This is a genomic window from Aquirufa sp. ROCK-SH2 (assembly GCF_054558315.1).
Map to the genome: position 1 here is coordinate 547,922 of NZ_JBPXKB010000002.1, position 57,671 is coordinate 605,592.

Here is a 57,671-nt window from a genome sequence, read left to right on the forward strand (position 1 = left end):
GACGACAGTTGGTTTGTTAGCAACTGAATCCACGGGAGCAGGAATTGAAGGAACTGGATTAAAAATAACTACAGGTTCAACAACAGCTGGTTTGTTAGCAACGGAATCTACAGGTACAGGAATTACAGGGACAGGATTAACAATCGCTATCGGTTCACTTACAGCAGGTTTATTTGCAACAGAATCTACAGGTGCAGGAATTGCAGGGACAGGATTAACAATGACAACAGGTTCAACGATAGTTGGTTTGTTAACAACTGAATCCACAGGTACAGGAATAGCTGGAATAGGATTATTAATGACAACAGGTTCAAGGACCGCAGGTTTGTTAGCAACGGAATCTACAGGTGCAGCAATAGCAGGTTCAGGGTTAACTATGGCTACAGGTTCAACGACTGCAGGTTTGTTAACAACAGAATCTACAGGTGCAGGTATTGTAGGGACAGGGTTAACAATGACGACAGGTTCAACGACCGCAGGTTTGTTAGCAACGGAATCCACAGGTGCTGGAATTGCAGGGGCAGGATTAACAATCGCTATCGGTTCAGTTTCCGCAGGTTTGTTAACAACAGAATCCACAAGTGCTGGAATTGCAGGAACAGGACTTACCACTTTTATCGGTTCAACCTTTTCCCAAATTATATCTGTAATATCTTCTGCAATTGAATTTTGGCTATCAATGACTGTTAATTTGATAAATCCAGAGCTAGTAAATGGTCCAATGTTTGGATTCGAAGAATTTGGGAAATCAATTGGTGCTGAAGAGGTCCAAAAATATTGATATGGAGGAACACCTTTTTGAGCAGTAGTGAAAGTAGCAGTTGAGTATAATTCATTTCCTTTTAGAGTTGAATTTTGACCTGCATCAGCAATTAATTTGGCAGGAATTAGTACTTCAATTTTAGCTCTAGGTCCTTCGCATTCATTTATTTTTTGAGAAACCCACCTTGAAATGAACATATCATCATTCGCCTCATTGATTACGTTTTTAACTGTAATACTTGTTGCCGTACTGATATAATTGGCATCATTTTCATTTAGATACCAAATATTATTTGTCCCACCGCTTGCTTTAAAAGTAAGATTGGATCCACTTTTGATGATTAAAGGCGTTCCTGCATTTTGAGGAGCCGCTGGAATGTTAAATCCTTGTGCACTGGTACCCGCACTTTTTAAACTTTCACAACCATTTTTGAAACAACTTGCTTTAAATGAATTAGAATTTAGGTCGGATGGAGTGTAAATATATTTGGCACCTTCTGCAATTTTATTTCCATTTGAGTTATACCAAAATGTAGTATAAGGGTAACATCCATTGGATGTGACACTAATCGGGCTATTCACACAGCCTTTAAAAAGGGGTGTACTATGAGTTGGAATAGGGGATGTTTTGATTTGAATACTTACTTCATTACTGGTTCTTGGGCAAGTTGCTGTCTGATTCAAGTTGAGTAAAGAACCTTCATTATCATTGTTACCGCTTACTTGAAATTCAATTCTAACTTTGATTTTTTGTGCATCAATGGAAACAGGAGCATTTTTTATGACTAACTCATTACTATTTGTTCCAGCAAAAGTATCATCTTCCATCAAATCTTGAAATGGACCTCCATTGATTGATCTTGTCCACTGATAACTTTTAATATTGCCTTGAATGGAATTAGGAATAATTGCTTTAAGGCTATTGGAAGATCTTTCACAGATAAGTGGATTCAAGATCGACTCGATGGAATTAAGCGTGATAGAAGCTGATTCAGAGGTGACTTCACAGGTTTTTGAGAGTACCTTCACTCGGTACAGTGTTCCTGTTGGATGTTCTAGGCCACCTGTAGGGTAGATTTGAAGATTGGTTGTAGTTGCTCCCGAAATGGCTTTAAAATCAGTATCATTCGGTCTCTTCTTTTCCCATTGAAAGTTGGTTCCATTGCTTTCAACCAGCATTCGAATACTGTTTCCTTCGCAATCGGTTTGACTAATAGGTTGCTTGGAAATCTCAGGACATTGTGCTTTTGAAACAAAGCTGCATATTGAGCTTATTATAAAAAATGCGTATATGGTTAGGTATGATTTCATGGTGGGCAGGTATTTTAAATGTATGCCCGAAATAATACAATGTTTTTAAATCAAAAAAGCCATTAAAATGGCTTTTTGATTTATTATAAATAAACTGATAAAATCAATAATTAACTATTTGATTGTCAGTGTTTTGTCAAATTATCAATTCCTTGTTAAATGTCACAAATTTTAACTGCTTGCTCTAAAGAGGCCATTTTGTCTTCTTTCGCAGGAATGAATTCTTGTCCAATAAAGCCTTTGTAGCCTGTATCATAAATCGCTTTGATGATTGCTGCGTAATTTAATTCTTGCGTTTCATCAATTTCATGACGACCCGGTACACCACCCGTATGATAATGCGAAATATATTGATAATTCTTTTTGATGGTTGCAATTACATCACCTTCCATAATTTGCATGTGATAAATATCATAAAGCAATTTGAATTTATCAGAACCTACCATTTCACACAAAACCGAACCCCATTCTGTATGATCTGCTTGATAATCTTTGTGATTAACCTTTGAATTCAGCAATTCCATGGAGATGGTGACATCGTGTTTTTCAGCTGTTTTCATGATTCGCTGAAGACCAACTTTACAATTGATTAATCCTTGTTCATCGCTAATCCCATTTCTATTTCCTGAAAATGTGATTAAATTTTTTACGCCAGCCTTAGCTGCTCTTGGAATTAAATCTTCATAGAATTGAACAAGTTGATCATGATTTTTGACCTTATTGAAAAAGTTCGTTAAGCCCATTCCTTCTGGGTATTTGCCCCAACCGATAGCTGCAGTCATATCGTGTTTTTTCAAAATATCCCATTCCTCTGGACCTGTTAATTCAATAGATTGCAAACCGATTTTTTTTGCGTTTACGACTAATTCTTCAAATGGAATTTTATCATAACACCATCTACAGGCTGAATGATTGACCTTTCCTTTAAGATCCACACCTACTTGGCGGTCAGATTCAAGAAATCTTTTTTCCATGTTGGTATTTAACATCCCAATTGATGCCAAACCCATAGAGTTCTTTAAAATATCTCTTCTAGAGAAATTGCTTTTCATAATTTTAGGTTTAGATTTTGTCTAATTTATTAAAATATACTTACAAAATTCACTGTAAATAATTCACTGATTCTAAATATTAAATTTGGATAAATCCCAAACAAGATACTTAAAATTCCTAATGAATATAAACTTGCTATTTCTAATTTTGTCAAATCAGTCATTTGCCAAGCATTATTTTTCAAATATGTTTTGCCCAAATAGATTTTTTGGAAGGTCCATAATAGATATCCAGCACCCAATAAAATACCTATTGATCCAAGTACGGCCCAAGTTGCATGAATGTGTTTACTGGTGAATCCTCCCATCAAACTAAAAAATTCTCCAATAAAACCTGAGAATCCGGGTAATCCCAATGAAGCAAAAATAGCGATTCCTGATATTAAGGTGAATTTCGGCATCTTATTAGCTAAACCGCTGTAACTGTCAATATTTCTATTGCCCGTTCTGTCATAAATGACACCTACCAATAAAAATAGTAAAGCGGATAAAATTCCATGGGATAATGATTGAAAAATCGCGCCTTGAACCCCTTCAGTTGTAAACGAAGCTATTCCAATTAATACGAAACCCATGTGAGAAATGGAAGAATACGCAACAAGCTTTTTGAGATCTTTCATCGCTAGAGCATTATATGCTCCGTATAAAATGGAGATGGCACCTAAGGCGGCTAAAATGTCGGCATTTTCAAGCGACTCTGTGGTAAAAAAAGGAAAACAAATTCTTAACCATCCGTATGCGCCAATTTTTAATAATATTCCCGCTAAAATAACAGAGATAGGAGTGGGGGCTTCAACGTGGGCATCAGGAAGCCAAGTATGTAATGGCACCAAAGGAAGTTTAATAGCAAATCCGATAAATAGTAACCAAAAACTCCAAAATCTTGCACTGTGTTCTGCCAAAACCCATCCTGAATTTGGATGAAGGATACTTCCAATTTGACAATTTTTCGGATCTCTCAATGCTTGAATATCAAAACTATGAATGATTTGTTGTGCTGGAATTTCTTGATTGGCTATCGCATTTTGAATGGCATTCAAACCTGAAAGATCGAAATTTTGACCCTCAGAAATTAACCCTATATTGATGGCAGTTTCGTATGGATCTATATAGGCAATTCCCATACCAAGCATTACGATTAAGATAAATAGTGACCCAACAAGCGTGTAAATAAAGAATTTTAATGAAGCATAGTTTTTTCTTGGTCCTCCCCAAATACCAATTAAAAAATACATAGGTAGTAACATGAATTCGAAAAACACATAGAAAAGTAAAAGGTCTTTTGCCAAAAAGCAGCCAATAATTGATGCATTCAATAATAAAACCAATGAAAAATACCCATTTAATTTCTCCTTGATTACATGCGAATTTATTACGGCGATAAAACTGATGAATCCTGTTAATATGATTAATCCAAGACTTAATCCATCTATTCCTAATGAATAATTGACATGGAATTTCCCGAAATTACCCAAATCTAAACGAATCCACTGATACGCTTCTGCCAATTGAAAATTGGGATTTGAAAAATCGTAAATGGAATATACATAAGCTATGAGTGCCAATTGAATGCCAGATACAATTGTGGTTATTTTTTGAACCTGAGCCCCCATTTTTCCACTAGCTATCAGTAATGAACCAATGAGTGGGATTAGAATTAAAAAAGATAAAACTGGAAATGCTGACATATATAATCCGATTATTCGGTTAAAATTAAATCAAAAAGTAAATCAAAAATATTCCGAAAGTAATAAACACTAGAATCCAATAGGATTTCACTTTCCCAGATTGCCACTTATTTGAGTAAGAGGCGATGGTTTGACTAAGTTTTGACGTCAAATTAACCAATACTCCATCCACAACTTGTTGGTCAAACCATGCCGAAATGTGTGCGATAATTACCTGTATTTCAGCGAAGTAATTAATTAGTCGATCTAGAATTTTTACTTCAAATAGATGAATTAATTTGCTCTTGAAAAATATGATGGAATACATTTTTGGCCAAAAATTTGGCATAAACTGATAATTTCCTTGCGGAATCATATTTCGAGTCAAAAATGTCAATCCAATTCCCGCTAACCAAGTAAATCCTGTGATAAGTAACCAATAATTAGGTGGATGATGAGTAATTATTTGGAAATACGTTAAAAGGCTTGATTGATGTATTTCAAAAGGATTCAAACTGATCCAAATGAATAGACTCAATACAGCCAATATTAACACAGGTACAATCTGAATATAATCTGTTTTAACTTTTTCAAAAACTAAATTATTTCGGTTTTGACCCAAGAAAATCAAATAAAATTGACGACTGATGTACCAAGAACTCAACAACATTCCGATTCCCAATGCTATCAATAATCCGATGTAAATAGTTGAATAAACACTTAATTGGCTGTATTCAATCAAATAGCCAGCTAAATTCTCTTTGGAATAAAAACCAGCTGTAAATGGAACGCCCATTAAACCCAATGCAAAAATTAGATAAGCCAAGGCATTCAATGGCATCCATTTTCTCAAGCCACCCATTTGGTTTAAACTCTGTGCATCTAAATGTTTGCTCGATTTTTGATGATGCAAAAAGTGAATGACATATCCTGCTGATAGAAATAATCCAGCTTTGAAAATTCCATGAACAACTAAATGCAACATGGAAACGCCACTTCCCATTCCCATCCACATCAATCCAATTTGGGATATCGTTGAATACGCCAATGTTTTTTTGATGTCATTTTGAAACAAAGCAAATGCCGCACCAGCTACCAATGAAACAGCTCCAATAGCTGCCATGAACAAATGGGTTTCTTCTCCCATCAAAGGAAAAATTCGAATGCCAAGAAATACACCTGCCGTAACCATGGTAGCTGCGTGAATCAATGCAGATGCAGGTGTTGGTCCTTCCATGGCATCAGGTAACCACGACATCAAAGGAAATTGAGCTGATTTTCCAATTCCGCCTGCCAATAAAGCAATTCCTATGTAAAAGGGTGCCGGTCCCATCAGACCGACATTCATGTCTGAGAATCGGTCGCTTTTAAAATGGACAAATAAAGCAAAAAAGCCAATCAATAGGCCAATGTCTCCTAATCGGTTGAGTAAAAAAGCTTTTTTTGCCGCTTTATTGGCTTTGTCTTTTTGATGCCAAAAGCTAATTAATAAAAAAGAACATGCGCCAACCAATTCCCAAGAGGCATAAAAAATGGCTATTTGATCAGTTAAAACTAATCCAAGCATTGCCCCAACAAATAGGTGTAAGTAAAGGTAATATCGTGCAATGTTAGCTTCTTTTTTTAAATAGGATTTAGAAAATACTTGGACCAAAAAACCTACTATTGTCACTAAAAGTGCCATTATTTGAGCCGAGGAGTCGATAAAAAAGCTTGCTTTGTATAAATGCCCTCCTACCGTGAACCAGGGGAAACTTGCTCTCGCAATTTGGCCTTGTAAAAAAAGAACCAAACTGATGGCTAGAATGAAATTAATTGCCGAAAAAAAGATCGAGAAATTTGGAGCAAAATCTTTCCATTTTTTGGGGATTAATCCTATTAACAATGCTGATATCCAAGGTGTTAGGATAAGCAAAGAAAATAAGAAAGGTAATCCCATAGGGTTGCTCGATTTAATTTACAAATATAAGGTTTAAATGATAGAAATCTTAAATTCCACGATTAATATAGGCTTATTTGATCGCTTGTTTTTCGTTTTAACCACCGCTCACGGGTGGAATTAAGGCGATTTCCATGTTTTCTTCAATCAAGAAGTCGTTTTCAGGAAAATGTTGCTCAACAGCGATACGCAAAGAAGGTAGGTCGTTCAAAGAACTATAGTGATTTTTTACTGCGGTAAGTAATTCCAAAGCAGTTGATTTTTGATCCATTTCAAAAAGGATTTCTTTTTGTTGTAATAAATCTCTGGTAATTCCAAAAAGGAGAATTTTATAAGTAGGCATTTGATTGGAGGCAATTTTGTACCTTTGTTATCTTGTTTCGCAAATATATTGGATAATATTCAAAACGCTAACTTTTTGCCTTCTCAACTTGTCGATAATCATGGTCGAGAAATTAGCTATTTGCGTTTGGCAGTAACAGATCGTTGTAATTTACGCTGTTTTTATTGCATGCCATCAGAAGGTGTGAAGTATATGCCAGAGAAGGAATTGCTGACTTGGGAAGAAATGACTCGTTTGGTCGTTTTATTGAACCGAATGGGAATCCGAAAAGTAAGAATTACAGGCGGTGAACCCTTTGTTCGAAATGGTTTAATGGAATTTTTAGAAGAAATATCCCAGTTGCCCGATTTAGAAATTTGTATGACGAGCAATGGTGTTTTGTTAGAAAAAAAATTGCCAGACTTAATTCGATTGGGTATCCGGTCAATCAATTTAAGTTTGGATTCCCTAGATAGAGAACGCTTCAAACAAATTACCAGAAGAGACGATTTTGATGTTGTTTACCATAGTTTGATGGCTTTGATTGAAGCTAATATGCAGGTGAAAATCAATGCGGTTGTCATGGATGGTAAGAACGATCAAGATATTTTGGCTTTGGCGTCTTTTACCGAAAAACATCCTGTTTCCGTTCGATTTATCGAGGAAATGCCTTTCAATGGTTTGGGTCAAAATGCACCTCAATTGAAATGGGATTTTATTAAAATCATCGAGCATATTAAAGAAACGTATCCCAACTTGAAACCTTTAGAGGTAAAATATGGTGATACTGCAATGAATTATCAAATCCCTGAATTTTTAGGGAATATTGGGGTGATTGCTGCCTTCAGTAGAACTTTTTGTGGTACTTGTAATCGATTAAGAATTACTGCCAAAGGGGAGGTGAAAACTTGTTTGTATGACGATGGCGTTTTTGATCTTAAAACCTTGTTACGAGAAAATGCGAGCGATCATGATATTAAAAAATCCTTGTTTGACTTACATCAAGTAAGACCTTTGGATGGATTTGAAGCTGAAAAAAATAGAAAAAATGTTATTCAGGAGTCTATGACTACGATTGGAGGTTAATATGAATATAATGACTGATTTTTTTGATAAAATAAATGATTTAAAAGTCCTTGTAATCGGCGATCTAATGATTGACGCCTATACTTGGGGAAAAGTGAGTAGAATTTCGCCAGAAGCACCTGTGCCTGTGGTGAATGCCATAAAAAGAGAATCTCGTTTAGGTGGTGCTGGAAATGTGGTGATGAATATCGCTAGCTTGGGGGCTAAACCATTTATGGTTTCAGTTTTAGGGGATGATGAAGCGGGAGTTCAATTGAAAAATCTTTTTGAATCAGAAGGATTGTCCTCAAAAGGTCTTCATGTGGAAAAGGGCCGTTCAACCACTGTAAAAGAAAGAATTATTGCAGGGTCTCAACAATTATTACGAATCGATACGGAGACAGAAAAAGCTATTTCAAGTGAATCTACATCAGCTTTATTAGAAAAAGTAAAGGGATTGTTACCAGAAATCGATGTAATTATTTTTGAAGATTATGACAAAGGCGTTTTGAGCGGAAGTTTGATTCAGTCCATTATTTCATTGGCTCAAAAAGCCAATATCCCAACAGTTGTTGATCCTAAAAAGAAGAATTTTTTCGCTTATCAAGGCGCTACTTTATTTAAACCCAACTTACACGAATTGAGGGATGGTTTAGGATTGTCTTCCGAAGATTTTGAAGGAGAAAATTTAAAGAAGACGGTTCGTGACTTTAAAAATGCACAAAAATTTGAAGGCTTATTCGTGACATTGTCAGAAAAAGGTGTTTTTATGGATTTTCATGATCAACAAGTGCAAATCCCTGCTCATATTCGTCAAATCGCAGATGTTTCTGGGGCGGGGGATACTGTTATTTCAATTGCAGCTTGTGCCTTATCATTGGGGTTAAGCCCTAAAGAAATTGCCGAATTAGCAAATCTAGGTGGTGGTTTGGTGTGTGAATCTTTGGGAGTTGTTCCGATTGATAAAGAACTGTTGAAGAAGGAAGCTTCTAAATTATAAATGGCGAAACAATGTTCGCCATTTGTCATGTATTATTTTTAGTTTACCCAAGCGGTAAATTCAATTTCAACTTTGTATTGCGGAGCTATTAAAGCTGAAATTTCATAGATACCTGTGGTTGGTTTTACTTGACCAAAAAAATGAGCATGTGCTTTTGCTATGTCAAGATTTTTAGAAATATCCGTTGTGAAAATTCTTGTTCTTACAACATCATTGATCGATGAACCTGCTTCTTCTAAAACTACCGCAATTCTTTCTATGATATTATAAGTTTGTGCATAAAAATCATCTGCACCTACTTTTTCACCATCAATTAAGGCTACTGTTCCTGAAATTTCTAACAAATTCCCTGTTCTTACCGCTCTGCAGTATCCGAAAGTATCCTCAAAGGGGGATCCACTTGAAATATTTAATCTATTTGACATTATTTTTTTGATAATTGTTTACGATTTCCCACAATTCAGGCTTCGCTTGCTTCACTACTTCTCCTATGACAATCACAGCCGGATTGCGAAGTTCGTTTTTTTGAGCGATTTTATCAAGTTCAGAGGCAAATCCAATGCCTAATTTTTGATTAGCCATCGTTCCATTTTGAACAATCGCCGCAGAAATATCGCCTTTCCCAAAATCTTTACAAATCTGAGAAATTTCAGCCAAGCGGTGCATTCCCATCAAAATAACAATTGTTGCTGTAGATTGAAGGGCTAATTTTAAGTCATTACTTAAACTTCCATCTGACTTTGTTCCCGTCATTACCCAAAAACTTTCGTTGATACCACGCATCGTTAGTGGAATATCCGCCGCACCTGCTGCTGCATATGATGAGCTAATTCCAGGAACATAAGAAGTGATGATTCCAAATTGTTGGGCAAATTCTATCTCTTCTTGGCCACGTCCAAACACAAATGGATCGCCGCCTTTTAATCGAACAACATGTCCAAGAGCATAGGCCTTCTCTACGATGAGTTGATTGATTTTATCTTGAGAATGGCTTTCGCCAGGTCTTTTTCCTACAAATATTTTTTCTGCATTTGGTTTTGCATATTCCAAAAGGGAAGAGTCAACTAATGCATCATATAAAATAACGTGCGCACTTTCTAAAGCCTTGATTGCTTTCAAGGTAATTAATTCTGGATCACCTGGTCCTGCTCCCACTACCGTTAATCTAGGCTGGGGTTCTAATCCTTTAAATCTGCTTAAATTAGTAATCATTGTTATACGGTAGCTAATTTTTGTCTGTATTGAATGGCATTTTGTAAAAAGTCAAATGCTTCTTTGGCATATGATTTTGCAAATTCCTCGCTTGGCTCATTTTGGTTTATTTGTAAGACCAAATTGGCAAAAGTTTCCTTTGAAACAGCGAATTCTCCCGTTTGAACGAAATTTTCATCAAAACGATTAATCACCGCCATCTGATTCGAAACCGTAACACTTTTATCTAAAAGTAAAGCTTTGGCCGATGATACTAACACACTATATGCGTGATAAATGGCATCAGACCATCTTTTGTCATCCAATGCACCTTGGCACCAAGTATATTTTTCCTCAGATTCAAATAATAAAGTTGCTACTAAATCGATCATTACGCCTGCACATTCTCCAACACCGATTTCAGTGAAAAAGGCATCTGCTGCACCCCAGTCGATGAATTCATCCTCTTTTAGGTCTTGCAAATCTGCGATAGGTTTCAATAAATTATAAAAATATTTTTCACCTTGTCGATCATAATATTGGTGGAAATATTCTCCTTCTGTCGAATTTTCTTCAAAATTATTTAAGATGACACGCAATACTTCGGGGCCACGTTTTGAAGGAACTTTGATGACTTTATCAGCAATTCTTCCTTCGCCATTTCCTAAAGTAGCACCACCCAATAATACTTGCAATGCAGGTAAAACACGTTTGTCTGGGGCTTTTAATGAAGAGCCATGGAATCCAATAGACGCCATTCCATGTTGTCCACAAGAATTCATGCAACCTGAAATTTTGATTTTAATTTCATTATCGAAAATCAAATCAGGAAAATCTTGGGAAATCACTTCTTCCAATTTGGAAGTTATATTCGTAGAATCGGAAATAGCTAAATTACATGTGTCGGTACCTGGACATGCAGTAATATTTGCTACAGAATTAGCGCCAGGAGCCGCTAAATTATGTGCGTTTAGTACTTCAAAAACATAAGGTAAATTTTGTGTAGGAACATGTTTCAACATCATCCCTTGGTTAATCGTAATACGTATATCGTTGCCAATATATCCTTCCAGTTTTTGGATTAAACTTCTAGATGTATCACTTGAAATATTACCATTCAAAATTCTTACATACACCGCATGCAGTCCTTTTTGTTTTTGTTCAAAAGTATTTGTCGCTAACCAAGTTGCATAAGCAGGAGAATCTTCTGCTTTTAATTCGGATAGTTTTGTAGGAACCTCAACCTCCCATTTAGAAGCGTCGTCAATCTCGAACGTATGTAATTTTAAAGCTTTTACTTCCGCTTCAACAAGATTGACAAACTCTTCGAATCCAATTTTTTGAATTAAGAATTTCATTCTTGCTTTATGGCGAGAATTTCTTTCACCATGTCGATCAAAAACTCTTAAAATAGATTCGATATAAGGAATGATTTTGTTTTCTTCCAAAAATTCAAAGGCTACTTTCGCGAGCATCGGTTGAGCACCTAGTCCACCACCTACTACCACTCTAAATCCTTTTTTACCGTCTTGTATTTTTGGGATAAAGCCTAAATCATGCAAATATGCCAATGATGTATCTTCTTCCGTGTTTGAGAAAGAAATCTTGATTTTTCTTCCCATTTCTTGGCAAATTGGGTTTCTCAAGAAATATCTAAAGGCTGCATCTGCGTGTGGACTCACATCAAATACCTCATTTGGATCAATACCTGAGGTAGGTGAGGCAGTAATATTTCTTACTGTATTTCCACAAGCTTCGCGCAAAGTGATATCATCTTTTTCCAATTCTGCCCAAAGTTCTGGAGTACGATCTAAAGAGACAAAATGTATTTGTACGTCTTGACGAGTTGTTAAGTGCAAATTTCCGATGGAATATTCATCTGAAATGTCGGCAATTCTTCTCCATTGGTTGAATTTTATCTTTCCATAAGGAAGTTTAATACGAACCATTTGAACTCCTTGTTGGCGTTGTCCATAAACACCACGAGCCAATCGAAGGCTTCTGAACTTTTCTTCATGAATTTCGCCTGCTTTAAATTGAGCAATTTTGTTGGCTAAATCAATGATGTCTTTTTCAACAATTGGATTTTCTATCTCAGAACGGAAACTTTGCATATTACAATATTTAGTACTACTAGTCTATATAATATATAGATTTTATCCAAAATTACTAAAATACATTTTATTGACAAAGAATAATGATAATCGATTTTAAATATTTTTTAATGGAATGAATATCAAGATTTTTTTATTTATTAAATATGAAATATTCATTAGCTTTGCAAACTCAATTTAGAGGGGTGTCCGAGTGGTTTAAGGAGCACGCTTGGAAAGCGTGTGTAGGTCTCAAGCTTACCGAGGGTTCGAATCCCTTCCCCTCTACCAATTTTCTTGAAGAGAGAAAAGAGGAGAGAGAAAAGAGAAAAGAGAAAATCCTATTACCTCATACATCATACATCATACATCTTACATCATACATCCTACCTCATAAAAGTTTCTGCCTTAAAAGCATAATTATTCCAAGAAATTTTTACATTTACATTCGTTAAACCTATTTAAAATGAAAAAAACAGCTTCTGAGCAAGCTAGCAGGCGGGCATTTTTGTCCAAAGCTGGTTTGGCTCTTGGTTCAATTATTATTTTGCCTCGTCATGTTTTAGGAGGTAAAAGTGCCAATGGAATATCTTATTTGGCACCAAGTGATAAAATTAATCTCGGATTTATTGGGACGGGTAAACAAGGTAGAGGTTTGGTTAATTCCTTTTTATCTACTGAGCGAATTCATTTGGCGGGAATCAGTGAAGTATATCAAGCCAAGGCTGATTTATTCACCAATCGTGTGAAGGAATTATATTCCAAAAATGAAAAATGGGGCGCGGCTCCAGACTTGAAAAATTACCTAGATTTTAGGGAATTATTAGTCAATAAAAGTATTGATGCCGTGGTAATTGCCACTCCAGATCATTGGCATGCTGCCATGGCCGTTCGAGCAGCGGAGGCGGGTAAAGACATTTATTGTGAAAAACCTTTATCCTTAACAGTTAAGGAAGGTCGTGCGATGGTGAACGCAGCGAGAAAACATGATCGAGTTTTTCAAACAGGAAGTATGCAAAGGTCATGGCCTGAATTTAGACAAGCAGTTGAACTTATACGAAATGGATACATTGGGGAAGTGAAAAGCATTAAGGTGAATGTTGGCCCACCTCCTGAAAAATACAATTTACCTTCGGAGCCCATCCCTGATGGATTGGATTTTGAAAAATGGTTAGGACCCAATGCGGCTGTTGGATTTAATTCAGAATTAGCGCCTCCCATTAGCAAGGATGTTTTTCCAAATTGGCGTAAATACAAAGAATTTGGAGGTGGCGGAATGACCGATTGGGGGGCTCATATGTTTGATATTGTTCAATGGGCCTTGGATATGGATCATTCGGGACCTGTAAAAATTGAAGTGCCGAATGGATCAAACATTCCTTATTTGACCTATACTTATGCCAATGGTATTACCATGACGCATCAGACTTGGGAATGGAATAGTGGTGTTGAATTTGTTGGAACAGAAGGAACGCTTCGAATTGCTAGAAAAAAATTGGAAACTTCGAATCCGAGTCTAAAAGATCGGGTGATTGGTGCCAACGAGAAACATGTGTACAAAAGTGAAAATCATTACAATGATTTTTTAGATGCAATCAAAAATAGAAATAAGCCTATTTGTGATGTAGAAATTGGGCACAGAACTGCTTCAGTTTGTAATTTGGGAAATATCGCTTACGAATTGAATCGCAATTTAAATTGGGATCCTAAGAAGGAGGTATTTGCAAAGGATGCAGAAGCTAATGCATTATTAGGTAGAAAAATGAATAAAGAGTGGAAAGTTTAAACAAATAAAATCTATAATTATGAACAAAAAAATAATGTTAATCGCTTTGTTTGCGGTTGTTTCTCAAGTTGCATTTGCGCAAAAAGGCAAATGGGTTGATTTATTTAATGGTAAAAATTTAGATGGTTGGAAAGTCAGTGAAAGTCCCCAATCATTTCGTGTAGAAGATGGCAATCTAATTGTTGAAGGACCTCGTGCACATTTGTTTTATGATGGAGATTTCAACAAGCATGATTTTAAGGATTTTGAAGTCCATGCTAAAATTATGACTTTTCCAGGAGCAAATTCAGGAGTGTATGTTCATACAGAATTTTTGCCAAATGATTGGCCGAAACAAGGATATGAAATACAAGTAAATAATTCACATACAGATTGGAGAAGATCAGCTAGTTTATACAATATTGTTGACTGTGCGGAGGTTTATGTGAAAGACAACGAATGGTATGATATGATTGTTACGGTAAAAGGAAATCGTATTACCACCAAATTAAACGGAATCACGGTTGTAGATTATACGCAACCTGAAAAACCTTTGAGAAATAAAGGTCAAGAATTACGTCTAATAAAAAATGGGACCATCGCTATTCAAGCGCATGATCCCAAAAGTAAAATTATGTATCAACAGATACAAGTAAGACTATTATAAGTCGACTGCTTCACCATAAGCCGCTTCGGTAGCCCCTTTAAAGGCTTCCGAAATGGTTGGGTGAGGGTGAACAGATTTCATGATTTCGTAAGCTGTACTTTCTAATTTACGAACTACTACTGCCTCAGCAATCATTTCAGTAACATTATAGCCAATCATGTGTGCACCTAAAAGCTCACCATATTTGGCGTCGTAGATTACTTTAACAAAACCATCTCTTGCGCCAGCGGCTGTTGCTTTTCCAGATGCAACAAATGGAAATTTACCTACTTTAATATCATATCCAGCTTCTTTCGCTTTTTTCTCTGTCATTCCAACCGATGCAATTTCTGGTGTACAATAAGTACAGCCCGGGATATTAGAATAGTCTAAAGCTTCTGTTTTATGTCCTGCGATTTTCTCTACACAAATGATACCTTCTGCACTCGCTACGTGTGCTAAAGCTGGACCTGGAGTTACGTCACCAATCGCAAAGTAACCTGGAATATTGGTTTCATACCATGCATTGACAGGTATTTTACCTTTGTCAACGATGATTCCTACTTCTTCTAAACCAATGTTTTCTAAATTAGAAATAACACCAGCGGCAGAAAGGACGATATCGCAATTGATTTCTTGATTACCGTTGGGAGTTTTGATGTTTACTTTACATCCTTTTCCTTTGGTATCCACTGATTCAACACTTGAATTAGTCAAGATATCGATACCCATTTTTTTGTATTGTTTGGCTAATTCCTTAGAAACATCCTCATCTTCAACTGGAACGATGTTTGGTAGAAATTCTACGATAGTAACCTTGGTTCCCATGGCAGCATATACGTAAGCAAATTCAACTCCGATAGCACCAGATCCAATGATAACCATCGATTCAGGTCTTTTCGCAAGGCTCATTGCTTTGCGGTATTCAATTACTTTTTCTCCGTCAATAGGAATATTAGGAAGGGCGCGTGCTCTAGCTCCAGTTGCAATCATGATGTTTTTTCCATCATAAATAGTTGCTTTTCCTTCAGCATCAGTCACTTGTACTTTTTTTCCAGGTAATACTTTACCTGTACCCATGATTACGTCAATTTTATTTTTTTTCATCAAAAATTGAACACCCTTACTCATGCTGTCTGCCACACCACGGGAACGTGCAATGACTGCTGAAAAATCTGCTTCAGCTCCAGAAACATTGATTCCGTAATCAGAAGCGTGTTTGATATATTCAAAAACTTGTGCAGATTTCAAAAGTGCTTTGGTAGGAATACAACCCCAGTTAAGGCAAATACCTCCTAGAGATTCTTTTTCAACTACTGCACATTTTAGTCCTAATTGGGAAGCTCGTATTGCGGCTACATAACCACCTGGTCCTGAGCCAACGACGATTAAATCGTATTGTTGCGCCATTTTTTGCTTGCTATTTTAATTTAGCGTGCAATTTACGAAAAAACCTATGCAATTATGAATTATGAGTTATGAATTATGGGTTATGAGTCATGAATTATGAATTATGAATTATGATTTATGATTTTTGGGAAGCTTATTATGTATTTTGAGTGAATATTTTTGCATTATTATTTAGTTGATTTTAATGTTTTCAAAATACTTGTTAATAATTTTTTCAACTCCAATGCTTTTTCATTATAATCGTTCAATATAGTATGATCAACAAATGAAAGTCTTCTAATTATTTCTATCCAATAAATAGTTTCATTTGCTTCTTTTTGGGATATACTCAATTTATGAATGAAATCTGCTTTTGATTCTGCATTTTCGGATTCAAATATTTGAGCACCAATGCTTGTACCAGATCGTTTTAATTGCTTAGAGATTTCGAAAAAATTCTTTTTTTCTATAAGTTGACAAATCTCATAGGTCTTTACTGCAAATTCAATTGATTTTTCTTTGATTAGGTTAGGTTTCATTTTTTTATTTTTTCTTAATTTAAGGTTTATCTTTGTTACTGAATATATGAATAGCTGATTTTGAAAGCGAAAATCATTTAATTATCAACTTTCTTATAATTCATAAATCATAAATCATAAATCATAATTTTTATCATGACAAAAGACAGGTTCAATGACCTGAAAGCCAGAATAGAGGCTTTAAGGAGGTATCTTTGACTACGATCAAAAAAAATATTTAATTTCTGAATTAGAAACTGTAACATCTGATCCCGAATTTTGGAATAAACCTGAAAAAGCAGAGACGACACTAAGAGAATTAAGAAGCCTGCGTTTTTGGACGGAGGGTTTTGATCGACTAGCTGAAGGAATGGGAGATTTAGAAACCATCTGGGAGTTTTATGAACTAGGTGAGGCTACTGAATCTGAAGTGGATGCTGAGGGTGAAAAGTTAGAGCATCTTTTAGATTCACTTGAATTCAGAAAAATGATGTCCGAGGAGGGTGATAATATGAGCGCTGTTTTGGAAATCAATGCAGGAGCAGGAGGAACTGAATCTCAAGATTGGGCAAATATGTTGCTTCGAATGTATAAAATGTGGGCTGATAAAAATAACTTTAAAGTTAAATTGGTCGACTCAAACGATGGAGATGTGGCTGGTATTAAGTCCGTAACCATCGAAATAGAAGGAGAGTTTGCTTATGGAAATTTAAAATCAGAAAATGGAGTTCACCGCTTAGTTCGGATTTCTCCATTTGATTCCAATGCTCGAAGACATACTTCCTTCGCATCCGTTTATGTTTGTCCATTGGCCGATGATTCCATACAAATTGATATTAATCCTGCTGATATCGACTGGGATACTTTCCGTTCAGGAGGTGCTGGAGGGCAAAATGTGAATAAAGTAGAAACCGCTGTTCGGTTAACTCACCGACCTTCGGGAATTATCATTGCTTGTCAACAAGAACGTTCTCAGTTGCAAAACAAGGAAGTGGCTTTGCGTTTATTGAAGTCGAAATTATATCAAATCGAAATCGATAAAAGAAATGCAGCTAGAGCTGAAGTGGAGGCAGGTAAAAAGAAAATAGAGTGGGGTTCCCAAATTAGAAGTTATGTATTAGATGATAGGCGAGTGAAAGATCATCGTACTAATTATCAGACATCTAACACGGAAGCGGTTTTGGATGGCGAGATAAATGAGTTTATCAAAGCCTATTTGATGGAAAACTAATTAATTAATACTAAAATTCTGTGAACAATTTTTATATTTGCAATACTGGTCTAAATATCGTTAATAATATATTGATAATCAGTTGATTAATTAAATATAAAAAGGAAATAATACTAAATTAAACCCATACGTTGTAATTATGGCAAACGAGGAAAAACAAAGATATTCTGCGGAAGAATTAAAAGAGTTTGAAGAAATTATCTTAAAAAAATTAGAAGAAACCAAAGCTGAGTTGAGTTATTTAATGGAGACGTTGAGTAAGAAAAATGATTCAGGTACTGATACAACAGCTAGTAATTCCAAAGTGATGGAAGATGGTGCGGATACAGCAGAAAAGGAGAATTTAAATCAATTAGCTGGTCGCCAACAAAAATTTGCCAATAATTTAGAAAAGGCATTGATGAGAATTAAAAATGGCACTTATGGCGTTTGTGTTGATACCGGTAAATTAATATCGAAAGAACGTTTACGTTTGGTACCTCATACTCAACATTCTATCGAAGCGAAGTTAAAACAACGATAAATGGGAATTTTCGACAATAACAATTTGATTCAACTATTGACCAATTATCTCAAAACACAATTCGAGATCATCAAATTGGATATTCAAGATAAAATTGAAGAGTTATTGTTGCGAATATTCAAATATGTATTAGCGGCTTTATCCATTGGAATAACACTTTTGTTTCTTCTATTGGGTGTTGCTGCCATATTAAATGAGTATTTGCATAGTAATTATTGGGGCTTTTTTATTGTGGCAGGGATAGCATTTTTATTGATGTTATTTGTATTATTATCCATCAAAAAGTCTCCAAGTTCAGAGGAAGTTAGCGAGGATTTTGAACCTGAAATAACAGTTAGTGAAATAGAAAAAGATGAGCAATAATAAAGAGAAAAGGGAGAAATTAGAAATACAAGCTCAAGCTTATCAACAAGAGTTGACGGAAAAAGTGGATGAGTTGAAGGAGACTGCTAAAGTAAGAGGAGGCCAAATTTTATTAGCAGGAGGCATCCTAGCAGGTTCTTACTTGCTTTATAGTCTTTTGTCAGGCAGTGATAAAAAAAACAAAAAAGAATCAGTCCAAAATGAATCATCATTTTTAGGATCTGCTATTAAATCTTATGCCATCGCATTTGCTCTTTCTTTGGCAAAAGATAAATTGATTGAATATTTAGATAGTCTTGAAAAAAAGGAAGAGACTAAAGCTTAATTCAGTCTATTTCTTGTTTTTTCTTCCAAGATATAAGTCCCTTAACGGCAAGGGCGATGAATATTAGGTATAAAATGGAAGTTCCAATGAGGCCTTTTTGAATATACATCCCCACATAAATCGTATCTGCGATTATCCAAACGTACCAATTTTCTGTTTTTTTGCGAGCAGCTAACCAAGTTCCCCATATACTCAGGCCCGTTAGGCTTGCGTCCAAATAGGGCAATGAAACATTTTGTGAATAGCTTTGATGTAAAAAACCAGAAATTAGGCCAAAACAAATGGTAAACAATAGTCCTGCTGCTATTTCTTTTTTAGATGAATTTTCAGGGATCCATTCTTCCGAATTTTTTGCCCATTTTATCCATCCAAATACGGCCATTAAAATAAAAAAACCTTGTAATTCTGCATCTGAATATAAACCTATTTGGAAAAAAAGTAGTCCAAATAAAAGAGAAGCAATGATGTTCCAAAGCCAAGCAATGCTTTTTTGTTGGATAGAAAAATAAACACCTAAAATAGAAGAAATGATTCCTGCGATTTCAATCCAATTTTCAGAAAGGTATTGAAAGAAGGTCATTTTGAATGGTTTTGTTTTTGAAAAAACTGGCAAAAATCAGTAATTGGGCATTTCTCACATTGTGGACTCCGCGCCAAACAAATGTACCTCCCGTGCAAGATTAACCAATGATGTGCCCTAGCTATTACTTCTGTAGGTAAATTTTTCACCAAATGTTGTTCAACTGCCAAGGGTGTTTTTGCAGTGCTGGGGACTAATCCCAATCGGTGAGAAACTCTAAACACGTGTGTGTCTACTGCCATGGCTGGTTGATTATAAATAACCGAAGCGATCACATTGGCTGTTTTTCTTCCTACACCGGGCAATGTTTGTAAATCCTCCAAAGTTTCAGGTACCTCTCCTCCAAATTGATCCATTAATTTTTGACCTAAGCCCAATAAATGCTTGGCTTTGTTATTTGGATAAGAAACTGAACGGATGTAAGAAAATATTTCATCAACAGACGAATCTGCTAATGCCTGTGGGTTGGGATATCGTTTGAAAAGGTTTGGTGTTACTTGGTTGATTCTTTTGTCTGTGCATTGTGCGGATAGGACAACAGCAACTAATAATTCAAATGGATTTGAATAATGCAATTCTGTTTCTGCTTCGGGAAAATGATGCTCGAAGTGATTCACAAAAGCCTCATAGCGCTCTTTTCTTTTCATCTTATTTGAATTTCACTTGCAAACCTACAGAAAAATTGCTCAAAGGTGCTGCATTATAATACCTCAATCCAACTGCATTTAAATCGGGACCTGCAGAATATTTTTCATTCAAAATATTATCTATACTTAACCATAAATTAAAAGGTAGTTTTCCCTTGGACTGGGTATAAGTAATTTTCGAATTCCAAACTTTGCTTGCAGGTAAAATATCTGTATTAGCATCGTTTAGGTAAAGATAATCGGTGAATAAATATTGATTGGTCCAGTTGATGCAAGAGATGGGAGTCCAAGAAACAAAGACAGATTGACTAAATGGACTAGTTCCTGTTAAGAAGTTTCCAGCATACGATTTGTTAATATTCGTATAATCGTTGAATCGATAATTTTGAAAACTACTCGCCGATAAAACTTGTAGCTTAGAGGACAATTGATAAGAAAGGCTAACTTCTAATCCCTTTTGACTCGTTTGGCCAACATTCACAAAATAATCTGCCCCATCTGCTGTTCTTCGCAACACAATGGTTTCGTTTAATTCAAATTGATAAGCATTTATTTCCCAATGGAATTGTTTGTTGTTGCTTTGTCCACGATAGGCAAGTTCGTAATTCCATCCTTTTTCTGCTTTTAAATTATAATTAATGGCTCCTGTGGAGGGCCTTAATTCAGCAATGCTGGGAGGGGAGAAGCCATGAGCTATTTTAAATGCTATATTTTGATTTTTGTTTAAATATCTAATGACTGAAAATCTTGGGGAGAAGATAGCTTCATTATTTTGGTATTCTGTCCAATAATGATTTAAACTGCCTGAAAATAAGAAATTCCAATTTTTCAGTCCACTATATTCCGATTGAAAGAAATTGCTCAATTGTTGAATACTGGTATTTTGAGTGAATTGAAGTGTATCTTTTTTTCCTTTAGCGTTACCAAAAGTTTGGCTATCAAATTTTCCTGTTTGATATTCAAATCCAGCGTCTAAGCTAAAGTCATTTTGTTTGAAATGAACAACACCTCTGGAGCTGAAATTAGGTTCATTTCTAATTTCATAATTTCGGATGGTTGGATTAGTGATTTGATTACTTTGAAAAGTATTAATGAAATTCCAACTCCATTGGCCATTCCATTGATTACCTAAATTTGTTCCAATCCCTAACGTTTTAATATGAAAAGTTGCCATTTGGTCGGCAGCACTTTTAAAGGCACCAGCAGCAGGGCGAGCTTGTTTGGGATTATCTGTATATTGTTTTAAAGTTAAACCACCTGGAGTTTGATAAGCTAAATCAGCATAATAAGCGATCACATTTAGTTGACCACTTGTTTTAAATTGATAGTCTAATTGGTAATTGAACAATTGTTTTTTAACAGCCGATTGGTCACGGTAACCTTCTTGCTGCCAAAAAGATGTATAAAATCTTTGTTGTATATTTTTATCAGCTAATTGAATATCCCAAGAGTGTTTATAGCCACCTAAAGAATTGTAAACAGATTGATGTTGAACAGCATTATTGGACTGAATTTTACTATTTAGTAAGATCACACCACCTGTTCCAGCACCATATAGACCGCCAGAAGGACCTTTTGAAATGACGATATTTTGATATAAATCGGGGTCTAAAATGGAGAAGTAGGTGTTATTTCCTGCATCTGTAAAGGGAATTTGATTCCAATATACCTTAATGTTTCTTACGCCGAATGGTGCTCTTAACGAACTTCCTCTTACAGCAATCCTAAAACTTCCGGGAGATCTCTCCTCCATTCGAACCCCAGCTTGTGAATTTAGTGCAGGTAAAAAACTTAAGCCACTTCCAGGCTTGATTAAAGATGAATCTAAAATAGAAATTGCATCAGGTGAAGTCAACCAGGTTCTTTTTTTTTCAAATGCCTGCACATACACGGTTTTTAACTCCTTCGATTTTGTCGAATCTGATGTTTGAGCATTTGATATTAATCCAGAACAAAGGAAAATGAAGGTGAAAAGAGTTGATTGTTTGAGCATATTTAAAAATAGTAACTTAAATAAGTAGACACAAAGCCTGCTTTAGATGCTTGAATGCTTTTGGAACGGTTGTTCTCCGCAGCTCCCAAATTCAACAATTCATAAACAAAACTTAAACCAAATTTATGGTATTTAATATTCAACTTTGTCCTGTAACAAAGGTCGTTTTTTTGATTACTTGTTTCATATGGGACTCCCACATACCTTCCAAATAAGGTGATGTTGCCAAGAATTGGTTGAAAAAGTTGCCCCTCTAAGGTTATTGGTGTATTTCCAGGGATCTGTAAACCGAGACCTCCGCTAATTCCGTGTAAAGAAGTTTTTTCCTCTTCCACATATTCGGTTTTATTTGCAGAGATTTTTCTAGCAATCGACTTGCTATAAAAACTAACTAAGGGATAAATATAAGGTTTGTTTTTGCCTAATTTCTGATTGAATTGTACTCCTAATTCTGCCATTCCACCACGATAAGCCGAATACAAGTCACCTTCTATTCCATTCGAGTAATTTTCTGGAACAATAAAAGTGTAGGAACTTTTATCAACCATGGAATTGGAAATATTTCCCATGGTGTTCAACTGAAGAAAAAATAATTTCGAAGATTGAGGTCTTTGAAAGGTGATTATTGTCCGGAAATCAAACGTAGGTTGATGCTCATACCAAGCAATCTGGCTTGCACCAATTCCAGTTTCCAATTTGAATTTTTGTCCAAAAAGTACACTTGGTGCAATGAAGATGAATAATACTAAGTAGATCGTTTTGTTTTTCATTTGGATTTTGGGTCGGTATTTACCAATATTTACCTTTTTTTTGTATACCAAAGATAATTCCTCTCAAGATGATTATCAAATGATAGAATATGCTTGGAATCGTTCCAAAATGGAAAGAAAGAACTTGGAATCTTTCGGCCCATGATTTTTTTAGATTTTGTACTGATGCGCCACCAGTTAAATATCGACAAATTGGGACATCACTTTTTATAATGACTTCGCTTCTCTTTAAGCAATTGATTTCCCAATCAATATCAGAACTTAATTTGTATTCCAAAGAATATAACGGAGCGATGTCTTTCTTAACGATAAATGCTTGGTGGCAAACTAGCATGCCAAACTTAAAGTCTTGCCATTTTAACTGTGTAGGTAATTGATGAGGTGTTACCTCACTTCTCAGTCCTAATTTTTCACCTTTCAAATTGACAAAAATGGCATCTCCGTATAACACATCTGGGTTTAATTGAAGACTTTTTAAAATGTTCTCTAAGGTGTTTTCGTCCGCAAATGTATCTCCAGCGTTTAAAAAAAGCAGGTATTTTCCCGTGGATGCGGTAATTCCTTTGTTCATAGCATCGTAAATACCTTGGTCTTTTTCTGAAATTAGATGATCTACTATGACGGGGTGCTGTTTGATGGTAGCTAGGGTTTTATCTTTGGAGGCTCCATCAATAACAAGATATTCAATTTCATTCAAACCTTTTTGAGCATACATGCTATCAAGCGTCCTAACAATATATTGTTCTGCTTGGTAAGTAATCGTAATGATGCTCAATAATTTAGACATTTTTCAAACTATTTAAATATGTTTGCATATGTTGTTCAGCGATAATGTTTTCTGAATAGCATTTTTCTGCTTTTTCTCTTGCCTTTTTGCCAAATTCTATCCGATTTTCTAAGCAAATGTGAATTCCTTCAGCTAATTGATTTACATCTTTAAAGCTCGCTACAAAACCATTGTTGAGGTGTTGAATCATTTCAGGAATGCCACCCACTTCAAAACCAAGGCAGGCAGTTCCACAAGCTAATGCCTCCATGATTGTGTTAGGTAGATTTTCTTCCAAAGAAGGAGTAATAAACACATCAGCTGCATTGTATATTTCGACCATTGAAGAAACTTCTGTTATTTTACCCAAAACGTGAAGTTTAAATGGAATTTCCTTGAATAATGCAGGGTTAGCCACTTCTCCAATGACGAGTATTTCCGTATTATTTGCTTCGTTTGGATGATTTTTTTTCCAACAATTCAAGGCATTTTTGAGGTAATCAAATCCTTTATTGGGTGCGGATACGCGCATTGCCACAAAAAGTAAATAATTTTTTTCAGGCGAAAGCTGTAAATTTTTTCTAGCTATTTGCTTGTCCTTCACATGGAAAGTCGATAAGTCAATCGCATTAGGAATGGTCTGAATTTGATGTTGCATCAATAAACTGCTACTCTTTGCCTTATTTTCTAACCAATGAGAGCATGTGATGAATTTTAAATTGTCCGATTCAAAAGCAAATACTTTTTCTCTCCAAAGTCGATGGGACAAGTCGCCATAATTGGGTTTTTTCAAGAACTTACAATCGCCACAATATTCTTGAAATCGATTACATTCTCCACTATGATGACACCCTCCCGTAAAAGCCCACATATCATGCAAGGTCCAAAAAACAGGCTTCCCCAATTCACTTAATTGTCGAATGTTTTGTATAGATAAAAATCCAAAATTGACCCAATGTAAATGAATGATGTCTGCTTCTTGAATGAGGGGATGTTGGGAAATATCTGCGCCAAACACTCCAGGATTGAATAAAAAACGAATGGATGCATCTTTCTCAAAAAAACGGAAATAAATTCTTTCTCCAATGAATCGCAAAAAGGCTATCCATTTTTTCCAAAAGACATTATTCAACGAAATAGATGCGTCATTTCCCGTTTTTTCTTGCACCAAATAATGTACTTGATGGCCAGCTTTTTGGAGCGCAATAAAGAGTCTGCCACATGCAATACCTGCTCCGCCATTTTGGTTATGGTAAGAAAGTAAAACAATTTTCAGACTTTTTTGACTCATTTTTTAGTAGCTGTAATGAGAATATAGGGAGAAAATAATCTTGTTTCAATCGGGACTATTTTGAAAAATATTTTCAAAGGTAACCAACAAGCTTTTTTGAATAATTTCACCCACAAAGGTTGAGTCGATTCATTTTCTAACCACAGCATAAAGCCACCGCTGTATGCAACTTTGATATTTTCCAAATCTAAATCTTGGCAAATATTTTGTAGCAATGTCAAATCCATGCAAGGAATATAATGCTTGTTGTAATTTTCAACATCAAAGGTTTTTTGAAACCAACCATTCAGGCCTTTGAAATTAGGTAAACTGATAAATAAGCTTCCTTTTGGCTTTAAAAATGCAACATGGCGCGCAATGATATCTTTGGTATTTTCAAAATGTTCAATTAAACCATTTGAAATCGCTAAATCGAAACTATTATGCAAGGATTGATCATCCGCAAATAGGTCTTTTTCAAGTATCTCAATTTTTCCTTCACAATGGTTTGCCTTTTGGAGTTGATCCACCAATTCGGGCAAAATGACAAAGTCCAAAAGTGTCGGTTGTATTTGTAATTCTTTTCTTGCCCAAACTGAATAATAGCCTGGAAAACCGCCAATTTCTATCAAATTTTGAACAGAATTTTTAGAAGCAATTGTCCTCAGTTCCTTCGTGAACGGATAATTGGCTGGAATTTTAAAGATCAAATGATCTTTGCTCAGCCAATAATTTTTCCAAAATTGATAATCCGTTAAAGACTTTTCAGCCATCTGAATGGGAAATTTAATAAATTAGGATACATATAAAGGAGCAATTTACACATTAGTATTTGCATTAGAAAGTAGAATTAAGCTCTTAGATTGTAATTTGTGACAGCTAAATTGTAACTTTATAGTTTAGTGTAAATTAAAAATTACATATTCATATTGGTATGATTCTGAAGGGTAAAAAAGTATTGGTGACAGGAGCTGATGGATTCATTGGTAGTCATCTTGTTGAAAGATTATTGGAAGAAGGGGCTAATGTTAAAGCTTTTGTTTATTACAATTCATTCAATAGCTGGGGATGGTTGGATACTTTTCCCAAAGAAACATTAGCTAAAATTGAAATCTTTGCGGGCGATGTTCGTGACCCTTATGGAGTCAAGGAGTCGATGAAAGGATGTGATGTTGTTTTTCACCTAGCGGCTTTAATTGCCATTCCTTACAGTTATCATTCGCCAGATTCTTATGTAGATACCAATATCAAAGGAACTCTGAATATCATTCAGGCGGCCAAAGAATTAGGCGTAGAAAAAGTTTTAGTGACTTCGACTTCTGAAGTATATGGTACAGCCTTATATGTTCCTATCGACGAAAAACATCCCAAGCAAGGCCAGTCGCCTTATTCGGCCACTAAAATTGGGGCGGATCATATTGCCGATTCATTTTACAGAAGTTTTAATTTGCCTTTGACCATTGTTCGTCCATTTAATACGTTTGGACCTAGACAATCAGCAAGAGCGGTTATCCCGACCATTATTACCCAATTATTGGCTGGGAAAACGGAGATAAAATTAGGGTCTTTACATCCTACAAGAGACTTGGTTTTCGTAAAAGATACGGTAAATGGATTTGTTGAAATTGCGAAATCAGATACGCTAATTGGTCATGAAGTAAATATTGCCACAGAATCTGAAATCACCGTTGGCGATTTAGCTTGGAAGTTGATTGAATTAATTAACCCCAATGCAAAAATTATCAGTGATGATGTTCGACTAAGACCTGAAAAAAGTGAAGTGGAAAGATTATTTGGTTCCAACCAGAAAATCAAAGCGAATACTCAATGGGTTCAAAAAAATTCTTTCGATGAATCTTTAAAAGAAACCATCGAATGGTTTAGCAAGCCAGAAAACTTAAAACAATATAAAACAGATATTTATAATGTTTAAAAAAGAGATAATATTTATTCAAGATCAATTTCCGCAACTTGATTTTATCCCTTTGCACGCTCCCATATTTTTTGGGAACGAAAAAAAATATTTACTTGAAACAATAGATTCTACGTTTGTTTCTTCCGTAGGTCCATTTGTGGATCAATTTGAACAAAATCTACAATCCTATACTCACACTAAAAAAGCGGTAGCTGTGGTAAATGGTACAGCCGCTCTTCAGGTTGCCTTGCGTTTAATGGGTGTAAAGGAAAGCGATGAAGTGTTGACGCAAGCCTTAACATTCGTAGCCACCGCCAATGCCATTCAATACAATGGCGCTACTCCCGTATTTTTAGATGTCGATTTAGACACGATGGGATTGTCGCCCAAAGCGGTTGCTAATTACCTGGAAGAACATGCAGAATTGCGAGAGGCGGGTTGTTTCAACAAAAAAACTGGTAAGAAAATTTCGGCTTGTTTGCCAATGCATACCTTCGGTTTTCCTGTTCATTTGAATGAATTGATTGCCGTTTGTCAAAAATGGCAAATACCGATTGTCGAGGATGCTGCGGAATCCATGGGTTCTGAATATGAAGGTAAAATGACAGGTTCTTTTGGACAAATGGGGATTTTTTCCTTCAATGGCAACAAAACAATTACTTGTGGAGGCGGTGGAGCTATTGTAACCAATGACGAAATTCTGGGTGCAAAAGCCAAACATTTGACGACCACAGCTAAGCAAGCTCATCCTTATGAGTTTTATCATGATGAGCTTGGATATAATTTTCGAATGCCCAATTTAAATGCCGCTTTGGCATGTGCTCAATTGGAATTATTGCCTAAAATTTTAGAAAATAAGAGCGAATTGGCTACTCAATATCAAGCATTTTTTAAACAACAAGGCATAAAGTTTAGAACGGAATTGCCAAATACGAAAGCCAATTATTGGTTGATGTGTTTGCAATTAGAAAATAGATCCGAAAGAGATTTGTTTTTAAAACACAGCAATGAAAATGGCGTAATGACTCGACCGATTTGGCAATTGATGCATCGGTTACCCATGTACAAGGATTGCCCAAGAGACGAACAAATAAATGCTCAATTTTTGGAAGATCGTATTGTCAATATTCCAAGTAGCTATCGACCTTAATATGATTCAAATGGAAAATCTCATACTTATTGGAGGCGGCGGACATGCAAAATCTTGCATCGATATTATTCGATCGAATGCTCAATTTAATATTGTGGGTTATGTAGATTTTTCTCCAACTTTAGATGAAAAATACGACATTCCTTACTTGGGACAAGACGAAGTTTTGCCGAATTATATAAAAGACAATCTATTTTTGATTACCATAGGTCAACTTAATTCTTCCGAAAAACGCGCAAAAATATATCAAGAACTAAAGTCTTTAGGAGCAAAAATGGCAACAGTTCTTTCTCCGTTTGCTCAGGTATCTAAATGGGCGAAGATTGGTGAAGGGACCATCGTTTTTCATGGTGTGACAATTCAAGCCGATGCTCAAGTAGGAGAAAATTGTATTTTGAATAATCATGTTTTGGTTGAGCATGACTGTCAAATAGGTCAACATTGTCATATTTCTACAGGAGCCATCCTAAATGGAAATGTGAAAATTTCCGATGGTGTTTTGGTAGGAAGTGGTGCTATTTTAAAACAAGGAATTTCTGTTGGAAAAAATGCCATCATAGGTATGGGTTCTGTCGTGTTAAAAAATGTAGAGAATGATCAAATCGTTTTTGGTAATCCAGCTAAATTGAAATAAATGAATCAAACAATCATCATTGCAGAAGCAGGAGTTAATCATAATGGGAGTTTAATTTTGGCCAAGAAATTAATTGATGCTGCTGTGGAGGCTGGGGTAGATTATGTAAAATTTCAAACTTTCAATGCCCATTTATTGGTCAGTAAATCTGCCCAAAAAGCAGAATACCAAAAAAAGAATGCTTCCAATGACGAATCTCAACACGAGATGCTAAAAAAGCTGGAATTAAGTTGGGACGATCATTTGGAGCTAATTGAATATTGTGAATCCCAATCGATTCGTTTTTTCTCCACTGCCTTTGATTTAGAAAGTTTAGATGTATTAAGCAAGCTCGGATTTCAGTTATATAAAATTCCATCTGGAGAAATTACCAATTTGCCTTATTTAAAAAAAGTGTCAAAATTAGCTTCTGAAGTTATTTTATCCACGGGAATGTGTACAATGGATGAAATTGCTGAAGCCATACAGGTGTTGGTAAAAGGGGGAATTGATTTAGCTAATATTTGTGTTTTACATTGTAATACAGAGTATCCAACACCCATGAAGGATGTTAATTTACTAGCAATGAATGAAATTGGTCGACAATTTCATGTAAATGTGGGATATTCGGATCATACTTTGGGGATTGAAGTTCCCATTGCAGCGGTTGCTTTAGGAGCGAAAGTCATTGAGAAGCATTTTACGCTAGATCGTACAATGGAAGGACCTGACCATAAGGCCTCATTAGAGCCCTATGAATTGAAAGCCATGGTTTCTGCCATTAGAAACATTGAATTAGCTTTGGGAAGTGAATTGAAAAAACCTTCTGAATCTGAAATGAAAAACATAGCTATCGCGAGAAAAAGTATTCATTTGAGAGTAGAAAAGAAAAAGGGAGAAGTATTGACAGAAGCGGATTTTGATATGCTACGTCCAGGTAATGGAATTTCACCTATGCGCATGGAAGAGTTGATCGGGAAGGTTTGTCAATTTGATTTAGTGGCTGGTCATCAATTAACTGTGAATGATATCGTAAAATGAGAATATTGGTACTAACAAGTTCGAGAGCAGATTTTGGTATTTATTTACCCTTGTTGAAAAAATTGGAAAATGATCCATTTTTTCAATTAGAAATTCTTGCTTTCGGTACCCATTTGTCCAAAGCTCATGGATATACCATTGATGATATTAAAAGGCAAGGTTTCAAGGTGCAGCATAAAATTGAAACCATTCCAAATGATGATTCTGCCTTTGAAATTGCTAATTCCATGGGACTCGCTACTCAGAAATTTGCTACATTTTGGGAGAAGAAAAAAAAGAAAATCGATTTAGTGCTTTGCTTAGGTGACCGATATGAAATGTTTGCTGCTGTAACGGCAGGAATCCCCTTTAATTTACCTTTTGCACATTTACATGGAGGAGAAACCACTCTGGGTGCTATAGATAATATTTTTCGGCACTCCATTAGCCTTGCTTCAAAACTACATTTTGTTGCAACTAAATCCAATGGAGAACGATTAGCTGAAATTTTAGGGACTCAGGAGGGAATTCATTGTGTCGGTGCTTTGAGTTTAGATAATTTAAAGGATATCGATATCCTTTCTTTGAAGGAATTTGAGCAAAATTTCCAAATCGATTTATCGAAAAAGACCATCTTGTGTACGGTGCATCCTGAAACTGCAGGAGAAGTAAACAATCAGCAGAATATTTTCGAATTAATTTTGGCCATCGAAGCATTGAAAAATTATCAATTTTTAATCACCTTGCCGAATGCCGATACGCATAGTATGGAAATCAGAATGGCGTTGATCATTCATTTTCAATACAATCCTCAAGTGAAACTAGTGGAGAATCTAGGCACAAAAGGCTATTTTTCAGCTATGCAACATTGCGCCATGCTTTTGGGAAATACCTCTAGTGGAATCATTGAGGCGGCCTCTTTTGGTAAATATGTGATTAATTTAGGGGATAGACAAAAAGGAAGAGAGGCAGGAGAAAACGTATTTCAAACCCCTTTTGAAACAGGGAAAATCATAGATCAGGTTCGAGAGATTGAGCATTTGCCGAAATGGTCCAAAGGGAATATCTATGACAATGGAGGCGCTTCCGATCGAATCATTGAAGTATTGAAACAGATGTAGCATGGAAAAAAAGCAAGAATTTAAACGGTATTTGATTTCACAAAGCGAATCTGTCCATGAGGCATTGCAAAAGCTTGATAAATTGGCTTCTGATGCTGTGTTATTCGTAGTAGATGCGGAAGATAAACTTCTTGGGTCTATCACGGATGGAGATATGAGGCGTGGATTTATCAAAGGTTTTAGTTTGGAAAGTCCTTTGACTCATTTCATATATTCAAGTCCAAAATTCATACGTTGCGGCGAAAATGCGATTAGTCAAATCATTGAATTTCGGAAGAAAGATATCATGATTGTTCCTATTTTGGATCAAAATGATTGTGTAATTAATGTCTTAAATCTAAAACACCATACTTCCTATTTACCGATTGATGCAGTGATCATGGCGGGAGGAAGAGGAGAAAGGTTAAAACCTCTGACGGATTCTTTACCCAAGCCTTTATTGCCCATTTCCGATAAACCAATCATTGAATATAATTTAGACCGTCTAAAAGATTTTGGGATTGAAGACATTTGGATAACGGTTAATTATTTAGCCGATCAAATCATGGATCGATTCAAAGATGGAGCTGAGAAGTCGATAAATATCCAATATGTTCAAGAAACTAAATCCTTAGGAACCGCAGGTGCGCTTTCTTTGATTGATGGACTTTCTCATGATACGGTTTTATTGATGAATTCTGATTTATTGACAAATATCAATTTTGAAGAATTTTTCTTGTTTTTTCAAGAGCAAAAGGCCGATTTGGCTGTTGCCTGTATCTCTTATCAAGTGAATATTCCTTATGCCGTTGTGGAAGAGGAGAATTTTCAAATCAGAGGATTCAAAGAAAAACCTACTTATACGCATTTTACCAATGCGGGGATCTATTTAATGAAACGGGAGATTTTGGATATCATTCCTAAAGATGAGCGTTTTGATGCCACCGATTTGATGCAAAAATTAATTGACTTAAATAAAAAAGTGGTCGCTTTTCCAATGTTGGGTTATTGGTTGGATATAGGCAAACATGAAGATTATCAAAAGGCCCAGGAGGATATTAAACATATTAAATTATGAAGCCTTTAGTTGTCATTCCAGCTAGATCAGGTAGCAAAGGCGTTCCTTTGAAAAATATCAAGGAATTGAATGGGAAACCTTTGATTTATTATACCATTGAGGCAGCACAAAAGGTGTTTGCCAATCAAGAAATTTTGGTATCTACAGATGGAGAAGATATCAAGAATCTCGTTGAAAAAACGGGTTTGAATGTGCCCTTTTTACGCCCTGCTTATTTGGCCCAAGATAATTCAGGAACCTATGAGGTTTTATTACATGCCATCGAATGGGCTGAATCGAACAATTATTTTCCTGATTGTTTGATTTTGTTGCAAGCCACTTCTCCTTTTAGAACTGCTGAACAAATTCAAGCTGCTGTAAACCTTTTTGATTCCTCCATTGACATGGTGGTATCTGTGAAAGCAACCAAGGCAAATCCTTATTTCGTCCTAATGGAAGAAAATAAAGATGGTTTTTTGGAAAAATCGAAAAGTGGAAACTTTGCAAGAAGGCAAGACGCACCATCTGTCTATGAATTAAATGGCGCTATTTATGTGATGAATATTGAATCCTTGAAAAAAGGACCTATTTCTTCCTTCACAAAGGTTCGGAAATTTGTTATGGATGAATGGAGTTCTCATGATATAGATACAGAGTTGGATTGGTTATTAGCAGAAACTATGGTGAAACAGAAGAACATTGATTAACATATATGTCAAGTATTAAAAAGCAATCTATTTTAAGTACGGTATATTCTTACCTTGGGGTTGGGATTGGATTGCTTACGCAAGGTTTTATTTTGCCGAATTATTTTGAGACCAATGAAATAGGCTTAATGGCTATTTTGTTGAGTTGGATGTACCTAATCGCTCAATTTGCTAGTTTAGGTTTTAATCATGCTGGAACCAAATATTTTTCATTTTTCAGAAATTCCTCACCTAAAAATTTAGGTTATCTGAATTTGGGATTTAAAACTCAAACGCTTGGGTTCGTTTTAAGTATTGCATTCTTATTGCTTTTTAAAGACCAAATTATTTCCAATCAAAACATTCAAGATAAAGCGCTGTTGGACAAATTTTTCAAATTGATTTTTCCCATCACTTTGGCCACCATGTTGTTTAATTTATTTGATAATTATGCCAAAGGGCTTTATAATACCGTTGCAGGGAATTTATACAGTCAATTTTTTCAACGACTTTTTACTTTATTGGCAGCTGTTTTGTTTGTGTTTGACATCGTGGACTTTGAGCTTTTTATGTATTTGTGGGTCTTTGGTTTAGCATTGCCAACGGTCTTCATGATTTATACTTCTGCACTATTAGGTCCATTAAATTTTCAAAAAAATATAGCATTTTTTCAGTCGAAAATTAAAAAAGAATTTTACGTGTTTGCCGCATTTAGTGTGCTTACTGGATTATCTTCTATGATTATTTTGCAATTGGATAAAATCATGGTCAATTCTTATTTAGGCCTAAGTAGCACAGGTATTTATAGTACTTGCTTGCTATTTTCCAGCGTGATGGGAATGGGATATTTGTCGGTAATTAAGGCTTCTTCTGCCGTAGTGATCAATGCATTGGATGAAAAGGAATATAGTATAGTTGAAACAATTTATAAAAAAAGTAGCGTCAATTTATATGCCTTTGGTTTATTGACTTTGCTTTGCACTTGGATCAATCTAGATCAGTTGTTTGGATTAGTGAAACCAGAATATGCAGCAGGTAGGACGGCATTAATCATTATTGGAATTAGTAAATTATTCGATTTGCTGAATGGCATCAATGGTTTGATTTTATCCAATTCCAAATATTTTAAACTAGATTCTATTTTAATCATCAGTTTTGTATTGGTTTTGTATTTATTGAACAAAAGTTTGATTCCTTTGTATGGTATCAATGGCGCAGCATTTTCTGCCTTGATTTCCGTGGTTTATTATAATTTAGCAAGGACTTTTTTAATTTGGAAATTTTTCAAGATGCAACCTTTAGGTTGGGAACAAATTGTTTCTACGCTGATATTTGTTGCCATTTTATTTTTAGGTTTTCAATTGCCCGATTTAGATGTTAAACTTTTGAGTATTTTTTATAAATCGGCAGTAGCAACCATTTTATTTTCAGTGTTCATTTATCTGACAAAATCGGTACCTGATTTTAATTCATTTATCAATTTTGGGATTCAAAAAATGTCTAAATGGCTTTAGTGATTATTAATTTTTTGGCAAAGTTTTACACGTCTTTTTTGTCTATCATCAAGGTCTTGTTTCAAACGGATTTTTCGTTGGAAAAGTTGGTTTTGAATGAAGAAACTTGTCTGATTTTAGGAAATGGCCCTTCTGTGAATGCCACGATTGAAAAGGACTTAGAAAAGGTTCAACAAATGTTTACAATATGCGTGAATCATTTTGGGTCGACAGATCCTTATGAAGTTATCCAACCTAAAATGTACATGCTTTTAGATCCTTTGTTCAAGGATTCGAATTATGAATTAGGGCAAAAATTAATCGATAATATTCTTCAAAAAACCACTTGGCCTTTGATAGTTTATATGCCTCAGGATTTTAAACATTCGACAGAAATGTTGCAGCGTTTAAAGTCTAATCCCAACATACAAGTGTATTTTTTCAATTATACAATTGTCAATGGTTTTGAACGTTTGAATCAATATTTTTTCCAAAAAGGTTGGGGGATGATTCAATCTCAAAATATTTTGGTTTGTGCCATTTTTCAGGCTTTGCAATTAGGCTTTCGCAAAATATACATTACAGGTGCAGATCATACTTGGCATGAAAATATGCGTGTTTCTGACCTAGACAATTCCTTGCTTTTAAATGACACCCATTTTTATGGAGCAAAAGACATCAATTTAAGTACTCGATTTGCCCCTAAACCAACAGTTGAATCTCAATTAGCTGTACAATTTCTTTCTTTGCACAAAGTGTTTTTAGGACATCAAAAAAATGCCCAGCTCGCTAAAGACCGTGGCGTAAGAATTATTAATGTAAGTCAACATAGTAATATTGATGTGTACGAAAGAGGGGGATTTAGGTAAGAGGTAAAAGGTAATAGGTTTTCTCTCTTCTCTTTTCTCTCTCCTCTCTTCTTCTCAATCCAGCTCCGCCAGCGAGTTTTTATACTCCACCACTTCTTTGGCTAAACGATGAAAGTGTTTGACTTTTTGATGTTGTCCTCGTTTTTTTGCAATTCTTGCTAAGCCCAAATAAGCTAATCCACGGATATCCTTGGTAAAACGTTCCTCAAATGGGAATTGTAATGATTTAGTGTAGTAATTTTCTGCATTCACTAAATTGCCATTTCTGTGTTCCTCCTCTAGTCCTTTAAACACCCAAGCAGCACCAGAGTAATAGGGCGATTTGATGTTTTCTAATTGGTGAATGAATTTCTCTGCTTCTTCATAATTCCCTGAAAGTGTAAGCATTTCGGCCCTTTGCAAGATATACCAATGGTTATTGGGGAACTTTTGTATCAATTGTAAATTATAAGGTAAGGCTTTTGCTGGAGTACCTTCGTATTTATTGTAAATATAACCCAAGTAAAAAAGGGATTCATTTTTGACAAAAAGTGTTTTTTTTGTAGCTAAATCGAGATTATTTAATCCTGTTTTCTTATCCCCATCCTGAAAAAAGAACATGAAGGGTTTAATGACTGGATGTAAGTCTGGGTATGAAATACGATAATAATTGTAAATACCTGAAGAATATAGAAATTCAGGTTGTTTGTCCGTGTTTTTTAGGCCAATTTTCATGAATGAATACGCTTTTTTGGCATAGCTTACAGCCGACATAAACTTTTGATTATCTGCTTCATAGGCTGCTAAAAAACCCAATGAAGCCGAACAGAAAAAGGCTGCTTCTAAATCATTGTTATTTTTATCAAAGGCGCTTTGTGCCAATTGATAGCATTTCTCCAAATAGGCTAAATAATTTTTACTGGGTCCAGGGTGATCTTTCAGCGGGAAATATTGTTGCTCCCATTGCATCGCAAATAATAAATAGGCTGCCGGATTATTGGGGTATTTATTTTTTACCTGTAGAAAATTTTCTGTGCTTTCTTTGAAGTCGTAATTATATAAATGATTTAAGCCTTCACTGATTAAATTTTTGGTCAATGGATCCTGCAAAACCTGCCCAAATCCAATAACTGGACACCATAAGAAAATTATCAGTAAAAATGTGCGCATTTATGGGAATTTGAAATGCAAATGTAAGTATTACTGTGGTTTTTGAGCCTAATTTTTTACTTTTGTTGCTACATCTTTTATTAAATTTTAATACATGATTTCCTATCAACAATTTACACTTTCAAATGGTCTGCAAGTGATCGTTCATGAAGATCAAAGTACGACACTAGCCGTCATGGATGTGATTTATGATGTAGGAAGTAGAGATGAAAGCGAATCAAAAACTGGTTTTGCTCATTTATTTGAACATTTGATGTTTGGAGGTTCAGAAAACATACCCGATTATGATACTCCTTTGCAAATGGTTGGTGGTGAAAATAATGCATTTACTACTCCCGACTTAACAAATTATTACATATCTGTACCATTCCAGAATTTAGAAACAGCCTTTTGGTTAGAATCTGATCGAATGAAGCAATTAGCTTTTAATCCACAGTCTTTGGAAGTGCAGAGGAAAGTAGTGATTGAAGAGTTTAAACAAAGATATTTGAATCAACCTTATGGCGATGTTTGGTTGAAATTTAGACCATTCATTTACGAAAAACATCCTTATCGTTGGGCGACAATCGGAGCCGAGATCAAACATATCGAAGAAGCTACATTAGAAGATGTGAAAGCATTTTTTAATCAATTTTATATTCCTAAAAATGCGATTTTAGTTGTAGCAGGCCGAGTTAATTTTGATGAAGTTAAAGCCTTGGCTGAAAAATGGTTTGGTCCTATACCATCCGGCGAAAAGCCTCAACGTAATTTGCCCAAAGAGCCAGCTTTGAAGGAAAATAAAAAAATGGAAATAGAAGCAGAGGTGCCTTCAAATCGTATTTATAAAGCGTTTCATGTGGTGGGTAGATACGATAAAGATTTTCATTCCATTGATTTAATGTCGGATTTACTAGGCCGTGGTGAATCTTCTTATTTGTATGAATACTTGGTTCACAACGAGCGGATTTTTGATAATTTACAATCCTATTTAATGGGAAGTTCAGACCCTGGTTTATTGGTGATTCAAGGACAGGTTACTGAGGGAGTTGATATTGCAATGGCGGATAAAGCCTTGGAAGATTTATTGAAGAAATTTGTGAAAGATGGGATCACAGAAGAGGCTTTGCAAAAAGTGAAAAACCAAGCAGAATCGAGTTTAGTTTTTTCAGAGGTTGAAGTGTTGAATAGAGCAATGAATTTGGCTATGGCTGCGAACGCAGGAAATGTTGAATATGTCAATCAAGAAACGGATAAAATTCAAGCCGTTCGAAAATCTGATTTAGAATTTTGGGCGGAAAAATTGTTTTTAAGAGATTCTTCTTGCACCTTGTGGTATAAGAAAATAGCGAAATAGATTATTCTGAAAATTGAACTAATATGAAAATACGAGTTGGCCAAGGCTATGACGTTCATCAATGGAAGGAAGGTCGTCCTTGTATTTTAGGGGGTATACAAATTCCTTCCGAGAAAGGTCCTTTAGGCCATTCCGATGCGGATGTTGTTTGTCATGTTTTATGCGATGCCTTATTGGGTGCGGCTAATATGAGAAATATTGGATTTCATTTTTCGGATAAGGATCCACAATGGAAAGGGGTAGCTTCTACCTTTTTGTTACAAAAAGTGATGGAAATGATTCGTGCAGAAGGTTGGGAATTAGGTAATGCAGATGTGACAATCATTTTAGACCAACCTAAATTGAATCCACATATTCCTTCCATCAAAGAAAATTTAGCGACGGTGATGGGAGTTGATTTAGATCAAATTTCAGTGAAGGCGACCACTTCGGAAGGAATGGGATTTGTGGGTAGAGGGGAAGGTATTTCAGCGATGGCTGTTGCATTAATTCAAAAATAAGCGGCAATGCAGATTAATTTAGAAAAAGAACGTTTAGAAATATTAAAACGCTACCGTAAATTATTACGTACGGCTAAACCGTTTCTAAAAGATGATGATGCGAAGCAAATTAAACAAGCATTTTTGCTTTCTGCAGAGGCGCACAAAGATATGCGAAGGAAATCGGGAGAACCTTACATTTACCATCCTTTAGCTGTTGCCCAAATTTGTGTCGAAGAAATCGGTTTAGGAACGACATCCATCATTTCAGCTCTTTTACACGATGTCGTAGAAGACACGAATTTTACCTTATTAGACATTGAAAAGCGTTTTGGTAAAAAGATCGCATCCATCATTGATGGCTTAACCAAAATTGCTGGAACATTTGAATATGGAACATCGCAGCAGGCGGAGAACTTTAGGAAAATGTTGTTGACTTTATCAGATGATATTCGAGTAATTTTGATAAAGCTTGCAGATCGTTTACATAACATGCGGACCCTTACCAGTATGGCCAAGGAAAAGCAATTGAAAATAGCCTCTGAAACGATTTATTTATATGCTCCTCTTGCGCATCGATTGGGACTAAATTCCATTAAAACGGAATTAGAAGATTTAGGATTGAAGTTTACAGAGCCTGAAGCATATAAAGATATTTCTAACAAGTTGATGGAAAATAAGCGAAACAGAGAAAGTTTCGTAGAACATTTTATCAAGCCCATCAAGAAATCTTTAGACGAAAGAAAATTTAATTATACCATCAAAGGTAGACCCAAATCCATTTATTCCATTTACAATAAAATAAAAAAAGGGAATACTTCTTTTGAGAAAATTTACGATTTATTTGCTGTTCGAGTGGTTTTGGACGTTCCTATTGAACGAGAAAAAGCTGACTGTTGGGAGGTATATAGTATCGTTACAGATCACTATCGTCCGAATCCAAGTCGTCTGAAAGATTGGGTTTCTACTCCTAAATCCAATGGATATGAATCTTTGCATACAACCGTTATGAGCATGCCCTTCGGCATGGATAAAGAAGGTCGTTGGGTAGAAGTTCAAATTCGAACCAAACGGATGGATGAAATCGCAGAAAAAGGTGTTGCAGCACATTTTAAATACAAAGGAACAGATACTCGGACAAGTCAGGCATTTGAATCTTGGTTAAGTCAAGTTCGAGAGGCTTTGGAAGCCAATGACAAAAGCCAGTCGGCGGTTGAATTGGTGGATGATATCAAAAATTCACTTTACAGTGAAGAAGTTTTTGTATTTACTCCGAAAGGGAAATTGGTAGTGATGCAAGTTGGAGCAACGGCCTTAGATTTTGCTTTTGAAATACATACCGAGGTGGGAGCAAAATGTATTGGAGCCAAGGTAGGTGGGAAATTAGTCCCTTTGTCACATAAATTAGTCAATGGTGATCAGATCGAAATTTTAACTTCTTCCAAGCAAAAGCCATCTGAAGATTGGTTAAGAATTGTGATGACAACCAAAGCTAAAGCACGGATCAAGGATTGCATCAAAGAAGAAAATAAATCATATTTGATTAGAGGGCGCGATTTGATTGAGCATCGTTTGAAAATTTTGGGTTATCCAGTTTTAACCTTGGAATTGACCAATCAATTGAGAGCTTATTACAATGCCAAAGATGCAAATGATTTATTTTATCGTTTTGGCAAAGGGTATATCGCCATCGAGCAGTTGAAGCATTGGAAGTCCGACAAGGAAATGCACGAGCGGAAGCAAGCCGAAAAAAGCATCAAGGCCCCAATCGTTGATAGTAAAACCTTTCGAAAGGAGATGCAAAACATCCAAAACGATCGGAAAAATTCGGATACTTTGTTAATTGGAGAGGATATGGATAAAGTAGATTACACCTTAGCAAAATGTTGTAATCCTATTTCAGGAGATGAAGTTTTTGGTTTTGTAACAATTAATGAAGGCATTAAAATTCACCGAAATGCTTGTCCCAATTCCCCTGAATTATTATCTAGACATGGAGATCGAGTGATAAAGGCTCAATGGGCGAGTCAAATTGCTATGTCATTTGTTGTCAATTTGGTAATCAAAGGGATCGATCGAGTGGGATTAATCAATGATGTTACTCGTGTAGTTTCAGATGAATTAAAAGTGAATATTACTGGATTGTCTATTGGAGTAAAGGAAGGACTTTTTGAAGGTCAATTGTCTTTAATGATACAAGATACAGAGCATTTAGATGCATTGGTTGTGGAATTGGAAAGAGTTCCAGGAGTAATTGAAGTTGCAAGGGTAGAATAGTAGCTTTTTTAAGATATTTTGCCTTATTTTACGTCGTTTTTTCAGTTAAATGTCCGCAGATTTAGATAAGTTCGATTCGGTTAAAAAAATTTTCACAGCCTATTTGGAAAACAAAGGTCTGAGGAAAACTCCAGAGAGGTTCGCCATCTTGGAGGAAATATATCTGCGTGATGATCACTTCGATGTGGAGGAATTATATATCTCCATGAAAAACAAAAAATATCAAGTTTCTCGTGCTACGGTGTATAACACTTTAGACGTTTTAGTGGAGTGTGATTTGGTTGCCAAACATCAATTTGGGAGAAATCAAGCACAATTTGAAAAGTCGTATGGTAGGAGACAACATGATCATTTAATTTGTACGGATTGTCATAAAGTGACAGAGTTTTGTGATCCAAGGGTACAAACAATACAAAGTTTAGTCGGTGAAATGTTACAATTTAATGTAATGCACCATTCATTAATATTTTACGGTTCTTGTACGAGAAAAAATTGTGAGCATCGTGCTCAATTTCAAGCTCGTTCCCAAGAATAAATTTTCAAACAATAATTTTTATGGCTGTTGATGTATTATTAGGCTTACAATGGGGAGATGAGGGAAAAGGTAAAATAGTAGATGTTTTAGCTCCTCGTTATCAGGTAGTTGCTCGTTTTCAAGGTGGACCCAATGCGGGTCATACGCTAGAATTTGACGGATTTAAGCATGTATTGCATCAAATTCCTTCAGGAATTTTCAGACAAGAAGTTCAGAATATTATTGGAAATGGGGTGGTATTAGATCCGATTATTTTCAAAAAAGAAATCGACGGTTTAGCTAAATTCAATTTAGATCTTCGTAAAAATTTAGAAATATCTAAAAAAGCATCTATTATCCTTCCTTCGCACCGTCTACTAGATGCTGCTTATGAAAAAGCTAAAGGAGATGCTAAAATTGGTTCTACGCTTAAAGGTATTGGGCCGACCTATACAGATAAAATTTCTCGACAGGGATTACGTGTTGGAGATATGATTTCTCCTGATTTTAAATCAAAATATGATTCCTTAGTAGCTCGTCATAAAGCTATTTTAGATGTTTACCAATTTGAGTATGATTTGGCGGAGGCAGAAAAAGAGTTTTTTGCAGCCGTTGAATTTATGAAAGAATTTGCCTTGGTTGATTCAGAATATTCTGTTAACAAAGCTGTTCAGGCAGGTAAAACAATTTTAGCAGAAGGAGCTCAAGGTTCATTATTAGACGTTGATTTTGGTTCATACCCTTTCGTTACTTCCTCAAATACGATTTCAGCAGGTGCTTGTACAGGTTTAGGAGTAGCCCCTAAAAATATCGGAGAAGTATTTGGTATTTTTAAGGCTTATGCTACAAGAGTTGGATCAGGACCTTTCCCAACTGAGTTAGAAGATGAGGTGGGTGAAGCAATGCGTCAAGAGGGCCGTGAATTTGGATCAACAACGGGTCGTCCTCGTCGTTGTGGTTGGATTGATTTACCTGCATTAAAATATGCAATGATGATCAACGGTGTTACTCAATTGATTATGATGAAAGCAGATGTGTTGAATATTTTTGATGAAATTCAAGTTTGTACTGCTTATCAAATGCCAGATGGCACCATTACTGATCAAATTCCTTTTGAAATTACGGATATCAAAGTAACTCCTATTTATGAAACCTTGAAAGGTTGGCATTGTTCTTTGGAAGGGATGCGTAAATTCGAAGAGTTACCGGCTGAATTGACTAATTATATAGCATTCTTAGAGAAGCATTTAGACTTGCCAATCAATTTTATTTCAACAGGTCCAGATAGAGAAGCTTGTGTTTTAAGAGGATATTTAGCAGAATAATCGATGTCTTTAGGGCCATTAAATTTATCGGAGTTATATAAGTTCGATGAGCTATATTGGATTCCAAGTGAGCAGGCAGTTGCGGAGGCTTCTGCTGTTCATTTGGAACCCACCAAAGTACTTGTTGAAAAACAAAATGTAGTTAAGCCGGACCCAGAACCGGAACCAGAGCCAATTGTTGTTAGGTTTCCTGAGATCGCGACTCCTTGGGTAGTGATTGGACAAATTAATGATCAAGAAAAGCAAATCTTGAAGCAAGCTTTTTCAGCGGCACCACTGAACTTAGGAGAAGCAGATTGGTCAACTTTAGAATTAACAGAATTACCTAGCAGTTTCTCTGATTTTATTCAAAATACTGCAGCCAAGAAATACATCTTCCTTGGGGAGCACTCGGAGAAAATAAAGAATCATTTACCAACCAACGAATTTTCTGAAATATTAGACTCCAAGGTACTAGTATTTCCTCGATTGATGTCTTCTTTAACAGATACCGAAAAGCATTTAAAATTAGCCTTCTGGAATCATCTGAAAGCACTTATTTAGGGAAAAGAAAAGAGAAGAGAGAAGAGAGAAAAGACAGATGGCTGAGCGAAGCCACCTCTTACCTCTTACCTTTTACCTCTTACCTTTTACCTCTTACCTCTTACCTCTTACCTCTTACCTCTTACCTTTTACCTCTTACACCTACCTCTCCGCTGCATATTTCAGTATTTTCTGTACACTCTGTTCTGAGGGCTCTAAATAAGCTTGATCTAATTGATTTTTGATTTTTTCGAACGATACAAATTCTATTTGTTCATCAGATGTTAAGACTTTGTTGTCATTTTTGAAAGGATCATAAAGATTTTTAACAAGGTCATTTGGGGTAGAGCTTTGCGTCATAGGCTAATTCTTGTTTTTGCATCATTTTCCTTAAGTTGATCAGCGCATAACGCATTCTTCCCAAGGCTGTATTTATACTTACATTTGTTAATTCTGAAATTTCTTGGAAACTTAATTCCTCATAATGTCTCATTACCAAGACCTCTCTTTGCTCGTCAGGTAACTTTTTTATTAATTCACGAATATTAACGATAAGATCTTGTTTTAATTGTATGTCCTCCATAGATTCTTCTGCAAAGTCGAAACTATTGAAAACCTTAGATCCATCTTCTAAAACTATCGTTGGGTACCTTTTATCTTTTCTAAAATAATCGATCGCTAAATTATGCGCAACACGTAAAATCCATGGCATAAACTTGCCTTCTTCATTGTATCTGCCTCCTTTCAATACATCAATTGCTTTGATGTAGGTTTCCTGTAGTAGATCCTCGGCTATATAACGATCTTTAACTATTAAATAAATAGTGGTGTAAACTTTCGACTTGGTTTTTTTGACAAGCATTTCAAATGCCTTGTCATCGCCTTGTATGTACGCTGAGATCAACGCTGCATCGTTAACTGAATTTTTAATTATCATAAAAATACAAAATGGTTAACGTAGAGGTTTATCTCATATAATTTCTCCTATAAAGATTTAGGTTGGCGAATTGATTACGTTTCAAAAGTATAAAAAAGTTTTTAGAAACAAAATCTACATTCAGTTTTTATGAAAAAATTGATAAATATTTTAAACTTTTAATGACAATCTGCTGTTTATTGAATGAAAAATAAATTAGTTTTGTCTCAATCTTTAAAATAAATTAACGTCATAATGAAAAATTTACGAATTGCTAGTATAGCATTTATTACAATGATTTTTGCTGTTTTCGCAGCACAAGCACAGTCATCTTCAGTTGCTGATTATCAAGGAACCTACCAATTACAAGAAAATCCTTATGTGAAATCGGTTAAATTGTCTGCCAACGCAGGAAAATTGGTTATGTCTGCGGAAGGGTTTCCTGATACAGAATTGGCTGTAGGTAAGCAAGCAGATGAGTTTATATTAGAAAGTATGAACGCAGTTATTACTTTTACTCGTGAGGCAGGAAAAGTAAAATCAATTAAAATTGACGCACAAGGTCAAGAACTTAAAGGAGAATTAGTTGCTTCGAAAGCAGGTTTAGATCAATATGCAGGTAGCTATAAAATGGCTGCAAATGAATATGTAAAAAAATTGATGTTAGCTGTAAAGGATGGTAAATTGGTATTAAGCTCTGATGCCAATCCTACTGAAGCTGCAGAATTAACAACAGCGACAGATGCTGATAGTTTTTCTACTAACATTCAAGGATATGGTGCGAATATTAGTTTTTCTAGAAATTCAGGTAAAGTTGCTACCATCAAAGTATCTGTTGCTGATGGAGCCGTTGTATTGACAGGAGAGAGGGAGTAATGATGAGGTAATAGGTAAGAGGTAAAAGGTAAGAGAGAAAAGAGAAAAGAGAAAAGACTTTCTCATTATTATTACCTCTTACCTCTTACCTCTTACCTCTTACCTCTTACCTTAATTAAGTCCCAAATCATTTTGAATTTCTTTTACTTTCAATTTTAATTTCTCGAAAGTTGCATTAAAATCCGCGGCTGAGTTCATTGGAGTGTTTACTGAGACATAAAATTTAATCTTAGGTTCAGTTCCTGATGGTCTAGCAGAAACTTTAGATCCATCCTCTAGGATTAATTGAATTACATTGGACGCCTCAATTCCTCGGCCTACAGGGATGGGTTTTGTTTGACCTGTAATTAAATCGGTCTCCACCAATCCCTCGTAATCTAGGACTTTCAAAGGCTTGCTTCCTGCTACACTTGCAGGTACATTTGAACGCAAATTGATCATCATTTGTTTGATTTCCTCTGCACCAGCTTTGCCTTTTTTAGTCAAAGAAATTAAACCTTCGTAATAGAAATTGTTTTCAACGTACATTTCAGCAAGAAAATCGAAAAGAGATTTACCTTGGTCTTTGGCATAAGCTGTTAATTCCGCTATCATAGCACACGAAGCTACCGCATCTTTATCCCTAACTGCATCTCCGATTAAGTAACCATAGGATTCTTCACCTCCTCCAATGAATTTTTCTTTACCTTCTAATTCACGAATAACTTGCGCAATGTATTTGAAGCCAGTCAAAGTATTGTAACAAGGAACCCCTTGTTTTGCGCACATTTTATCAATTAAATCGGTGGTAACAATGGTTTTTGCTGCAAATTCCTTTCCAGTTAATCGACCTAATTTTTTATCAATATTTAAAAGATAGTAAAGAATTAAACTTGCCATTTGATTTCCATTTAGCAATTCCCATTCTCCATTGGGGCTTTTTACAGCAGCGCCCACACGGTCTGCATCTGGATCTGTTGCAATTACAAGGTCAGCATCTATTTCTTTGGCTTTATTTAAGGCCAAAGTCATAGCTTCTTTTTCTTCTGGATTTGGATAAACTACTGTTGGGAAATTTCCATTCGGCTCAGCTTGTTCTTCAACGATGTGCACAGATTCAAAACCTAATTTCGCTAAAGCCTTAGGAACGAGGGTTATTCCAGTTCCATGGATTGGCGAAAACACTATTTTTAAATCTTTTTGACGAGCAATTACATCTGCCTGGCGACAGTTATCGCTGATTGTTTCTAAGTAAGCTGAATCAATGGATTCATCTAAAAAATGCAATAAATTGTCATTTCCCTTGAATTTAATATCAGCAACGGAATGAATAGCGTTTACTTCATGGACAATATTTTTGTCATGGGGTGCAACCACCTGTGATCCATCTGACCAATATGCTTTATACCCATTATATTCTTTTGGATTGTGAGAAGCTGTAATTACTAGTCCTGCTTGACAACCTAAATGCCTAACTGTAAATGATAATTGTGGCGTTGGGCGTAAAGCAGGAAAAAGATATACTTCAATTCCATTTGCTGTAAAAATATCAGCAGCTATTCGACAAAATTCTGGAGAATTATTTCTTGAATCATGAGCAATGGCCACTTTAATTTTTTGTCCTGGAAGTGTTTTATTTAAATAATTGGCAAAACCTTGCGTCGCAGCACCCACCGTATATTGGTTCATTCGATTACTACCTACACCCATTTCTCCTCGCATTCCACCTGTTCCGAATTCCAACGATTTGTAAAATGAATCCGTCAAAAGGGTACTTTCCCCTTTGTCGATTAATTCTTGAATCGTTTTTTTAGTTGTAGTATCGTAAGGGCCATTTAACCATTGGTCAATATTACTAAGTGCAATAGGGTCTGAAATTCCAATCATAATTCTTCGATTTTAAGAAATTTAAAGTTAATAAAATACTCCATTTTTTCAAGTTAAAATCAGTTATTTTCATTTTAATTCTATTTCAAAGGCTTTACAAACTAGATTTAACAACGGTTTCATTTCTATTTATTAAATTTGTTAAATTTTCGCCATTATACTTCATACTATCTACATGGATAAAGGATATTATAAATATTATTTCGATTTGGAACGTAACCATTGGTGGTTTCAAGCAAGGAATAAAATTATTTTTGATCAAATTAATGACATTTATCAAGTTCAAAAACGACCACTAAAAATATTAAATGTAGGAGTAGCTACGGGTGCAACAAGTGAATTATTGAGTAATTTTGGTACAGTGACTTCTGTTGAATACGACCAAGATTGTATCGATTTTGTCACAACTAAAATAGATCTTCCTATTTTTCAGGGCGATATTTGTGCCTTGGATTTTCCTGAAAATACGTTCGATTTAGTATGTGCATTGGATGTAGTTGAACATGTGGATAATGATGAATTAGCTGCCATTGAATTAACTAGAGTTTGCAAACACGGAGGTTCTATTTTAATTACAGTTCCAAGTTTCAAAAGTTTATGGGGCGAACATGATGTTATTAATCATCATTTTAAGAGATATAAATCTGCGGAATTACTTGAATTATTTAAGAATCATACGATACTGAATTACAAAACTTATTTCAATTTTTGGCTTTTTTTACCCATTTGGATTGTTCGAAATTTACCTTTTAAGCTAGAACGTAAAAATTCAGGATCCGACTTTGATTTATTTAAATCTTCATGGATGAATAAGTTATGTTATTATATTTTAGCTTCTGAAAGATTCTTTATTTCTCGAAACATCCAATTACCATTTGGCGTATCTGCTTTGGGACTTTGGACCAAAAAATAAAATCGAAATATTTTTAGCACAAAAATATATTTTTAATTATTGCTGTTTTGCTTGCGGTAATCTTCTATTCAAATATTTACCCGATGGAAATACCGACTGAAAGTAATCAATTAGAAGGTGATAGCATGCAAATAATTGGAGCCTAGACAAATATGAGGGTTAAAGGGATGTGATATTTCCTTCAAAAACTCTTTTTGCAGGTCCGATTAAAAATATATCATGGAATCCTTCTGAAAGGTTTCCTTCGAACTCGACAGATAAGTGGCCACCTAAGGTTTCAATTTTAACAGGACTTGGATATCCTTCTTGAATATGTGTGATTAGCGCCGCTGCAGTTACTCCAGTACCGCAAGAATAGGTTTCATCTTCTACTCCTCTTTCATAGGTTCGGACAAAAATTCGCTCATTATCCAATTTTTCTACGAAATTGACATTGGTGCCGTTTTGATGTGAAAATGCCTCTGAATACCTGATTTTGGCACCAATTTCTCTGACATTTACTTGGGCAACATTGTTGCAAAATTGAACATAATGTGGAGAACCTGTATTGGTATAATAGTCTGATTGCATTGATTTGACTTCCTTTACATCTTGCATTTGTAAAGCAATTTTCTCTGAATCAATGTAAGCTAAATGCGGGCCATCTACTGCTATGAAATTTGTTTTGTCTGTCACAATACCTAAATCATTTGCAAAACGAACCAAACATCGACCACCATTTCCACACATTGTACCCTCGGTTCCATCTGAATTGTAATAAACCATTCTGAAATCGTATCCTTCTGCCTCCTGAATCAACATTAATCCATCAGCACCAATTCCAAATCTTCGATGGCAAAGGTGCGCTATTTCTTTTTGTGAAAGAGCAAATGTTGCTTTTCTGTCATCAAAAATGATAAAGTCATTGCCTGTACCTTGGTATTTGTAAAATTGCATTTCTTCAGATTTAATTCAAGGAATAAATTTAGGGAATTTTAGGATAAGATAGAATATTTTCAACGATAAGGGTCTTTAATTCAAGAGAAGAATGTGTCTTTTTTCTTTTCTTGGGTTTTCTCGTTAAATTGCTGATTCAATGAGGAGGGTTCTATTTTTTTTGCTATTTCTGTTTTTTTGCTTGAATCTTAATGCAAGTGGTCCAAAACGCGAATTGCGTGGAGTTTGGGTTGCAACGGTGCAAAATATCGATTGGCCTTCAGCTAGAAATTATAATGGTTTTAAGCAAAAAGAGGAATTTATTTCCTTGCTTAATTCCCATCAAGAAACAGGAATAAATGCCATTTTTGTACAAGTACGTACAGCTGCTGATGCTTTTTATGCAAAAAGTTCTGAGCCATGGACCAGCTTTTTGTCTGGATTACAAGGGCAAGCGCCTACTCCTTATTATGATCCTTTGGAATTTATGATCAATGAGAGTCATTCAAGAGGGATTGAATTTCATGCCTGGTTAAATTTAAATCGCGCGACTATTTCTAATAAGTCTATTTTGAGTTCAGATCATATTGCCAGAAAGCATCCTGAATGGCTTTTGGCATATAATGGACAGCATATTTTAAATTTCGGTCTTCCTCAGGTTAGAAATTATATTGCTGAATTGGTTCGTAATTTGGTGAAAAATTATGATGTAGATGGCATTCATTTTGATGATTACTTTTATCCATATCCAGTGAAAAATGGACAGCTGAAAGATGAGAAAACCTATCAAGACTTTAAGCTTTTGGATGAAAATATTTCTGATTGGAGAAGAAGGAATGTTAATTTATTGATCAAGCAAATTTCTGAAGTTATCAAAGAGACGAAACCCAAGGTGAAATTTGGAATTAGTCCATTTGGAATTTGGAAGCACCAAAGTTTGGATGATGAAAATGGTTCACCCACAAAAAATGGATTACAATCATACCAAGATTTGTTTGCGGATACAGATTTGTGGATTAAAAACAATTGGGTAGATTATTTGGCTCCTCAATTGTATTGGCCTTTGAATCACCGAGTTGCCCCATTTGAACCTTTGGCAAAATGGTGGAATAATCATTCTTATCAAAGACCTATTTACATTGGATATGCTGCTTATCATTTAAATACTACTTGGAATAGTGGAGAATTATCAAAACAATTACAAATAGCCCGTGGTTTAAACAAAGTCAATGGAGCTATTTATTTTAGTTCCAATTTATTGACTTCCAATGCGAAAGGCTGGAGAGATACTTTAAGGAAAAATCAATTTGCTCAAGTGGCGATTGTTCCAACAATGCCCTGGTTGGATAGTATTCCACCCACTGCCCCTCATCAGGTAAGTCTTGCTAAAAAGCAAGGGAAATGGCATTTAAAATGGGAGGAAGGTGAGCCAAGTTTGGATAAAGATCCGGCGGCCTATTATTTGGTTTACCGAATAAAAAAAGGCGATTTAGCGCCTTTTGATGATGCTAAAAATATCATTTACAAAGGTAAAATTAAAGATATCGAGATTGAGACTAAATTGTTGGTAAGTGGGTACGGATTTGCGATAACGGCCTTAGATAGGCTTCATAACGAATCTATTCCAGGAACCATTCAATGGATAATAAGTAACGAAGATTAATTAGACACTATGAGCTCCCAGTATTTGTATTTAACCGTTAAAGAGATTACGGTAGAGACAGAAGATACCAAAACAATTCATTTTTGGCATCCGATACATGCAGCATTAAATTATAAATCTGGACAATTTTTAACGGTAATTCCAGAAATTAAAGGCCAAAAATATAGAAGAAGTTATTCTTTTTCTTCTTCTCCCAAAACGGATAATTCTCCAGCTATTACAGTTAAAAGAATTACGGGAGGTTTAGTTTCTAATTTTTTGTGTGATGAGTTGAAGGTAGGAGAAAGTTTGGAAGTGATGGAGGCGATGGGTAATTTTTACATTGAGCCTAATTCAGAATCAAGTAATAATTATGTTTTTGTTGGTGCAGGATCAGGAATTACGCCTTTAATTTCAATGATTAAAACATTATTGAAATCTGAACCCAAGTCAAGTATTCATTTGATCTATGGTTCGAGAAATGAAAATCAAATTATTTTCAAATCGGTTTTAGAACAATTGGAAAGAGAGAATCCAGAAAGACTGAAAGTATTGCATATCATTAGTCAACCTTCTGCGAATTGGCCAGGATTGAAAGGCCGAATAAACCAGGCTTCTATTGTGTATTATTTGAAACAAGAATTGGGTATTAATATTCCTGAAGCCATTTACTACCTATGTGGACCAGAAGGAATGATGAATGAAGTTCAATCTTCTCTAGGTATGTTTGATGTGCCCAAAGAGCAAATTCATAAGGAATTATTTGTTTCTATGCCTTCTGAGGAAGTGGAAAAAGCGGAAGAGGATGGAAGCCTGAAAGAACAAGAGATAACCCTGATTTATGAAGGTAAAGAACATAAATTAATGGTTAAACCAAGTGAAACGATATTAGAAGCAGCGCTTGAATCCGACTTGGATATTCCTTATTCTTGTCAAGCAGGCATGTGTACCGCTTGCCTTGGTCTATGCAAAAGCGGGAAAGTGGTCATGGATGAAGAAGATGGATTGACACCCAATGAAATCAATAAAGGATATATTCTCACCTGCGTTGCTCATCCCATGAGTGAGGGAGTGGTGATAGATTTGGATTAAGTTGGAAGAGAGAAGAGAGGTAAAAGGTAAGAGGTAAAAGGTAAGAGGTTCTCTCAATTCTTTTCTCTCTCCCTATATTTCTCTTTTCACGTTTTCTCTCTTCTCTCTTCTCTCTTCTCTCTTCTCTCTTCTCTCTTCTCTCTTCCTCTATGAAAAAGGTATCGAAGTGGCAGCCAAGTTGCTAGTTCCTTTGGCTAATATTTTGCCTTCTGCATTGTACATTTTTGCTTCTACATTGGCGATTTTTTTACCAACTCTAAATACTTCAGAAACGACCTTGACTTTTTCACCAGGTTTTGCACCGAAAAGGAAATCTACATGCAGATTAATGGTTACATATAAATGTTGAATTTCAACGGTAATAAGCGTCATGCCCATAATTTCATCCAACATGGTAGTAATGATTCCTCCGTGTAAGATTCCTGCGTGATTGCATTGGTCCTCTCTTACTTCAAATTCTACGGTAATACTGCCCGCTGAAGCAGAAATTAAAGTGCCATCCAACCAAGAAGTGATGGGATTTGGGTTGCCCTCTGCAATTTTTTTATTCAAATTGGCATTTAAAAAAGTCAATATTTGTTCGTTCGGTTTCATGATTTTTCTACTTAGGGATTTGATTCTTTTTTAAGGTCTGGTCCAAGTACTCGTTCTTCCAAACATGGCCAATCCAATATAGCCTCGAATATCAAGGGTCTTGTTATTGTTTTTTATTTTTAGAATACAATCATAGGTTTTGCCCGAATTCGGGTCGTAAATGGTGCCTTTTTCCCAAGATCCTCCGGTGAATTTGAAATTTTTCAAGATAACGGTTCCAATTAATTCTTTGTTTCTTTGGCTAGGATCTGGATTTTTTGCGTCCTTTCTACCTGGTGTTTTGCCACCTGAAATTTTACCAAAATATAAATCGCCTTGCTTGTAAATTGTAACTTTACCCTCATTATTTTCTGTTAACCATTCCCCAACAATAACATCTGCATTATTATTAGCGAAAGTCGAAAATGACAAACAAAGGATTGAGGTTAAAAGAAAGATGTATTTTCTCATGATTGTGATTTTAGATGTACAAATATACAAAAGGATTGTATGTTTTATCATCTTTGTTAAATTGGATTCTTCTTAGTTTGGCTCAATCAGATGTTATGCTTATTTTTGTACGAAATTTTCTGGCCGACACTATTCAATAACAGAATATTCATTCAATAAAATATGAATTATAATTTAAATCAAATTCCGGAACGCTCCGTTAAACCACGTCAAAAAGGTTTAACCATGGTCATGGACAAAGGATTGAGCCTTCGTCAAGTGGAGGATTTCTTAGAAATGGGAGCCGCTTATACCGATATTGTTAAATTAGGATGGGCAACTTCGTATGTTACTCCCAATTTGAAAGAAAAATTAGCTTTGTATAAATCAGCTGGAATTCCGGTTTATTTCGGAGGTACCCTTTTTGAAGCTTTTTATATTCGTGGACAATTTGATGAATATCGTCGTGTCTTGGATCAATATGGAATGGAATATGCTGAGATATCAGACGGTTCTGTTGAAATGGATTCAGATGTGAAATGTGAATTTATTCGCACCTTATCTCAACAAGTGACCGTATTGTCTGAAGTTGGATCTAAAGATGAAGCAAAAATTATTCCTCCTTATAAGTGGATTAAGTTGATGCGCATGGAATTAGAAGCAGGTGCTTGGAAAGTAATTGGAGAAGCCCGTGAAGGAGGAAATGTAGGTTTATTTCGCTCATCTGGAGAAGTACGCCAAGGCCTTGTAGAAGAAATTTTAACTGAAATTCCTGAAGAAAGAATTATCTGGGAAGCCCCTCAAAAATCGCAACAAGTATGGTTTGTCAAACTAGTAGGAGCTAATGTGAACGTTGGTAATATTGCTCCTAATGAAGTCATTTCATTAGAAACCATTCGTTTAGGTCTACGTGGAGACACCTTTGATCATTTTTTAGATAAATAATACTTACATGAAACCCTAGCTTGCTAGGGTTTTTTTACATCTTTTTATATGTTAAACCTACTTTTAGATTTATTAAAAGATCCTTTGGCTTTTTTATCGCTGTTTATTGCGGAACACGGTTCTTTAACTTATGCATTGCTTTTTGTCATCGTATTTGTCGAAACGGGTTTAGTGGTGATGCCATTACTTCCTGGAGATTCGCTCTTATTTTCGGTTGGATTATTAGCCGCTGCAAGTGGTCAATTAGAAGTTTCTACCGTAATTCCTATGCTAATATTAGCTGCTCTAATGGGTGATCAAGTCAATTATTTTTTAGGTAAATATTTTAGTAATTGGATCAGAACAAAGGACCAAATTTTATTTCTTAAAAAATCGCATATCGACCAAACAGAAGCATTTTATCAGAAATATGGCCCTAAAACGGTTATTTTAGCTCGTTTTGTTCCAATCGTTCGTACGGTTGCTCCATTTGTAGCAGGTGCAGGCAGAATGTCTTACCCAGTGTATTTATTATATGGTTTTTTGGGCGCAACGCTATGGGTAACTAGCATTACTTTTGCGGGATATTTTTTAGGAGATAATGAATGGGTGAAGACGAATTTTGAAAAAGTGGTTTTAGGAATCGTTGCTGTTTCCGTTTTACCCATTCTTTTTGGAATTCTAAAGCAAAAATTGAAAAAAAATTAAATGGCTATTACCTCACTATTTGGGTTAATTGGATACCCTTTGGGACATTCGTTTTCAAAGAAATATTTTACTGAAAAATTTCAAGTATTAGGATTGAGTGAATCCCATGCTTACGAACAATTTGAGTTAAGTTCGATAGATTTATTACCTGGATTACTTCAACAACATGCAGGAATTTTGAAGGGATTAAATGTAACTATCCCTTACAAGCAAGCTGTAATTCCTTTTTTGAATGAAATAGATGTGGCTGCTTTAAAAATTGGAGCAGTAAATACCATTAAAATTTTTCCAAATGGAAAAACCAAAGGGTTCAATTCTGATTATTGGGGTTTTCGTTCGACCATCGAAAAATGGGAAGCTTTTCCCAAATTCAAAAACAAAAAAGCCTTGGTTTTAGGTCAAGGTGGAGCTGCCAAGGCAATTGTTGCAGCTTTGGAAGATTTGAACATCGAAGTATTGAAAGTTTCTAGAAATGCTGCCCCAGACACCATTACTTATGATGATTTGGCGTCTATCATTGACGATTTTGCCTTGGTTGTTAATACAACACCCTTGGGTATGCATCCCAACATTCATACATTGCCAGAGCTTCCTTATGAGCTATTGAATCAGCAACACTATTTTTATGATATTGTGTATAATCCACTGCAAACAGCCTTCTTGAAAAAAGGATTAGACCAAGGAATTGGTGGAGTGCACGAGGGCTTGGAAATGTTACACGGACAAGCGGATAAAGCGTGGGAGATCTGGAACTAGGTAAGAGGTAAAAGGTAAAAGGTAAGAGGTAAAAGGTAATAGGTAAAAGGTAAAAGGTAAAAGGTAAGAGGTAAAAGGTATTTCTCTCTTCTCTTTTCTCTCTTCTTACCTCAAATAAACCCCCATCTTATTTTCATCAGATACAATTACTTCTACGTGCTCGGAAAGGGTAGTAGATAGTTCATAGCCGATATAATCTGCTGAAATAGGGAATTTTCGGTAATTACGATCTACGATAACGGCTACTTGAATTTTCTTTACATGAATGCTCAAAAATGGGGCTAAGCTATAAGAAAATGTCCGTCCAGTATTTAATACATCATCTACCACGATAATTACTTTACCTTCGAATATGCTTGGATCACAATCGAATTTTACGGGAGATTCGTAAGGGATTTCTTTGTTTAAATGAATTGCGACTGGAGATGCTTTGATGGAAGAAATGGCTCCCACATTTTCACCAATCAATTTGGCGAGTGCAAATCCTTCACCTATGATGCCTGCAATGATGATTTCTTTTTCTTCAAAATTGTTCTCATAAATTTGAAAAGCAATTCGACGAATCTTTTGTAGAAGCGATGGGCCGTCCAATAATTGTTTTGCAGACATAATATTATAAGTATTCGTTCAAAATAGAAGATTAAAATTACCAAAAAGTATCCAATTTTTGTACCTTTGCGCCTTATTAAGCTTATTAAAAAATACAAATATGGCTAAAAGTTACGGAGCACAGCAGCGTCAAGTACAACAAGTGCCTTCCAATCCCCTTGCAATTAAGACTAAAAAATATGCGATTGAAAAGAATAAATACATTGCTTTGTGCATGAGGCAATTGTTTTCAAATCAATGGAAATGGGCATTTTTGCCTTTAGCATTGGTGCTTGTCAATGTGGCATTAAACCTTACAGGTACTTATAAGAATTATTGGATTTATATCTTTATCGCAGTTGGTGTTATTGGTTATATCCTTTTTTGGTTAATTCAATTCACTGGAATTACCCAGTTGGCACAGTACAAGCAATTATTTGATAAGTATCGTTATGAAATTGATTCTCGTCAAATTTTCATGAAGTTGTCAGATAAAGAAGGAGGAATGATCAAATGGGACATGGTTCCTGAGGTTTACAAAGATAAAGAAGCCTATGTATTAATGATGGGTAAATTTCAGTTCATCTATTTGCCTTTTGCTGTTTTTAATAACGACAATGACAAGAAGTTGATGGATAAGATTTTGCGCGACAAAGGTTATATCAAGTAATCTGATGGGGCGAATTCTGGCAATTGATTATGGTTTAAAAAGAACGGGGATTGCGGTAACGGATCCTCTTCAAATCATTGCCAATGGACTAGAAACAGTTCCTACACATACCTTAATGAAATTTCTAGAAGATTATTTTATTAAGGAACAGGTAGATGAAATTGTGATTGGAATGCCCAAAAACTTAGAAAATAAGGATACCGATTCTACTCAAGCCGTTCGAAATTTTGTCAAAGCTTTTGAGAAAAAGTTTAAAGACCGGAAATTGATTTTACATGATGAGCGATTTACTTCTCACATGGCAATGCAAACCATGATTGCTGGCGGAATGTCTAAAAAAGACCGCAGAGTAAAAGGCACCGTAGACCGCGTTTCTGCTACGATTATTTTACAATCCTATATGGAAGGGGTAGGTAAGAGGTAAAAGGTAATAGGTAAGAGGTAAAAGGTAATAGGTAATAGGTAAAAGGTAATAGGTGAGGTGAATGTAGAATTAAGAATTTAAAATTAAGAATGTAGAATGATAATTTAAGAAGACCAATCATCATACATCTTACATCATACATCATACATCTTTACTTCGTAACTACCTTCGCAAACCTGTGATAAAAAGGAGTCTTGCTATTTTCTGATTTTGGTTTGTACTTACCAGTGATAATTGGTACATACATCACTCGTCTTCTCGATTTTTCTCCAAAATTAGGTGATACTTCAACGCGATGCCAAAGTCGGCCATCGTGAATGGTTAAATCTCCTTTTTCTATTTCAAAAGCAGCTTCTCGAGGATCTGGGCGGTGATCAATGAATTGTTTTTTGCCAAAAAGTAATTTTAGCATGCTTTGGTTTTGAGTTCCTGGCAATACTCTTAAACCACCATTTGAGGATGGACAATTATCCAAATGAATTCCTACGTTTAACATGGGAAGGATTTTCTGTCCTAAAAATAAATCTCTTGGGCTGTCTGTATGCCATCCCATTTGAGAGAATTTAGAATTTGGTTGATTAATATAATGATTGAAAACTAACCCGTCTTTTTCATCTTCCCCAACACGACCTTCATATGGTCCTAGTAACTCTATCAAAATTTTAAAGCGTGGATCCCTTAAGAATTCTTCCAACACTGAACTATACTTATTTGTAAAGCACATACGTTGAATCATTTCTTTTCCTTCTGCATCTTTACCAAATTTCAAAGGGATACCATTGATTTTTTCCACCTTCTCATCCAGCCATTTTTTTTCAATTTTAGCTAATTCGGCAATAAACAAATCTGCAGTTTCATGTTCAATGAATTTTTTGAACTGAATAACTCCGTATTTTTTAAAATATTCTTTTTGTTCTTCAGTAAGTTGAGAACCCAAAGTAAATGTTTTGTATTCGAATTTGACAGGTGACTTTCTCATAATGGTAGCCATTTAAAAAGGCGTTTGTTTCAAAAAATAATAAATTTATTAAGGGTTAGATTTAATTTGGCATGCAATTTACAGCTTTGTTCTCGAAATATATGAATGTAATTCTAATTTTATGATAAAAATCATTTTTAAAATTCTATTAAGTGGCCAAAAATTAGCAATTTTACATTTCAAAAAAAATCAAATTATTATGCTTGCGTGTAAAATTAGCCTTTTTTTTGCTTTTAGTTGAAATCATTTAGTTTGAAATATATGCCTAAGTTCTTTTTATTACTATTCTTAGTTTTTCCATTCTTGGTTGACGGACAAACTAGTTCAAAAATTCATAAAAAAGGTAGTTTTTACGTTCACTGGGGATATAATCGATCAAGCTATGTAAATTCAGATATTAAATTTGTAGGTCCAGGTTATGATTTTACTTTATCAAAAGTTCAGGCAACAGATATGCCAACTACTTTTGATGGATTTACAACTTATTTGAATCCTTCTTTGTTTTCGATTCCACAATTTAATTTTCATGGGGGTTATTTTTTGAAGGATAATTTGTCTATTTCAATTGGTTGGGATCACATGAAATATGTCATGGTACCCGATCAAGATTCTCACATAAGTGGTTTAATTTCTACCCAAGTTTCAAACCCCGCATTTGCTGTGAATCCAGTTTATGCAAAACAATA

General features: G+C 35.4%; 57 protein-coding genes, 1 tRNA gene and 1 pseudogene (1 of these 59 cut by a window edge). 34 read left to right on the forward strand and 25 right to left on the reverse strand.

All coding sequences use genetic code 11. The features are described from left to right. The 5 genes and pseudogenes from V7S79_RS06345 to V7S79_RS06365 all read right to left on the reverse strand — a co-directional run. Nucleotides 1-2,073: pseudogene (locus tag V7S79_RS06345) on the reverse strand (hypothetical protein); the annotation flags it as partial. A 155-nt stretch (nucleotides 2,074-2,228) separates the two neighbouring features. Beyond that, nucleotides 2,229-3,125: a hydroxypyruvate isomerase family protein gene (locus V7S79_RS06350; RefSeq protein WP_459489721.1), complete on the reverse strand. Its 897-nt coding sequence runs from the start codon at nucleotides 3,123-3,125 to the stop codon at nucleotides 2,229-2,231. A gap of 29 nt (nucleotides 3,126-3,154) precedes the next feature. Continuing rightward, a complete protein-coding gene (locus V7S79_RS06355; protein WP_459489722.1) occupies nucleotides 3,155-4,813 on the reverse strand; it encodes a complex I subunit 4 family protein in 1,659 nt (552 codons plus the stop codon). Nucleotides 4,814-4,838: 25 nt separating this feature from the next. Then, nucleotides 4,839-6,731, reverse strand: coding sequence for an NADH-quinone oxidoreductase subunit 5 family protein (locus V7S79_RS06360; RefSeq protein ID WP_459489723.1), 1,893 nt, complete (start codon nucleotides 6,729-6,731; stop codon nucleotides 4,839-4,841). A gap of 97 nt (nucleotides 6,732-6,828) precedes the next feature. Beyond that, nucleotides 6,829-7,074 (reverse strand): MoaD/ThiS family protein, encoded by a 246-nt coding sequence (locus V7S79_RS06365; protein ID WP_459489724.1) that lies wholly within the window; start codon nucleotides 7,072-7,074, stop codon nucleotides 6,829-6,831. A 48-nt stretch (nucleotides 7,075-7,122) separates the two neighbouring features. Between V7S79_RS06365 and moaA the strand changes: the two genes are divergently transcribed. Beyond that, entirely contained in the window at nucleotides 7,123-8,139 is a 1,017-nt protein-coding gene (moaA, locus tag V7S79_RS06370) for a GTP 3',8-cyclase MoaA (protein WP_459489725.1), read from the forward strand. Nucleotides 8,140-8,149: 10 nt separating this feature from the next. Next, nucleotides 8,150-9,118, forward strand: a complete 969-nt coding sequence (locus V7S79_RS06375) for a bifunctional heptose 7-phosphate kinase/heptose 1-phosphate adenyltransferase (RefSeq protein ID WP_459489726.1) — start codon at nucleotides 8,150-8,152, stop codon at nucleotides 9,116-9,118. 38 nt (nucleotides 9,119-9,156) lie between these two features. Here V7S79_RS06375 and V7S79_RS06380 read toward each other — a convergent pair whose 3' ends face one another. From V7S79_RS06380 to V7S79_RS06390, 3 genes are read right to left on the reverse strand one after another with little or no spacing between them, the layout of a single operon-like run. Next, nucleotides 9,157-9,543: a RidA family protein gene (locus tag V7S79_RS06380; protein ID WP_459489727.1), complete on the reverse strand. Its 387-nt coding sequence runs from the start codon at nucleotides 9,541-9,543 to the stop codon at nucleotides 9,157-9,159. Then, nucleotides 9,533-10,330 carry a uroporphyrinogen-III C-methyltransferase gene (cobA, locus tag V7S79_RS06385; protein ID WP_459489728.1) on the reverse strand — a complete coding sequence of 266 codons (798 nt, stop codon included), beginning with the start codon at nucleotides 10,328-10,330 and terminating at the stop codon, nucleotides 9,533-9,535. Before cobA ends, V7S79_RS06380 begins: the two co-directional genes overlap by 11 nt. A gap of 2 nt (nucleotides 10,331-10,332) precedes the next feature. Further along, nucleotides 10,333-12,423 (reverse strand): nitrite reductase, encoded by a 2,091-nt coding sequence (locus tag V7S79_RS06390; RefSeq protein ID WP_459489729.1) that lies wholly within the window; start codon nucleotides 12,421-12,423, stop codon nucleotides 10,333-10,335. Nucleotides 12,424-12,602: 179 nt separating this feature from the next. Between V7S79_RS06390 and V7S79_RS06395 the strand changes: the two genes are divergently transcribed. The 3 genes from V7S79_RS06395 (at nucleotide 12,603) to V7S79_RS06405 (ending at nucleotide 14,834) form a co-directional block, all read left to right on the forward strand. Continuing rightward, nucleotides 12,603-12,693: transfer RNA gene (locus V7S79_RS06395), tRNA-Ser, on the forward strand. A 175-nt stretch (nucleotides 12,694-12,868) separates the two neighbouring features. After that, nucleotides 12,869-14,188: a Gfo/Idh/MocA family protein gene (locus V7S79_RS06400; protein WP_459489730.1), complete on the forward strand. Its 1,320-nt coding sequence runs from the start codon at nucleotides 12,869-12,871 to the stop codon at nucleotides 14,186-14,188. 19 nt (nucleotides 14,189-14,207) lie between these two features. After that, nucleotides 14,208-14,834, forward strand: a complete 627-nt coding sequence (locus V7S79_RS06405) for a 3-keto-disaccharide hydrolase (protein WP_459489731.1) — start codon at nucleotides 14,208-14,210, stop codon at nucleotides 14,832-14,834. Here V7S79_RS06405 and lpdA read toward each other — a convergent pair. Both lpdA and V7S79_RS06415 read right to left on the reverse strand, forming a co-directional pair. After that, the gene (gene lpdA / locus V7S79_RS06410; RefSeq protein ID WP_459489732.1) at nucleotides 14,829-16,223 is read right to left on the reverse strand and encodes a dihydrolipoyl dehydrogenase; all 1,395 of its coding nucleotides are present in this window, start codon (nucleotides 16,221-16,223) and stop codon (nucleotides 14,829-14,831) included. The two genes, V7S79_RS06405 and lpdA, sit on opposite strands and share 6 nt — an antisense overlap. Before the next feature lie 167 nt (nucleotides 16,224-16,390). Further along, on the reverse strand, nucleotides 16,391-16,741 hold the full coding sequence (locus tag V7S79_RS06415; protein ID WP_459489733.1) for a four helix bundle protein: 351 nt from the start codon (nucleotides 16,739-16,741) through the stop codon (nucleotides 16,391-16,393). Between the two features lie 135 nt (nucleotides 16,742-16,876). Between V7S79_RS06415 and prfB the strand changes: the two genes are divergently transcribed. The 4 genes from prfB to V7S79_RS06435 all read left to right on the forward strand — a co-directional run bounded on the left by prfB (nucleotide 16,877) and on the right by V7S79_RS06435 (nucleotide 19,162). After that, nucleotides 16,877-17,951, forward strand: a protein-coding gene (prfB, locus tag V7S79_RS06420) for a peptide chain release factor 2 (RefSeq protein WP_459489734.1) whose coding sequence is annotated in 2 segments (ribosomal slippage) — nucleotides 16,877-16,936 and nucleotides 16,938-17,951 — 1,074 coding nt in all. Because the reading frame shifts where the segments join, the coding sequence is not laid out codon by codon here. 139 nt (nucleotides 17,952-18,090) lie between these two features. Then, on the forward strand, nucleotides 18,091-18,474 hold the full coding sequence (locus tag V7S79_RS06425; protein WP_459489735.1) for a TraR/DksA family transcriptional regulator: 384 nt from the start codon (nucleotides 18,091-18,093) through the stop codon (nucleotides 18,472-18,474). Next, nucleotides 18,475-18,837, forward strand: a complete 363-nt coding sequence (locus V7S79_RS06430) for a phage holin family protein (RefSeq protein WP_459489736.1) — start codon at nucleotides 18,475-18,477, stop codon at nucleotides 18,835-18,837. It abuts the gene before it with no gap. Then, on the forward strand, nucleotides 18,827-19,162 hold the full coding sequence (locus V7S79_RS06435) for a hypothetical protein (RefSeq protein ID WP_459489737.1): 336 nt from the start codon (nucleotides 18,827-18,829) through the stop codon (nucleotides 19,160-19,162). Before V7S79_RS06430 ends, V7S79_RS06435 begins: the two co-directional genes overlap by 11 nt. A gap of 1 nt (nucleotide 19,163) precedes the next feature. On the opposite strand, the gene pnuC is transcribed toward V7S79_RS06435, so the two are convergent. From pnuC to V7S79_RS06470, 7 genes are read right to left on the reverse strand one after another with little or no spacing between them, the layout of a single operon-like run. Then, nucleotides 19,164-19,742, reverse strand: coding sequence for a nicotinamide riboside transporter PnuC (gene pnuC, locus V7S79_RS06440; RefSeq protein ID WP_459489738.1), 579 nt, complete (start codon nucleotides 19,740-19,742; stop codon nucleotides 19,164-19,166). Continuing rightward, entirely contained in the window at nucleotides 19,739-20,389 is a 651-nt protein-coding gene (gene nth / locus V7S79_RS06445) for an endonuclease III (protein WP_459489739.1), read from the reverse strand. Before nth ends, pnuC begins: the two co-directional genes overlap by 4 nt. 1 nt (nucleotide 20,390) lies before the next feature. Next, complete coding sequence (locus V7S79_RS06450) at nucleotides 20,391-22,382, reverse strand: TonB-dependent receptor (protein WP_459489740.1); 1,992 nt, start codon at nucleotides 22,380-22,382, stop codon at nucleotides 20,391-20,393. Nucleotides 22,383-22,384: 2 nt separating this feature from the next. Beyond that, a complete protein-coding gene (locus tag V7S79_RS06455) occupies nucleotides 22,385-23,152 on the reverse strand; it encodes a hypothetical protein (protein WP_459489741.1) in 768 nt (255 codons plus the stop codon). Nucleotides 23,153-23,171: 19 nt separating this feature from the next. Next, on the reverse strand, nucleotides 23,172-23,939 hold the full coding sequence (locus V7S79_RS06460; protein ID WP_459489742.1) for a glycosyltransferase family 2 protein: 768 nt from the start codon (nucleotides 23,937-23,939) through the stop codon (nucleotides 23,172-23,174). After that, complete coding sequence (locus V7S79_RS06465) at nucleotides 23,932-25,209, reverse strand: glycosyltransferase (RefSeq protein ID WP_459489743.1); 1,278 nt, start codon at nucleotides 25,207-25,209, stop codon at nucleotides 23,932-23,934. The genes V7S79_RS06460 and V7S79_RS06465 overlap by 8 nt, the downstream gene beginning before the upstream one ends. Continuing rightward, nucleotides 25,206-25,961: a class I SAM-dependent methyltransferase gene (locus V7S79_RS06470; RefSeq protein WP_459489744.1), complete on the reverse strand. Its 756-nt coding sequence runs from the start codon at nucleotides 25,959-25,961 to the stop codon at nucleotides 25,206-25,208. Before V7S79_RS06470 ends, V7S79_RS06465 begins: the two co-directional genes overlap by 4 nt. Before the next feature lie 161 nt (nucleotides 25,962-26,122). Between V7S79_RS06470 and V7S79_RS06475 the strand changes: the two genes are divergently transcribed. Genes V7S79_RS06475 through V7S79_RS06515 form a run of 9 tightly spaced genes read left to right on the forward strand, consistent with a single transcriptional unit; the run spans nucleotide 26,123 to nucleotide 35,091 of the window. Then, nucleotides 26,123-27,121 carry an NAD-dependent 4,6-dehydratase LegB gene (locus tag V7S79_RS06475; protein ID WP_459489745.1) on the forward strand — a complete coding sequence of 333 codons (999 nt, stop codon included), beginning with the start codon at nucleotides 26,123-26,125 and terminating at the stop codon, nucleotides 27,119-27,121. Then, nucleotides 27,114-28,253 carry a LegC family aminotransferase gene (locus tag V7S79_RS06480; RefSeq protein WP_459489746.1) on the forward strand — a complete coding sequence of 380 codons (1,140 nt, stop codon included), beginning with the start codon at nucleotides 27,114-27,116 and terminating at the stop codon, nucleotides 28,251-28,253. Before V7S79_RS06475 ends, V7S79_RS06480 begins: the two co-directional genes overlap by 8 nt. Before the next feature lie 10 nt (nucleotides 28,254-28,263). Next, the gene (locus tag V7S79_RS06485; RefSeq protein WP_459489747.1) at nucleotides 28,264-28,887 is read left to right on the forward strand and encodes an acetyltransferase; all 624 of its coding nucleotides are present in this window, start codon (nucleotides 28,264-28,266) and stop codon (nucleotides 28,885-28,887) included. Then, entirely contained in the window at nucleotides 28,888-29,907 is a 1,020-nt protein-coding gene (gene neuB / locus V7S79_RS06490) for an N-acetylneuraminate synthase (RefSeq protein WP_459489748.1), read from the forward strand. Continuing rightward, entirely contained in the window at nucleotides 29,904-31,007 is a 1,104-nt protein-coding gene (neuC, locus tag V7S79_RS06495) for a UDP-N-acetylglucosamine 2-epimerase (RefSeq protein WP_459489749.1), read from the forward strand. Before neuB ends, neuC begins: the two co-directional genes overlap by 4 nt. A 1-nt stretch (nucleotide 31,008) precedes the next feature. Beyond that, entirely contained in the window at nucleotides 31,009-32,064 is a 1,056-nt protein-coding gene (locus tag V7S79_RS06500; RefSeq protein WP_459489750.1) for a nucleotidyltransferase family protein, read from the forward strand. Next, the gene (locus V7S79_RS06505) at nucleotides 32,061-32,750 is read left to right on the forward strand and encodes an acylneuraminate cytidylyltransferase family protein (RefSeq protein ID WP_459489751.1); all 690 of its coding nucleotides are present in this window, start codon (nucleotides 32,061-32,063) and stop codon (nucleotides 32,748-32,750) included. Before V7S79_RS06500 ends, V7S79_RS06505 begins: the two co-directional genes overlap by 4 nt. A 5-nt stretch (nucleotides 32,751-32,755) precedes the next feature. Further along, nucleotides 32,756-34,243, forward strand: a complete 1,488-nt coding sequence (locus V7S79_RS06510; RefSeq protein ID WP_459489752.1) for a lipopolysaccharide biosynthesis protein — start codon at nucleotides 32,756-32,758, stop codon at nucleotides 34,241-34,243. Beyond that, nucleotides 34,234-35,091 carry a hypothetical protein gene (locus tag V7S79_RS06515; protein ID WP_459489753.1) on the forward strand — a complete coding sequence of 286 codons (858 nt, stop codon included), beginning with the start codon at nucleotides 34,234-34,236 and terminating at the stop codon, nucleotides 35,089-35,091. The genes V7S79_RS06510 and V7S79_RS06515 overlap by 10 nt, the downstream gene beginning before the upstream one ends. 54 nt (nucleotides 35,092-35,145) lie before the next feature. On the opposite strand, the gene V7S79_RS06520 is transcribed toward V7S79_RS06515, so the two are convergent. Further along, a complete protein-coding gene (locus V7S79_RS06520; protein ID WP_459489754.1) occupies nucleotides 35,146-36,240 on the reverse strand; it encodes a tetratricopeptide repeat protein in 1,095 nt (364 codons plus the stop codon). Nucleotides 36,241-36,334: 94 nt separating this feature from the next. Between V7S79_RS06520 and V7S79_RS06525 the strand changes: the two genes are divergently transcribed. The 6 genes from V7S79_RS06525 to V7S79_RS06550 are packed head-to-tail and all read left to right on the forward strand — an operon-like array spanning nucleotide 36,335 to nucleotide 42,714. Further along, a complete protein-coding gene (locus V7S79_RS06525) occupies nucleotides 36,335-37,576 on the forward strand; it encodes a M16 family metallopeptidase (RefSeq protein ID WP_459489755.1) in 1,242 nt (413 codons plus the stop codon). Nucleotides 37,577-37,599: 23 nt separating this feature from the next. After that, nucleotides 37,600-38,076, forward strand: a complete 477-nt coding sequence (gene ispF / locus V7S79_RS06530; RefSeq protein ID WP_459489756.1) for a 2-C-methyl-D-erythritol 2,4-cyclodiphosphate synthase — start codon at nucleotides 37,600-37,602, stop codon at nucleotides 38,074-38,076. 6 nt (nucleotides 38,077-38,082) lie between these two features. Continuing rightward, the gene (locus V7S79_RS06535) at nucleotides 38,083-40,332 is read left to right on the forward strand and encodes a RelA/SpoT family protein (protein ID WP_459489757.1); all 2,250 of its coding nucleotides are present in this window, start codon (nucleotides 38,083-38,085) and stop codon (nucleotides 40,330-40,332) included. A 49-nt stretch (nucleotides 40,333-40,381) separates the two neighbouring features. Further along, entirely contained in the window at nucleotides 40,382-40,867 is a 486-nt protein-coding gene (locus tag V7S79_RS06540) for a Fur family transcriptional regulator (protein ID WP_459489758.1), read from the forward strand. A 20-nt stretch (nucleotides 40,868-40,887) separates the two neighbouring features. Continuing rightward, nucleotides 40,888-42,171: an adenylosuccinate synthase gene (locus tag V7S79_RS06545; protein ID WP_459489759.1), complete on the forward strand. Its 1,284-nt coding sequence runs from the start codon at nucleotides 40,888-40,890 to the stop codon at nucleotides 42,169-42,171. 3 nt (nucleotides 42,172-42,174) lie between these two features. Next, nucleotides 42,175-42,714, forward strand: a complete 540-nt coding sequence (locus V7S79_RS06550; RefSeq protein ID WP_459489760.1) for a hypothetical protein — start codon at nucleotides 42,175-42,177, stop codon at nucleotides 42,712-42,714. Between the two features lie 313 nt (nucleotides 42,715-43,027). Here V7S79_RS06550 and V7S79_RS06555 read toward each other — a convergent pair whose 3' ends face one another. Continuing rightward, nucleotides 43,028-43,627, reverse strand: a complete 600-nt coding sequence (locus V7S79_RS06555) for an RNA polymerase sigma factor (protein WP_459489884.1) — start codon at nucleotides 43,625-43,627, stop codon at nucleotides 43,028-43,030. Nucleotides 43,628-43,864: 237 nt separating this feature from the next. On the opposite strand from V7S79_RS06555, the gene V7S79_RS06560 reads away from it, so the two are divergent. Continuing rightward, nucleotides 43,865-44,485, forward strand: a complete 621-nt coding sequence (locus tag V7S79_RS06560) for a hypothetical protein (protein ID WP_459489761.1) — start codon at nucleotides 43,865-43,867, stop codon at nucleotides 44,483-44,485. A gap of 111 nt (nucleotides 44,486-44,596) precedes the next feature. Here V7S79_RS06560 and V7S79_RS06565 read toward each other — a convergent pair whose 3' ends face one another. Further along, the gene (locus V7S79_RS06565) at nucleotides 44,597-46,351 is read right to left on the reverse strand and encodes a phospho-sugar mutase (RefSeq protein WP_459489762.1); all 1,755 of its coding nucleotides are present in this window, start codon (nucleotides 46,349-46,351) and stop codon (nucleotides 44,597-44,599) included. A gap of 175 nt (nucleotides 46,352-46,526) precedes the next feature. On the opposite strand from V7S79_RS06565, the gene V7S79_RS06570 reads away from it, so the two are divergent. Further along, nucleotides 46,527-47,264, forward strand: coding sequence for a class I SAM-dependent methyltransferase (locus V7S79_RS06570; RefSeq protein WP_459489763.1), 738 nt, complete (start codon nucleotides 46,527-46,529; stop codon nucleotides 47,262-47,264). Between the two features lie 159 nt (nucleotides 47,265-47,423). Here V7S79_RS06570 and dapF read toward each other — a convergent pair whose 3' ends face one another. Then, nucleotides 47,424-48,200, reverse strand: coding sequence for a diaminopimelate epimerase (dapF, locus tag V7S79_RS06575; RefSeq protein WP_459489764.1), 777 nt, complete (start codon nucleotides 48,198-48,200; stop codon nucleotides 47,424-47,426). Between the two features lie 214 nt (nucleotides 48,201-48,414). Between dapF and V7S79_RS06580 the strand changes: the two genes are divergently transcribed. Both V7S79_RS06580 and V7S79_RS06585 read left to right on the forward strand, forming a co-directional pair. Further along, nucleotides 48,415-49,842, forward strand: a complete 1,428-nt coding sequence (locus V7S79_RS06580) for a glycoside hydrolase family 10 protein (RefSeq protein WP_459489765.1) — start codon at nucleotides 48,415-48,417, stop codon at nucleotides 49,840-49,842. Nucleotides 49,843-49,851: 9 nt separating this feature from the next. Next, nucleotides 49,852-50,913 (forward strand): 2Fe-2S iron-sulfur cluster-binding protein, encoded by a 1,062-nt coding sequence (locus V7S79_RS06585; RefSeq protein WP_459489766.1) that lies wholly within the window; start codon nucleotides 49,852-49,854, stop codon nucleotides 50,911-50,913. A gap of 147 nt (nucleotides 50,914-51,060) precedes the next feature. Here V7S79_RS06585 and V7S79_RS06590 read toward each other — a convergent pair whose 3' ends face one another. Together V7S79_RS06590 and V7S79_RS06595 are read right to left on the reverse strand one after the other, a co-directional pair. After that, nucleotides 51,061-51,507 (reverse strand): PaaI family thioesterase, encoded by a 447-nt coding sequence (locus V7S79_RS06590; RefSeq protein ID WP_459489767.1) that lies wholly within the window; start codon nucleotides 51,505-51,507, stop codon nucleotides 51,061-51,063. A gap of 30 nt (nucleotides 51,508-51,537) precedes the next feature. Beyond that, nucleotides 51,538-51,957 (reverse strand): DUF2147 domain-containing protein, encoded by a 420-nt coding sequence (locus V7S79_RS06595; protein ID WP_459489768.1) that lies wholly within the window; start codon nucleotides 51,955-51,957, stop codon nucleotides 51,538-51,540. A 162-nt stretch (nucleotides 51,958-52,119) separates the two neighbouring features. On the opposite strand from V7S79_RS06595, the gene V7S79_RS06600 reads away from it, so the two are divergent. Genes V7S79_RS06600 through V7S79_RS06610 form a run of 3 tightly spaced genes read left to right on the forward strand, consistent with a single transcriptional unit; the run spans nucleotide 52,120 to nucleotide 54,324 of the window. After that, the gene (locus V7S79_RS06600) at nucleotides 52,120-52,881 is read left to right on the forward strand and encodes a phosphosulfolactate synthase (protein WP_459489769.1); all 762 of its coding nucleotides are present in this window, start codon (nucleotides 52,120-52,122) and stop codon (nucleotides 52,879-52,881) included. Between the two features lie 48 nt (nucleotides 52,882-52,929). Continuing rightward, nucleotides 52,930-53,568, forward strand: coding sequence for a VTT domain-containing protein (locus V7S79_RS06605; RefSeq protein ID WP_459489770.1), 639 nt, complete (start codon nucleotides 52,930-52,932; stop codon nucleotides 53,566-53,568). After that, entirely contained in the window at nucleotides 53,569-54,324 is a 756-nt protein-coding gene (locus tag V7S79_RS06610; protein ID WP_459489771.1) for a shikimate dehydrogenase family protein, read from the forward strand. A 105-nt stretch (nucleotides 54,325-54,429) separates the two neighbouring features. Here V7S79_RS06610 and V7S79_RS06615 read toward each other — a convergent pair whose 3' ends face one another. After that, complete coding sequence (locus tag V7S79_RS06615) at nucleotides 54,430-54,933, reverse strand: phosphoribosyltransferase family protein (RefSeq protein WP_459489772.1); 504 nt, start codon at nucleotides 54,931-54,933, stop codon at nucleotides 54,430-54,432. 100 nt (nucleotides 54,934-55,033) lie between these two features. Between V7S79_RS06615 and V7S79_RS06620 the strand changes: the two genes are divergently transcribed. Both V7S79_RS06620 and ruvX read left to right on the forward strand, forming a co-directional pair. Beyond that, a complete protein-coding gene (locus V7S79_RS06620) occupies nucleotides 55,034-55,582 on the forward strand; it encodes a YcxB family protein (protein WP_459489773.1) in 549 nt (182 codons plus the stop codon). 4 nt (nucleotides 55,583-55,586) lie between these two features. After that, on the forward strand, nucleotides 55,587-56,006 hold the full coding sequence (ruvX, locus tag V7S79_RS06625; protein WP_459489774.1) for a Holliday junction resolvase RuvX: 420 nt from the start codon (nucleotides 55,587-55,589) through the stop codon (nucleotides 56,004-56,006). A 151-nt stretch (nucleotides 56,007-56,157) separates the two neighbouring features. Here ruvX and V7S79_RS06630 read toward each other — a convergent pair whose 3' ends face one another. Beyond that, on the reverse strand, nucleotides 56,158-56,985 hold the full coding sequence (locus V7S79_RS06630) for a phytanoyl-CoA dioxygenase family protein (protein ID WP_459489775.1): 828 nt from the start codon (nucleotides 56,983-56,985) through the stop codon (nucleotides 56,158-56,160). A 261-nt stretch (nucleotides 56,986-57,246) separates the two neighbouring features. Here V7S79_RS06630 and V7S79_RS06635 point away from each other — a divergent pair, with 261 nt between their 5' ends. Continuing rightward, on the forward strand, nucleotides 57,247-57,671 hold the 5' portion of the coding sequence (locus V7S79_RS06635) for a hypothetical protein (RefSeq protein WP_459489776.1). 418 nt of this gene lie beyond the right edge of the window; the window shows 425 of its 843 coding nt (coding positions 1-425); it begins with the start codon at nucleotides 57,247-57,249; its stop codon lies off the right edge, out of view.

Coding starts and splice junctions, on each gene's coding strand:
- V7S79_RS06350 (WP_459489721.1), bottom strand. CDS start 3,125: ATGAAAAGCAATTTCTCTAGAAGAGATATTTTAAAGAACTCTATGGGT.
- V7S79_RS06355 (WP_459489722.1), bottom strand. CDS start 4,813: ATGTCAGCATTTCCAGTTTTATCTTTTTTAATTCTAATCCCACTCATT.
- V7S79_RS06360 (WP_459489723.1), bottom strand. CDS start 6,731: ATGGGATTACCTTTCTTATTTTCTTTGCTTATCCTAACACCTTGGATA.
- V7S79_RS06365 (WP_459489724.1), bottom strand. CDS start 7,074: ATGCCTACTTATAAAATTCTCCTTTTTGGAATTACCAGAGATTTATTA.
- V7S79_RS06375 (WP_459489726.1), top strand. CDS start 8,150: ATGACTGATTTTTTTGATAAAATAAATGATTTAAAAGTCCTTGTAATC.
- V7S79_RS06380 (WP_459489727.1), bottom strand. CDS start 9,543: ATGTCAAATAGATTAAATATTTCAAGTGGATCCCCCTTTGAGGATACT.
- cobA (WP_459489728.1), bottom strand. CDS start 10,330: ATGATTACTAATTTAAGCAGATTTAAAGGATTAGAACCCCAGCCTAGA.
- V7S79_RS06390 (WP_459489729.1), bottom strand. CDS start 12,423: ATGCAAAGTTTCCGTTCTGAGATAGAAAATCCAATTGTTGAAAAAGAC.
- V7S79_RS06400 (WP_459489730.1), top strand. CDS start 12,869: ATGAAAAAAACAGCTTCTGAGCAAGCTAGCAGGCGGGCATTTTTGTCC.
- V7S79_RS06405 (WP_459489731.1), top strand. CDS start 14,208: ATGAACAAAAAAATAATGTTAATCGCTTTGTTTGCGGTTGTTTCTCAA.
- lpdA (WP_459489732.1), bottom strand. CDS start 16,223: ATGGCGCAACAATACGATTTAATCGTCGTTGGCTCAGGACCAGGTGGT.
- V7S79_RS06415 (WP_459489733.1), bottom strand. CDS start 16,741: ATGAAACCTAACCTAATCAAAGAAAAATCAATTGAATTTGCAGTAAAG.
- V7S79_RS06425 (WP_459489735.1), top strand. CDS start 18,091: ATGGCAAACGAGGAAAAACAAAGATATTCTGCGGAAGAATTAAAAGAG.
- V7S79_RS06430 (WP_459489736.1), top strand. CDS start 18,475: ATGGGAATTTTCGACAATAACAATTTGATTCAACTATTGACCAATTAT.
- V7S79_RS06435 (WP_459489737.1), top strand. CDS start 18,827: ATGAGCAATAATAAAGAGAAAAGGGAGAAATTAGAAATACAAGCTCAA.
- pnuC (WP_459489738.1), bottom strand. CDS start 19,742: ATGACCTTCTTTCAATACCTTTCTGAAAATTGGATTGAAATCGCAGGA.
- nth (WP_459489739.1), bottom strand. CDS start 20,389: ATGAAAAGAAAAGAGCGCTATGAGGCTTTTGTGAATCACTTCGAGCAT.
- V7S79_RS06450 (WP_459489740.1), bottom strand. CDS start 22,382: ATGCTCAAACAATCAACTCTTTTCACCTTCATTTTCCTTTGTTCTGGA.
- V7S79_RS06455 (WP_459489741.1), bottom strand. CDS start 23,152: ATGAAAAACAAAACGATCTACTTAGTATTATTCATCTTCATTGCACCA.
- V7S79_RS06460 (WP_459489742.1), bottom strand. CDS start 23,939: ATGTCTAAATTATTGAGCATCATTACGATTACTTACCAAGCAGAACAA.
- V7S79_RS06465 (WP_459489743.1), bottom strand. CDS start 25,209: ATGAGTCAAAAAAGTCTGAAAATTGTTTTACTTTCTTACCATAACCAA.
- V7S79_RS06470 (WP_459489744.1), bottom strand. CDS start 25,961: ATGGCTGAAAAGTCTTTAACGGATTATCAATTTTGGAAAAATTATTGG.
- V7S79_RS06475 (WP_459489745.1), top strand. CDS start 26,123: ATGATTCTGAAGGGTAAAAAAGTATTGGTGACAGGAGCTGATGGATTC.
- V7S79_RS06480 (WP_459489746.1), top strand. CDS start 27,114: ATGTTTAAAAAAGAGATAATATTTATTCAAGATCAATTTCCGCAACTT.
- V7S79_RS06485 (WP_459489747.1), top strand. CDS start 28,264: ATGGAAAATCTCATACTTATTGGAGGCGGCGGACATGCAAAATCTTGC.
- neuB (WP_459489748.1), top strand. CDS start 28,888: ATGAATCAAACAATCATCATTGCAGAAGCAGGAGTTAATCATAATGGG.
- neuC (WP_459489749.1), top strand. CDS start 29,904: ATGAGAATATTGGTACTAACAAGTTCGAGAGCAGATTTTGGTATTTAT.
- V7S79_RS06500 (WP_459489750.1), top strand. CDS start 31,009: ATGGAAAAAAAGCAAGAATTTAAACGGTATTTGATTTCACAAAGCGAA.
- V7S79_RS06505 (WP_459489751.1), top strand. CDS start 32,061: ATGAAGCCTTTAGTTGTCATTCCAGCTAGATCAGGTAGCAAAGGCGTT.
- V7S79_RS06510 (WP_459489752.1), top strand. CDS start 32,756: ATGTCAAGTATTAAAAAGCAATCTATTTTAAGTACGGTATATTCTTAC.
- V7S79_RS06515 (WP_459489753.1), top strand. CDS start 34,234: ATGGCTTTAGTGATTATTAATTTTTTGGCAAAGTTTTACACGTCTTTT.
- V7S79_RS06520 (WP_459489754.1), bottom strand. CDS start 36,240: ATGCGCACATTTTTACTGATAATTTTCTTATGGTGTCCAGTTATTGGA.
- V7S79_RS06525 (WP_459489755.1), top strand. CDS start 36,335: ATGATTTCCTATCAACAATTTACACTTTCAAATGGTCTGCAAGTGATC.
- ispF (WP_459489756.1), top strand. CDS start 37,600: ATGAAAATACGAGTTGGCCAAGGCTATGACGTTCATCAATGGAAGGAA.
- V7S79_RS06535 (WP_459489757.1), top strand. CDS start 38,083: ATGCAGATTAATTTAGAAAAAGAACGTTTAGAAATATTAAAACGCTAC.
- V7S79_RS06540 (WP_459489758.1), top strand. CDS start 40,382: ATGTCCGCAGATTTAGATAAGTTCGATTCGGTTAAAAAAATTTTCACA.
- V7S79_RS06545 (WP_459489759.1), top strand. CDS start 40,888: ATGGCTGTTGATGTATTATTAGGCTTACAATGGGGAGATGAGGGAAAA.
- V7S79_RS06550 (WP_459489760.1), top strand. CDS start 42,175: ATGTCTTTAGGGCCATTAAATTTATCGGAGTTATATAAGTTCGATGAG.
- V7S79_RS06560 (WP_459489761.1), top strand. CDS start 43,865: ATGAAAAATTTACGAATTGCTAGTATAGCATTTATTACAATGATTTTT.
- V7S79_RS06565 (WP_459489762.1), bottom strand. CDS start 46,351: ATGATTGGAATTTCAGACCCTATTGCACTTAGTAATATTGACCAATGG.
- V7S79_RS06570 (WP_459489763.1), top strand. CDS start 46,527: ATGGATAAAGGATATTATAAATATTATTTCGATTTGGAACGTAACCAT.
- dapF (WP_459489764.1), bottom strand. CDS start 48,200: ATGCAATTTTACAAATACCAAGGTACAGGCAATGACTTTATCATTTTT.
- V7S79_RS06585 (WP_459489766.1), top strand. CDS start 49,852: ATGAGCTCCCAGTATTTGTATTTAACCGTTAAAGAGATTACGGTAGAG.
- V7S79_RS06590 (WP_459489767.1), bottom strand. CDS start 51,507: ATGAAACCGAACGAACAAATATTGACTTTTTTAAATGCCAATTTGAAT.
- V7S79_RS06595 (WP_459489768.1), bottom strand. CDS start 51,957: ATGAGAAAATACATCTTTCTTTTAACCTCAATCCTTTGTTTGTCATTT.
- V7S79_RS06600 (WP_459489769.1), top strand. CDS start 52,120: ATGAATTATAATTTAAATCAAATTCCGGAACGCTCCGTTAAACCACGT.
- V7S79_RS06605 (WP_459489770.1), top strand. CDS start 52,930: ATGTTAAACCTACTTTTAGATTTATTAAAAGATCCTTTGGCTTTTTTA.
- V7S79_RS06610 (WP_459489771.1), top strand. CDS start 53,569: ATGGCTATTACCTCACTATTTGGGTTAATTGGATACCCTTTGGGACAT.
- V7S79_RS06615 (WP_459489772.1), bottom strand. CDS start 54,933: ATGTCTGCAAAACAATTATTGGACGGCCCATCGCTTCTACAAAAGATT.
- V7S79_RS06620 (WP_459489773.1), top strand. CDS start 55,034: ATGGCTAAAAGTTACGGAGCACAGCAGCGTCAAGTACAACAAGTGCCT.
- ruvX (WP_459489774.1), top strand. CDS start 55,587: ATGGGGCGAATTCTGGCAATTGATTATGGTTTAAAAAGAACGGGGATT.
- V7S79_RS06630 (WP_459489775.1), bottom strand. CDS start 56,985: ATGAGAAAGTCACCTGTCAAATTCGAATACAAAACATTTACTTTGGGT.